We start from the raw sequence: 57,671 nt of genomic DNA, 5'->3' as shown, positions 1-57,671 counted from the left end.
GCTGTGACGCGGGAAGGCGACCCACTGGCCCTTGATCAGTGCGACGCGGACGCCGCCGATCGGGCCGGAGAAGGGGAGACCGGCGAGCTGCGTCGAGGCGGAGGCGGCGTTGATCGCGACCACGTCGTACAGGTCATCGGGGTTGAGCGCCATGATCGTGCAGACGACCTGGATCTCGTTGCGCAGGCCCTTGGCGAAGGACGGGCGCAGCGGGCGGTCGATCAGGCGGCAGGTGAGGATCGCGTCCTCGGAGGGGCGCCCTTCGCGGCGGAAGAACGAACCGGGGATCCGGCCGGCCGCGTACATGCGCTCCTCGACGTCCACCGTGAGGGGGAAGAAGTCGAGGTTCTCCTTGGGGTGCTTCGAAGCACTGGTGGCCGACAGCACCATGGTGTCGTCGTCCAGGTAGGCCACGGCGGAGCCGGCGGCCTGACGGGCCAGACGGCCCGTCTCGAAGCGGATGGTGCGGGTGCCGAAGGAACCGTTGTCGATAACGGCCTCGGCGTAGTGGGTCTCGTTCTCCACTATGGGGATTCTCCTCATTCATGTCCCAGGGCGTATCCCGGGGACCTTCGGTGAGGGGAAGCGTCCCGCCAGGGGCCGGTCTTCGATCGAAGCCTTCGGGGAGTCCTGCTGCCCGGAGGCCACTACCGAGGACCGGCGTTCGTGGCTCATTAGGAGGACGCTCCTCCTCGTGTGTTACAGCGTGCTCACACCAGACTACAAAGAATCGCCGGTCGAGTACGCAAAGGGAGCGGCTCCCGGGTGGGAACCGCTCCCCCGCACAACGTCTTACTTGGCGCCGGCCGCACCGCGGCGGATGCCGAGGCGCTCGACCAGGGCGCGGAAGCGCGTGATGTCCTTCTTGGCCAGGTACTGCAGCAGACGGCGGCGCTGGCCGACGAGCAGCAGCAGACCACGGCGGGAGTGGTGGTCGTGCTTGTGCAGCTTGAGGTGCTCGGTGAGGTCCGAGATACGGCGCGAGAGCATCGCGACCTGCACCTCGGGGGAGCCCGTGTCGCCCTCCTTGGCACCGAACTCGGCGATGATCTGCTTCTTCGTTGCGGCGTCGAGCGGCATACGAACTCCTCAAGTGTTGGTTTGCCTCCGAGTGCCCCTGGACTGGAATCACAGGCGATCTTGGATAACTCTGGAGGCGAGGACGCGGGTTCTTACACACACATCCGTCAGCCAGGATACCAGCCGCACGGGCGACGCTTCGCCGCGCGGCTCCGGGGCGAACGGGAGCGCGGGCGGAGGCCGGCCGGGGGGTGCGCGCCGGGGGGACGGTGAGTGCGGACGGGAGGGGCGGGCCTGCCGTGGAACTGGCGCCGATGATTAGGCTGTCCCTCAGAGCGGCAGGAGCAGATAGCGGGCGGACAGCCCGAGCGGGGCGCGGAAAGGCTGCTGCGGCACGCGGGGGAGGGGATCGACGATGAAACACGCCGGGTTCTCCGGCTCCGTCCGTCGCGGGGATCGTCACACGTTCGACGACCGTTTCCGGGCCGCAGCAGGCCGTCAGCACTCCACCGACCGTCCGTCCCTGTCGTTCGGATGCGTTTCAGAGATATACCAGGAGGCATTGTGAGCAGCGATCGGGACGAGAACCGCGTGGGCGGGGCCGCCCCTGTCGAGGAGCAAGGCGACGCCGACTACACCGGTGAGTTCACCTTCGACTACACGCCGCCCGCCTGGTACATGCAGAACACCGGTGGGGACGACAGCGGTGACAGCGGGGACGACCCGGATACGGATACCGACTCCGGTGCGGCTGCGGCTCAGGACTCCGGTGCCGGCGACGCTCCCGCTCCCGCGGTGCGGGAGGAGTCCCGGCCCGAGCCTGAGCCCGCACCCTGGGTGACACCTCCGGCGGCGACCGTTCCTCCCGCTCCCCTGCCCGTGAACCCGGTTTCGCCGCCTGTCGCACCGCCGGCCGCACCGTTCGCGGCGCCGTCGCCGGCTCCTGATGCCACGAGCGAGCCCTCCTGGTCGGCGACCTCGGTGCCGTTCGTCCCGGCTCCCGCTCCTACTCCGGCTCCGGCAGCCGCTCCGGAACCGGCTGCCGCCGAGGCCGCGGCGCCCGCGCCGCCGCCCGCGCCTTCCGCTGTTCCGGCGTTCCCGACGCTCAAGCCGAGCGGCGGCGAGGACCGTCCCGCGGACGCCCCCGTCGCGGAGCCCGAGCGGGACGACGACGAGCTGCCCGGCGCGGTACGGAGTGAGTCGACGGTGCGGATCGCGCCCGGCTCGCTGCGTACACGGCCCGGAGCGGGTACGTCCGAGACCCCGTCGGCTCCCGTGGAGCCGGAGCAGAAGCCGGCACCGCTGATGGACGCTCCGCCGTCCGAGGGTCCGGTGTGGGTGCCGACGCCGCCGCCGGCCCCGGTCGCGCCGTGGTCCCCGGCCCCTCCGCAGAGCGCGGTCCCGCCGCTGCCGCCGCACTTCCAGGCCGCGGACGCCCCCGCGCCGCCGCCGCTCCCCGACGACCGGGCCACCCCGCCCACGGGTGCACCGTGGCCCGCTCCCGCGCAGTCCGCGCCGACGCCTCCCGGCGCCGACTACACGTTCGCTCCCCCGGCACCCCCGGAGACCGTCGAGCCCGCCGCTCCGCCGGCCGGCTACGGCTTCCCGCCGGCCCAGCAGGGACCGGGCACGCCGAACCTTCCCGCCCCGCGCGCGGCGGAGCCGCTGCCGCAGGGCGGATACGGCTTCCCGCGGCCCGCCGACGCACCCGCGCCGACGCCGACGCCGATGCCCGTCCCGGCGGACCGCCAGGAGGACCGCACTCCCCCGCCGCAGCCGGCGTACGGATTCCCGCAGCCCGGAGCGCAGCAACCGCCGCTCGCGCAGGACGGCTACGGGTTCCCGCGACCCACCGCCGACGCGCCCGCTCCTGTGCCCGCACCGGCCCCAGCACCCGCACCGGCTCCGCAGGACTTCGCTCCGGCCCCCGCGCCGCAGGGCGGATACGGGTTCCCGCAGCCCGCGCAGCCCGCGCAGCCGCCGGTCGCCCCCTCGTCGGAGGACCGTACGCCGCCGCCCGCGCCCTGGCCGAACCCCGCGCCGGCCCCGGCCCCCGCGCCGCAGCCCGAGTACGGGTTCCCGCCGGCCGGAGCGCAGCCGCAGCTCCAGCCGCAGCCGCAGCTCCAGCCCCAGCCCCCGTTGTCGCAGCAGCCGCCGCAGGCTGGGTACGGGTTCCCGCCGGCCGCCGACGCTCCCCCGGCGCCGCAGGTGCCCGAGGACCGTGCTCCCGCGCCGTCGGCCGCCCCGTGGCCGAGCCCCAATCCGCCGGCGCCGCAGCCCGGTTACGGGTTCCCGCAGAGTGGTCAGCCGCAGCCACCGCAGCCGCAGCCGCAGCCGGGCACCTTCGCGCCGCTGCCGCAGCCCGCTCCGGAGGACCGCGCCGCCCCGCCGACCGGCGCGCCCTGGCCCAATCCGGCGCTGCCCCCGGCCGCCCCGGCACCGGCCCCGGCGCCCCAGCAGGGTTACGGATTCCCGCAGGGCGGGGCTCCGCAGCCGCCCGTCGCGCCCGGTCCCGGTCCTGAGGCGTCCGCGCCCATGCCGCCGGCCGGTTACGGATTCCCGCCGCCCGCGGCGCCGCTGCCGCCGGAGGCCAGCCCCGGTGCGGCGTTGCAGCCGCTGCCGCCGCACGGCGGGTACGGATTCCCGCCGCCGGGACAGCAGCCGCAGGCCCAGCCGCCGGCCCCGCAGCAGCCGCAGCCCCAGCAGTACGCGCCGCCGCAGGCCCAACCGCAGGTCCAACCGCAGCACCCGGCTCCGCCGCAGGACCCGTCGGCCGATCCGCGTACCGGCGGCTGGCCGGCGGTGACGCCGGACCAGCGGCAGCGTTCCGTACAGGGCGCGCCGCTCGGCTACACCGCGGCCGTCGAGCTGTCGTCGGACCGGCTGCTGAAGAACCAGCCGAAGCCGAAGCGGCCCGGTGCCAACGCGACGCCGTCGCGGTTCAAGCTCGGTGGCAAGAAGGAGGAGGCGGAGCGGCAGCGGAAGCTGGAGCTGATCCGTACTCCGGTGCTGTCCTGCTACCGGATCGCGGTGATCAGCCTCAAGGGCGGCGTCGGCAAGACCACGACGACCACCGCCCTGGGCTCGACGCTCGCGACCGAGCGCCAGGACAAGATCCTCGCGATCGACGCCAACCCGGACGCCGGCACGCTCGGCCGCCGGGTCCGCCGGGAGACCGGTGCGACCATCCGCGACCTGGTGCAGGCGATCCCGTACCTCAACAGCTACATGGACATCCGCAGGTTCACCTCGCAGGCGTCCTCCGGGCTGGAGATCATCGCCAACGACGTGGACCCGGCCGTGTCGACCGCGTTCAACGACGAGGACTACCGCCGGGTCCTCGACGTGCTGGGCAAGCAGTACCCGATCATCCTCACCGACTCGGGTACCGGTCTGCTCTACAGCGCGATGCGCGGCGTGCTCGACCTGGCCGACCAGCTGATCATCGTGTCCACGCCGTCCGTCGACGGAGCGAGCAGCGCGAGCACCACGCTGGACTGGCTGTCGGCGCACGGCTACGCCGAACTGGTGCAGCGCAGCATCACGGTCATCTCCGGGGTCCGCGAGACCGGCAAGATGATCAAAGTGGACGACATCGTCGCCCACTTCCAGACGCGCTGCCGCGGGGTGATGGTCGTCCCGTTCGACGAGCACCTGGCCGCGGGCGCCGAGGTCGACCTCGACATGATGCGTCCCAAGACCCGGGAGGCGTACTTCAACCTCTCGGCGATGGTCGCCGAGGACTTCATCCGCGCGCAGCAGGCGCAGGGGCTGTGGACCGCCGACGGGAACCCGCCGCCGCACCTGGCACCGCCGGTCCCCGGCCGGCAGCAGGGTCCGCAGCAAGGCCAGCCGCAGTACCAGCAGCAGCCGCCTCCGCCCGGGTTCCACGGGCAGGCGCCCCAGGGTCCGGGTCAGCCGTACCCGCAGGCACCGCAGGCACCGCAACCGCCGCAGCAGTACCAGCCGCAGGCGCCGCAGCCGTACCAGCCGCAGCCCCAGCAGGGCTGGCCGCAGCAGCCGCCGCAGCAGCAGGCACCGCCCGAGCAGCCGCCGGGCTACGGCTACCCGCCGCCTCCGCCCCAGCACTAGCGCGGAGCAGTAGCCACAGCACCACCCCGGAGGGCCCCGCCGCACCAGCGGCGGGGCCCACTTTGCGCGGTGCCGGGCCGCGGCGTACATCACCCGGTGTAGTCCCGTTCCATCCCGGGATGCAGCCGGGCGCCCGGGAGTTCCGCCTGTGGGTCATCGTGCGCGCCCTGGTCGGCGGCCTAGCGTTGGGGCATCCCCCGACCGCTGCCGGCCACGAGGACCTTCCGATGATCGAAGCCCACACACTCACCAAGCGCTACGGCGAGCGCACCGCCGTCGAGGACCTCAGCTTCACCGTGCGGCCCGGAGCCGTCACCGGTTTCCTCGGCCCCAACGGCGCCGGGAAGTCCACCACGATGCGGATGATCCTGGGCCTGGACGCCCCGTCGGCCGGCCGGGTCACGGTGAACGGCCGGCACTACGCCGACCACCGGGCGCCGCTGCACGAGGTCGGCGCGATGCTGGAGGCCCGCGCGATCCACACCGGGCGCTCGGCGTACCACCACCTCCTGGCGCTCGCCGTCACGACCGGCATCCCGCGCGGCCGGGTCGACGAGGTGATCGACATCGTGGGTCTGCGCGAGGTCGCGAGGAAGCGCGCGGGCGGATTCTCGCTCGGCATGGGGCAGCGCCTCGGCATCGCGAGCGCGCTGCTCGGCGACCCCGCGACGCTCGTCCTGGACGAACCGGTGAACGGCCTGGACCCCGAGGGCATTCTGTGGATCCGCAATCTGCTGCGGAGCCTGGCCGCCGAAGGACGTACGGTCCTGGTCTCCTCGCACCTGATGTCCGAGATGGCGCTCACCGCCGAGCACCTGATCGTGATCGGCCGCGGCCGGCTGATCGCCGACACCTCGGTGGAGGAGTTCGTCCGCGGCGCGGCGGGCACCTCGGTGCGGGTGCGGACCGATGACGCGGACCGGCTGCGGAGGCTGCTGGCGGGCCCTGAGGTGACCGTGGTGTCGGAGGCCGCGGGGGTGCTGGAGGTGACCGGTCTGACCAGCGACCGGATCGGCGGGATCGCCGCCGACCACGCCATCGCCCTCGCGGAGCTGACTCCCCAACAGGCCTCCCTGGAGCAGGCGTTCATGGAACTCACCCGGGACGCCGTCGAGTACCAGACTCCTCCCGTCGCCGACCACGAGGGACGTGCGGCATGACCACCCTCCTCGACCGTCCGGCCGCCGCGAGCGGTCCCGCCGTCCGCGGCCACGTCACCCAGCTCCGCGTTCTGCACTCCGAGTGGATCAAGCTGCGCACCCTGCGGTCGACGCTCGTGACGCTGACCGCCGCCGTGGTCGTGATGATCGGCCTCGGACTGCTCTTCTGCGCGGTCAGCGCGAACCGCTGGCCGCACATGGACCCGGGTGAGCGGCTCAGGTTCAGCGCGGCCGGGGTGAGCGTGCGCGGTTTCCTGCTCGCGCAGCTCGCCGTCGCGGTCCTCGGTGTCCTCGTCGTCTCCGGCGAGTACGCGACCGGCATGATCCGCGCGACGCTCGCCGCCGTCCCGCGACGGCTTCCGGTGCTGTGGGCGAAGGCCGCCGTGTACACGGCGGTGACGTTCCTCGCGATGACGACGGCGTCGCTCATCGCGTTCCTGGCCGGCCAGGCGATCCTGTCCTCGCAGCACATCGGTACGTCCCTCGGTGCGCCCGGCGCCGCCCGCATGGTGTTCGGTGCCGGCCTGTACCTCACCGTGGTCGGCCTGCTGAGCGTGGCGCTCGGCACCCTCATCCGCAGTACGGCGGGCGGCATCGCCACCGTCTTCGGGCTGCTCATGGTGCTGCCGCTGCTCACCGAGGCGCTGCCCACGACCTGGTCCATCAGCGAGTACCTGCCGAGCAATGCGGGACAGGCACTGCTGGCGGCCCACCGGGAGCCGCATATCTTGGCCCCATGGACCGGCTTCGCAGTCTTCTGTCTCTACACGGCCGTCGCTCTGGCAGCGGCGGCGGCAGCACTCGAGCGCCGGGACGCGTGAGCCGGTGACGCCCGCCGCGCCCGCGCTCCGGCAAACGGTGCGGTCCTGGCGCGCCCATCTCGGGCGCGCCAGGCAGCTGGTGCGGGCGAAGCTGCCGCCGGTCGCCGCCGACGCCGTGCTCACGGCGGCCATGCTGTTCGCGACGGCGGGCCTGGCCCACCGCGATCTGTCCCGCTCGACGTCCCTCGTGGTCTTCCAGTGGCTGCTGCTGATCCCGCTGGTGTGGCGGCGCCGGGCCCCGCTGGCCGTCTTCGGCGTCATGTCGGCGGTCGCGTTCCTCCAATGGCTGGCGGGCGCCCCGCTGCCCGCCGACGTCGCGCTGCTCATCGCGCTGTACACCGTGGCCGCCCACTCCTCCCGGCTCCGGACGCTGTCGGCCGTCGCCGTGCTCGAACTCGGCTCCCTGCTGGCCGCGTTGACCTGGGCGACGCACGGACGCACCACCCAGTCGTTCATCGCGCTGTCGGCGATGGTGATCGCCGCCGCCGTGATCGGGGTCAACGTGCGCACCCGGCGCGCGTACCTGGCCGCGCTGGAGGACCGGGCCGGACGGCTGGAGCGGGAGCGCGACCAGCAGGCGCAGCTCGCGGTGGCCGGTGAACGGGCCAGGATCGCCCGCGAGATGCACGACATCGTCACGCACAACCTGTCGGTGATGGTCGCGCTCGCCGACGGTGCGGTCTTCGCGCAGGAGCGGCACCCGGAGAAGGCGGCCGCCGCGATGCGGCAGGTCTCCGGGACCGGCCGGCAGGCCATCACCGACATGCGCCGTTTCCTCGGGGTGCTGCGCGCCGACGAACCGGACGCGCTACGCCATCCCATGCCCGGCATCGCCCAGTTGGAGCCGCTCGCCGAGCAGGTGCGCGCCGCCGGGCTGCCGACCCGTCTGAGTGTCAGCGGCAACCCGGACGCGGCCACCGCGGCGGCCCAACTCACCGTCTACCGACTGGTACAGGAAGCCTTGACCAACACTCTCAAGCACGCCCCGGCCGGCACCCGTGCCGAGGTCCGGGTGCGCTGCTCCCCCGATTCCGTCCGCGTGGACGTCACCGACGACGGCCCCGCCGCGACCGCGCCCGCGGATGCGTCCCCTGCCGCGTCCGGACACGGGAAGGGGAACGGGCACGGGATTCCCGGGATGCGCGAACGGGCCGCCGCGTACGGCGGGCGGCTCGACGCGGGTCCGCAGCCGGACGGCGGCTGGCGGGTCTCGGCCGTGCTCACCCTGAATCCGCCCCAGGACGAGGACGCGCTCCAGGACAAGGACGGTGCCCTGTGACGATCCGGGTGCTTCTCGTCGACGACGAACCGCTGCTGCGGATGGCCTTCACGATGGTCCTCGACGCCCAGCCCGACATGGAGCCGGTCGGCGAGGCCGCCGACGGCGCCGAGGCCGTCCGCCTCACCCTCGCGCTGCGGCCCGACGTGGTGCTGATGGACGTCCGGATGCCCGGCACGGACGGGATCGAGGCCACCGGCCGGATCGTCGAGTCCTGCCCGGAGACCCGGGTGCTCATCCTGACCACGTTCGACCTGGACGAGTACGCCTTCGCGGGGCTGCGCGCGGGCGCGTCCGGCTTCCTGCTCAAGAACGCGCTGCCCGAGGAACTGCTCGCCGCGATCCGGTCGGTCGCCGCGGGCGACGCCGTCGTCGCGCCCCGGATCACCCGCCGCCTGCTGGAGAACTTCGCCCATCAGCTCCCGGCCGGCAACAGCGCCGCGGAAGGGGACGAGCGCCTGGGCCGGCTCACCGCCCGGGAGCGCGAGGTCCTCGTCGAGGTCGGCCGCGGGCTGTCCAACACGGAGATCGCCGCGGGCCTGCACCTCGCCGAGGCGACGGTGAAGACCCATCTGAGCCGGATCCTGGTCAAGCTCGGGCTGCGCGACCGCGTACAGGCGGTGGTCTTCGCCTACGAGACCCGGCTGGTCCGACCGGCGTAGGGCCGGGGTCGGAGACCCCGGCCCCGGTCAGGAGCTCGGCGTCGGCGCCGCGTCGATCAGCTCGCGGGACTGCTTCACGTCCTCCACCATCCGCACCAGCAGCGCGTCGATCGAGTCGAACTTCTCCATCCCCCGCAGATACGCGAGGAAGTCGACGGCCACGTGCAGCCCGTACAGGTCCAGTCCGACGCGGTCGATCGCGTAGGCCTCGACCGTGCGTGCCGTGCCGTCGAAGGTCGGGTTGGTGCCGACCGAGATCGCGGCGGGCATCGGCTCGCCGTCGACGTGCAGCCAGCCGGCGTACACGCCGTCCGCGGGGATCGCCGTGTGCGGCAGCGTCTCGACGTTCGCCGTCGGAAAGCCCAGCTCGCGGCCGCGCTGCGCGCCGTGGACGACGACGCCCTCGACGCGGTGCGGACGGCCCAGGATCTCCATCGCGCCCGCCACATCGCCCTCGGCGACCAGCCGGCGCGTCATCGTCGACGAGAACGGCTCACCGCCGCCCGCGGAACCGCGCACGTACAGATCGACGACGTCGACCTCGTAGTCGTACTTCAGGCCCATCGCGGAGAGGAACTCGACGTCACCGGCGGCCTTGTGCCCGAACCGGAAGTTCGGGCCTTCGACGACGAGCTTCGCGTGCAGCGCGTCGACGAGCACCGTCCGCACGAAATCGCCGGGCGACAGCTTCGAGAACTCCGCGGTGAAGGGGAGGATGAGCAGCGCGTCGACGCCCAGTCCCGCCATCAGCTCGGCACGGCGGTGGTGCGCGGACAGCAGCGGCGGGTGGCTGCCCGGCCGCACGACCTCGCTCGGGTGCGGGTCGAACGTGACGACCACCGACCGGACACCCAGCTCACGGGCGCGGTCGACGGCCCGCCCGATGATCAGCTGATGCCCCCTGTGCACGCCGTCGTAGGAGCCGATGGTGACGACGCTGCGTCCCCAGTCCCCGGGAACGTCCTCCAAGCCCCGCCAGCGCTGCACCTTGACGCTCCGCTTCCTCGTCGTACCGAATAGCTGTGTATGCCTGTACGGGTCCAAGCCTGCCATGTCCCCGTGCCGGGCTCAGCCACCGGCCCCGCCGCCGCGCCCGCGGCACGGGCCGCGACCTGCCCCTACGGGGTGGACGGTACGGCGAGTTGCTCGCACAGCCGGCGGGCGCTGGGGCCGATGACCGCGTCCCAGGCGCCGTCGGAGTCCAGCCAGCCGCGGACCAGCCGGGCGAAGCACGGGGAGGCGGCGGCGAGCTGGACGAGGCGCCGGTCGAAGTGCGCGGCGCCTTCGGGGGTGCGCCCGAGCAGCAGGCCGAGACGGTGCACGAGATCGCGGGTGAGCAGCGGCGGACGGCGGGCGCAGCCGTCCGCGGCGGCGCCGAGCAGCGCGTCCAGCACGTCGGCGTCGCGTTCGCGTTCCAGCGCCACGTCGAGCAGTTCCTGGCGCATCGGCCGGGAGATGTGGCTGCCGGGCGCGGCGAGCACCGGGGCGACCGCCCGCCGCACCTCCGGCGGGTGTTCCCGCAGCAACTCCACGACCAGCGGAAACACCACCGCGCGGGCGGAGGCGCCCTGCTCGAGGCGCCGGTCGAGGAACTCCGCCGCATGGACGGCGCCCTCCGGCCGGTGCCGCAGATGGTCCCGTACGAGGCCGGCCGCGCGGCGGGCCAGCGCGGGCGTGGTCACCGCCGCCAGTTCGCGCAGCACCTCGCCGGCGCCGGCGCCCGGCTCCCGCAGCCGTCCCTGGAACGCGGCGAGCACCGGTTCCGGATGCGAGGCGAGCGCGGCGGCGAGGGCGCCGGCCGGCAGCTGCGGATCGCCCGCGGCGAAGTGGGTGAGCGCGGCCGGCAGATGCCGGGAGCGGGTCGCGGGGTCCCGGACGAGGAGGGCCAGCGCCGCTCCGTGCAGCGTGCAGTCCGCGGTGCGGGCGAGCATCGCCAGCGCCGCGTACCGCAGCAGTTCCCGGTCGGCGTCGGATCGTACGTAGGGCGCGGCGCGCAGCCCGTACGCGGCGGCGGCGACGTGCCGGGCGGGCCGTTCCTCGTGCGCCCAGCGGTCGACGGCGCGGCAGACCGCCGACGGTTCGTCCTCCGCGAGGGCGGCCAGCAGTTCATCGGCGCCGGGGTGCGCGGCCTCGACCAGCGCCTCGGTCAGATCGTCCACGGCGCGGTGCCGGTGGGTGTGCAGCAGCGCCTGGACGGCGGCGGCGACGGTCGGGCGCGGGCCTCTGAGCGCCGTGTCGGTCTGCAGCGGCCGGTCGTCGCCGAACCAGCCGCAGATCACGGGGAGCGCGGCGCGCGGCGCGCCACAGAGCAGTTCTCCGATGGTCGGGAGGAACCGCTCGGACGGGCCGGGCGGGCTCTGGACGCCGTGCATGCTCTGGAGGTTCTGTGCGTTGTGCGGGCTCTGCGGGTTCTGCGGGTTCTGCGGGCTCTGCGGTGGTGGGCCGTCGGCGGGCAGGAGCAGGCGCAGCAGGTCGAGCCGCTCCCCCAGCGGCAGCTCCAGCCGCCGCCAGAACCAGGGGCCGAACTCCGCCAGGCCGCCGAGGCCCTGCGGGCCGAACCCGCCGCGCTCGATCGACCGCGCGGTGATCCGTTCCGCCAGCAGCCGCAGCACACCCCGGTACTGATCGGCGTCCGGCACCCGCAGCAGGACCTCGCCCAGCAGATGTGCCGCCCACCACACGGCGTCCGCCCGCCGGGCCGCTTCCGGCGCGGGCACGGGTGGGCGCGGCTCTCCGCTCGCACCGGCTGCGGCGGGCGTCGCCGCGGCCGGACTCCGGGGCGGCGGGACTGCCGCGCGCCCCGCAGCGGGCCGCCGGTTGGGGACGGTGTCCGCGTCGAGATCCGCCTCGTCCGCCGGCGGATCGCCCGCCAGGGACCGGTCCATGAGGCGGTCCATCAGGTCAGGAGCCGGGCCGGCCACGTCCGGCTCGCCGTCCCGCTCCCCTTCCGGCTCACCGTTCGCCGCCGGCCGGGGCGGTGTCCCGGGGTACGGCGGTGTCCGGGGCGGTGGCGGGGCGGCGAGCCGGCTCGGCTCCGCGGCCTGCTGGTCGAGGGCGTGGATCAGCGTTTCGAGGTGCCGTGCGAGGGCGGTGGGGCCGGACTGGCGGGCGGTGAGCAGCAGGGACTGGATGACGGGGCCGATGCGGTGGCGGGGCACCGGAAGCGAGTGCGGAGCGGTGGCGGGGCCGACCGGAGGGGCCGGCGGCACGGTGTGCCCGGGGGCGTGACCGGCGCGGGCCCCGGGGCGCGACGGCAGCCGGACCGGGGCCTCAGCGGCACCCGCCGGGGCGGCGAACCACCGGTGGACGAGGGCGAACAGGGCCTCGTCCAGATCCAGGTGCAGGCCCTGCAGCCAGTCGGCGAACTCCTCGTGCGCGAAGCGGTATCCGGCTCCCGCCGGGACGACGAGGCCCTCGGTGAGGACCGCCGAGGCCCAGCCCGTGCGCCAGGGGAAGAGGTCCTCGAAGGACTCCCGGTCCAGCTCGCCCTGGCCGGGTCCCAGACAGCGCCGCGCCGCCTCGTGCACCTGCCCGGCTACCCGGGCTGCCAGCCGCCGGACGGCGGTCCCCCGGGCGGGGCTGTCGGCGCCCGCGGTCAGCCGGACGGCGATCCGCAGGCACACCAGGTCCAGATAGGCCGAGAAGACATCCGCCCGGCCGGGCACGGCATCCCCGGCGGGTGTTCCCGCCGGGTCGGCCACCGCCGGTTCCGGGAGGGCCGCCCGGATCTCGGCGAACAGCCGCAGAGCCAGCGGATGGGCGGCGTCGGTCGCGGCCAGCGCACCGGGCGGGATCCCGTACCGGGCCCTGGCGCGCACGGCCTGCCGCTCCGGGAGGTCGCCGAGCCGGACGCAGAGCGGCAGCGCGCGGGCCGGGGCGCCGGGCGGCACGGCCGGCGCCTCCGCCGGCACATGGAGCATTCCGGCGGGGAACAGGGCGCCCGCCTGCTCCCAGTACTCGGGCCGGCACGCCACGACCAGCCGGACACCGCCGGCCCGCAGCCAACTCGCCGTACCGGCCGTCCAGTCGGGCAGCGCGTGCGCCAGAACGGGCGGCATCTCCTCCGGGCCGTCGAGCAGGACGAGCAGCGGCCGGCCCGCCGACCGGGCCAGGTCCGCGACCGCGTCCGGGGAGGCGACGGGCGCCTCGCCCCTGCTGTCGCCCGCCGCCGAAACGATCCGGGCCGCGGTGCGCAGCGAGCGTTCCACCGCGTCCTTCAACCCGCCGTCGCCCGGCCGCAGTTCGGCGCCGCGCAGCCACACCGTCGGGGCGGGCTCCGCGCCGCGGGCGCGGCGGGCGGCCAGTGCCGCCAGTTCGGTGGTGCGTCCGCAGCCGGGGTCGCCGACCAGGCCCAGGACGAGCGGTCCGCGGTCCCCTCCCCTGCCGAGGAAGTCGCGCAGCTCGTCCTCCGTCCCCGGCCTGGCGACCGGCTCACGCCATTCGCGCGGTACGGCCGCGGAACCGACCGAGGTGGCCGTCAGCTGCAGCGCCCCGGCGAGGTTGAGGTGCGGCCCGTAGGCGGGCACGGTGGCGGCGTTGCGGGCGAGCAGCTCCGCCAGCGGCCCCGATCCGGCCCGCAGCGGGACGGCGAAGCCGCCGGCCCGGTGTCCGGCGTGCAGTGCGGTGGCGATGACGGCCAGCACCGCGCCGGTCTCCGCGTCGATCACGGGGCTGCCGGACGCCTGCGGGTGGACCCGCAGCACCTCCGGGGTGTCGAGGGCGAGTTCGTAGACCTCGTCCAGGAGGTGGAAGCGGTCGGTCGCGGTGTACGTCACGGATGCGGTGCCGACGACGACGGCGTCCGTCCAGCCACGGGCCCGCAGCCGCACCCGGCGTTCCGGGTGCGCGGGCCCGGAGGCGGCGACCGGCAGCGGCCGGAGACTGATGCCTTCGGTAGCGACGAGCGCGAGCCCGAGTTCCGGCAGCGGCGTGATCGCGTCCGCGCCGACGAGGCAGACCTGGTCGCCGGGGGCGTGCAGCACCAGCCGGGCCAGTCCGTCGACGGCTTCGTGACTCGTCAGGAGAGTGCCGCCGAGATCGGCGAGGAATCCGGTACCGCGCGGCCGCCCGGCCAGATCGCACACCCGCACCAAGGCGTCGTCACCGTCGCAGGGCCGCACCGCCATTCGCGCACCTCCCCGCTGGTCAACCGCCTTCCACGGTATGCCCACGGTGATCGCCCGCTACTGATCGCGCACCCAACGCGCCCCCGTACACCCCGAAGTTCACTCCGAGCGCCCGCCCGTTGGGGTGAATTCCGGGTGTGGGGAGGATAGGTATACGAGCAGGAGGGGGATCGTGGAGCGGGCGTCCGCGCGGGGACACGGACGCCCGCTCCACGGTGGGGTCGCCCTCCGTGCGGACGCCGCCAGGTGTCGGACCCGGCCCGGCCGGGCATGTCGTCCTCGTCGAAGCCCAATTCGCAGCCGTGACGCAAGTGGAACGAGCCTCAGACGAGGACCGCGAGGATCTTCGTCTGGCCGTCGCGGTCCTCGACGAGGGCCAGGAAGCGGTCGTCGGGGTCGAAGGCCGCGTGGGTGCCGGGGCCCATGCCGTCGGTCTTGAGTCGGACGCCGTTGACGAGCAGCCGGGCCTGGTCCGCGTCCACGTCCCAGCGGGGGAAGGCCGCGGCGGCGGCCTCGCCGATCGGCATGACCTGGAAGGCTTCCGCGCCGTCGGCCTGGTACGTCGCTTCGAGCTCGTCCACGGTGCGGGCGCTGCTCAGGTCGTACGGGCCCACCCGGGTGCGCCGCAGCGCGGTCAGATGGCCGCCGGTGCCCAGGTCGGCGCCGAGATCACGGGCCAGCGCCCGGATGTAGGTGCCGGAGGTGCACTCGACGGTGACGTCCAGGTCCAGGACGGCCGTGCCGTCGTCCGCCGTCGCGGTGCGGTTTTCGTGCAGCACGAAGGAGGAGACGGTCACCGGGCGGGAGGCCAGCTCGAACTCCTCGCCCTCCCGGACCCTGGTGTACGAGCGGACGCCGTTGACCTTGATCGCGCTGACCTTGGACGGCATCTGCAGGATGTCGCCGGTCAGCCGGGCGATTCCGGCCTGGACGGCCGTCAGCTCGACCCCGGCCGCGCCGGCGCTCTCCGTGACCTCGCCCTCGGCGTCGTCCGTCACGGTGGTCTGGCCGAGCCGGATCGTCGCGACGTACTCCTTGCGGGTGAGCGCGAGGTGGCCGAGGAGGCGGGTGGCCTTCTCGACGCCGATGACGAGCACTCCGGTCGCCATCGGGTCGAGGGTGCCCGCGTGCCCGACGCGCCGGGTGCCCGCGAAGCGGCGGATGCGGGCGACCACGGCGTGCGAGGTGAGCCCGGCCGGCTTGTCGACGATCACTAGGCCGTCCGGGCCCTGGCCTTTGCGCTTCATGCGGTCGCGGAGCCCTTGTCGTCGTCCTTCGCGGTCTTCGCAGCGTCGGCGTCGGCGTCGGCGTCGGCGTCCGCCGCGTCGTCCTCGCCGTCGAGGTCGAGGTCGTCCTCGTCCTCCACCGGCTTGCGGTACGGGTCCGCGTCGCCCGCGTACGAGGCGTCGGTGGCGGCCTTGCGCACCTGCTCGTCCGAGGCACGTGCCCTGGCCAGCAGATCGTCGATGGTCTTCGCGTTCTCCGGGAGGGCGTCCGCGACGAACGTCAGCGTCGGGGTGAAGCGCACCCCGAGCTGCCGGCCGACCTCGGAGCGCAGGATGCCCTTGGCGCTCTCCAGGGCGGCGGCGGAGGCCGCACGGTCCTCGTCGTCGCCGTAGACCGTGTAGAACACCGTCGCGTCCTGCAGGTCACCCGTGACCCGGGTGTCCGTGATCGTCACGTAGCCGAGCCGCGGGTCCTTGATCCGCCGCTGCAGCGTCTCCGCGACCACGACCCGGATGCGGTCGGCCAGCTTGCGCGCCCGCGAGGTGTCGGTCACTTGTCCGTCTCCTTCTTCGTTACTGCTCTGGTCTTCCAGGCGCCGGCCGACCGCCGATCGGTCAGTCGTCGTCGCCGTGGATCCGCTGCCGTGCCGACAGCAGTTCCACCTCGGGCCGGGCGATCATCCATCGCTCGCACCGGTCGAGTACGTCCTTGATGTGTCCGAGATCCCCGGACACGACCGCGATGCCGATCTCGGCCCTGCGGTGAAGGTCCTGCTCGCCCGTCTCCGCCACGCTGACCGCGAACTTGCGGTGCAGCTCGGCGATGATCGGGCGGACGACGGACCTCTTCTCCTTGAGCGAATGTACGTCGCCGAGGAGGAGGTCGAAGGACAGCGTTCCTGCATACATGGGCGACAGGGCTAGCCGCCCTGGGAGGCCTCGTCGTTACGCCCCTGGTGACAGGCGCGATCCATGATGTGAACGGTACACGCAACGGCCGGGGCCGATCGACGGAATATCTCCGCCGACCGGCCCCGGTGAAATGCACTGCCCGTGCGCAGCACGGCCCACCAGGGGTGGCGGCCGGGCGGCGGGTGGGCGATCAGCCGCGCGGCTTCTCGCGCATCTCGTACGTCGCGATGACGTCGTCGACCTTGATGTCGTTGTAGCTGCCGAGGTTGATACCGCCCTCGTAGCCTTCCCGGATCTCGGTGACGTCGTCCTTGAACCGGCGCAGACCCTCGATGTTGAGGTTCTCCGCGATGACCTTGCCGTCGCGGAGGAGTCGCGCCTTGGTGTTGCGCTTGACCTCGCCCGAGCGGATGAGGACACCGGCGATGTTGCCCAGCTTGGAGGAGCGGAAGACGTCGCGGATCTCGGCGGTGCCGAGTTCGACCTCTTCGTACTCCGGCTTGAGCATGCCCTTCAGGGCCGCCTCGATCTCATCGATGACCTGGTAGATCACCGAGTAGTACCGGACGTCGACACCCTCGCGCTCGGCCAGCTGCGTGGCGCGGCCTTCGGCGCGCACGTTGAAGCCGATGACGATGGCGTCGGAACCCGATGCCAGGTTGATGTCCGACTCGGTGACCGCACCCACACCGCGGTGCAGGATGCGCAGGTCGACCTCGGCACCGACGTCCAGCTGCATGAGCGAGGACTCGAGCGCTTCGACCGAACCGGACGCGTCGCCCTTGATGATGAGGTTGAGCTGCTGCACCAGACCGGCCTGCAGGGCCTCGTCCAGGTTCTCCAGGGAGAACCGGACACCCTTGCGGGCGAACGCCGCGTTCCGCTCACGAGCGGCACGCTTCTCGGCGATCTGACGGGCCGTGCGGTCGTCGTCGACAACGAGGAAGTTGTCGCCGGCGCCGGGCACGTTGGTGAGACCGAGCACCATGACCGGAGTCGAGGGGCCCGCTTCTTCCAGCGTGTTGCCACGGTCGTCGAGCATCGCGCGGACTCGGCCGTACGCGTCGCCGACCACCATGGTGTCGCCGATGCGCAAGGTGCCGCGCTGCACGAGCACGGTCGCCACGGCGCCACGGCCACGGTCGAGGTGAGCCTCGATCGCGATGCCCTGTGCGTCCTGCTCCGGGTTGGCCCGCAGGTCGAGCGAGGCGTCCGCGGTGAGGACCACGGCCTCCAGCAGGCTGTCGATGTGCAGACCCTGCTTGGCGGAGATGTCGACGAACATGGTGTCGCCGCCGTACTCCTCGGCCACGAGGCCGAACTCGGTCAGCTGACCGCGCACCTTGACGGGGTCGGCGCCTTCGACGTCGATCTTGTTGACCGCGACCACGATCGGCACGCCGGCCGCCTTGGCGTGGTTCAACGCTTCGATCGTCTGCGGCATGACACCGTCGTTGGCCGCCACCACGAGGATCGCGATGTCGGTCGACTTGGCACCACGGGCACGCATGGCGGTGAACGCCTCGTGACCGGGGGTGTCGATGAAGGTGATCTTGCGCTCTTCACCGTTCACCTCGGCCGCGACCTGGTAGGCACCGATGTGCTGGGTGATGCCACCGGCCTCGCCCGCGACCACGTTGGTCTTGCGGATCGCGTCAAGGAGGCGGGTCTTACCGTGGTCGACGTGACCCATGACGGTCACGACCGGCGGACGGGAGACGAGCTCTTCCTCGCCACCCTCGTCCTCGCCGAACTCGATGTCGAAGGACTCGAGCAGCTCGCGGTCCTCCTCCTCCGGGCTGACGATCTCCAGGACGTAGTTCATCTCGTCGGCGAGCAGCTGCAGCGTCGCGTCGGGAACCGACTGCGTCGCCGTGACCATTTCGCCGAGGTTCAACATCACCTGGACGAGCGACGCCGGGTTGGCGTTGATCTTCTCGGCGAAGTCGGTGAGAGACGAGCCGCGACGCAGTCGTACGGCAGCACCGTTACCGCGGGGCAGCAGCACGCCGCCCACGGACGGGGCCTGCATGCTCTCGTACTCCTGGCGACGCTGGCGCTTCGACTTGCGACCACGGGCCGGACGGCCGTTCGGGCCGCGGCCGAAGGCACCCTGCGTACCACCACGGGCGTTGGGGCCGCCGGGACGGCCGCCGAAGCCGCCGGGACGGGGACCGAAGCCACCGCCACCGCCGGGAGCACCACCGGGACGCGGGCCGCCGAAGCCGCCGGGACGCGCACCGGGACCGGCCGGACGGCCGGCGAAACCGCCACCGCCGCCGCCACCGGGACGGGCACCGGGACCACCGCTGCCGCCACCGGGACGAGCACCGGGACCGCCACCGGGACGGGCGCCGGGACCGCCGGAGCGGCCGCCGGGACCACCGGACGGGGCGGGACGCTGCGGCATCATGCCCGGGTTCGGGCGCGGGCCGGAGCTCTGCGGGCGGGGCATGCCGCCGGGAGCCGGACGACCGGCACCGCCGGGACCGCCCGAACCACCAGGGCCACCGGCGGAACGAGGCGCGCCACCGGGACGCGGAGCGCCACCGGGACCACCCGTGCCGGCCGGACGAGCGGGACGCTCGCCACCGGGAGCACCCTGGCCGCCACCGCCGGGACGCGGGGCGCCACCGGGGCGCTGCATCCCGGTGGAGCCACCGGAGGTGAAGGGGTTGTTGCCCGGACGGGGACCCGCCGGACGGGCGCCACCGGGACGCGGGGCGCCACCGGGCGCACCCTGGCCGGCCGGACGGGCCGGACGGTCGCCACGCGGCGCGGCGTCACGCTGACCGCCGTCACGGCGCTCTTCGCGCTGTGCCGGGGCCGGACGTGCCGGACGGGGGCCGGGAGTGGCACCCGCGGGACGCGGCGCGGAGGACGGAGCCGCCGGAGCGGAGGCCGCCGGCGCCTGCTGCGTCTGCTGGGCCGGAGCCGGGGCGGAGAACTCCGCGACCGGTACCGGAGCCGCCGGAGCGGGCTTGACCGGGGCCGGCTTCGGACCCGGACGGGGGCCGGCCGGCGTGGAGCCGGTGCCCGTGGCGGCCGGAGCCGCCGGAGTTACGGGGGCGTCCGCGGCCGGCTTGGGAGCCGGCGCAGCGGGACGGGCCGGCGCACCCGGAGTGGGGGCGCCAGGCTTGGCAGGCGTCGCCTTGCGGGGCGCGCCGGGCTTGGCAGCGGGCTTCGCGGCGTTTCCGCCACCCGGCCCCTGCAAAGCGTCAGTCAACTTGCGAACAACCGGCGCCTCGATCGTCGAGGACGCCGAACGTACGAATTCACCAAGTTCTTGGAGCTTGGCCATGACGACCTTGCTCTCAACTCCGAACTCCTTGGCGAGTTCGTATACCCGGACCTTAGCCACTTCGCTCCTTTTAGGTCCGGGGTGATCGTCCGCCGGACCGTCGCTACTTCATGCTCGTACTCATCGCGTACTCATCGAGTGGTGCTCATCGCAATCTCGACCTACTTCCGACTCGCGAGGTACCTGACCGCACGGATACCCGTGCCGTTCACTTACGGTGCCGCCACTTCGACGGGCTTGGTGTTCTGCTCGACGTACCGGCGGAGTTCCGCGGTGTCGAACGTCTCCTTGGACCTGAAGGCCCTGGAGAAGGCCCGGCGGCGAACCGCCAGGTCGAAACAGACCAGGTCAGGGTGCAAGTGAGCGCCCCGACCGGGCAGCGTACCGCGAGGATCGGGGACGCACGCGTCACCGCTCACCGCCACACGCAGCAGATCGTTCTTGGCCACCCGTTCCCGGCAACCCACACAGGTTCGCTCAGGGCACGCAAGGGAACGCGTCCGGCCAGACACTGCTAAGTCTACCTCCCCGCGCCGACCTCACCCCTTCGGGTTATTCGACGCACGGTTGTTCGATCAGTCGTGAGTTGACGTTCAGGCGCGCGAAGTGTCCGATTCGTCGGACTCCTCGGCGCCTTCCGGCTCGATGTCCGGCCGGATGTCGATCCGCCAGCCGGTCAGCCGGGCGGCGAGGCGGGCGTTCTGCCCCTCCTTGCCGATGGCGAGCGACAGCTGGTAGTCCGGCACGGTCACCCGGGCCGAGCGGGCCGACAGGTCGACGACCTCGACGCGGGACACCCGGGCCGGCGACAGCGCGTTCGCCACCATGTCGGCCGGGTCGTCCGACCAGTCCACGATGTCGATCTTCTCGCCCTGCAGCTCCGCCATGACCGCCCGCACGCGGGAGCCCATCGGGCCGATGCAGGCGCCCTTGGCGTTCAGCCCGGAGCGGGTGGAGCGCACCGCCATCTTCGTCCGGTGGCCGGCCTCGCGGGCGATCGCCTCGATGACGACCGAACCGTCCGCGATCTCCGGGACCTCCATCTTGAACAGGGCGCGCACCAGGTTGGGGTGCGAGCGCGACAGCGTCACCGACGGTCCGCGCACGCCCTTGGCGACGCGGACGACGTAGGAGCGCAGCCGCACGCCGTGCTTGTAGTCCTCACCCGGCACCTGCTCCTGCACCGGCAGGATGGCTTCCATCTTGCCGATGTCGACCAGCACGTTCTTGGCGTCCATGCCCTGCTGGACGACACCGGAGACGATGTCGCCCTCACGGCCGGCGTACTCGCCGAACGTGATGTCGTCCTCCGCGTCCCGCAGCCGCTGCAGGATGACCTGCTTCGCCGTGGAGGCGGCGATCCGGCCGAACCCGGAAGGGGTGTCGTCGAACTCGCGGGGCTCGGCGCCCTCGGCGACCTCGGACGCGTCCTCCTTCGCCCACACCGTCACATGTCCCGACGACTTGTCCAGCTCCACCCGGGCCCGGCGGTGGCTGCCCGGCTCCCGGTGGTAGGCGATGAGGAGCGCCGACTCGATCGCCCCGACCAGCAGGTCGAACGAAATCTGCCTCTCCTGCACCAAACCCCGCAGGGCCTTCATGTCGATGTCCACGGCTACGCCTCCTCAATGCTCTCGTCGCTGTCGGTGTCGGCGTCGGCCGTATCCGCTGCGTCGACGTCGTCGTCCTTGTTCTTGCGGTTGAACTCGATCTCCACCCGGGCCTTCGCGATCTCCGCGAACTCCACCCGGCGCGGCTTGGGCTTGCGCCCCTTGATGCCCGGGACCTCCAGATCGAGGCCCGCCTCGTCCAGCGCCATGATCCGCGCGGTCAGCTCTTCGTGGTTGTTGAGCGTCAGCTTGACCAGCCGGCCCTCGTTGCGGCGGAAGTGCCGGGGCGTCGTCAGCGGCCGGTCGGTGCCCGGGGAGCTGACCTCCAGGACGTACTCGCCCTGGCCCATCGCGTCCGTGTCGTCGAGCACCTGGGCGATGTCCCGGCTCAGCTGGGCGACCGCGTCGAGCTGCACGCCGTCATCGGAATCCACCACGACCATCAGCTGCCGCCGGCTGCCCGCCGCGGTCACGGTGATCTCTTCCAGATCCAGACCCGTCTTGGCGACGAGCGGCTCCAGCAATCCGCGCAGCCTCTCGCTCTGGGTGGTGCTCATCCGGGTGACTCCTCGGCCGCGTGTGCTGTTGTATGGAAGGTCGCGTGTCGCCCCAAAGCCTATCGGTTCCGACACCGGATCGACGATTCGGCGTGACTCGCCCCCCAGCGCTGCCCTGCCGCCGGAGCCGGCCGGCCACCGTCGCCCGGGCCGGGCCCGGCCACCGCCCGGTACGCTCTGGTCCGTGATCACGGGAGGGGGCGCGGTGACAGACAGAGCGACGCCGGGCAGACGGACGGTACTGGCCTCGGCCGCCGGTGTGCCGCTGGTCGTCGGCGCGGGCGGGCTGGCGGCGCTGGCCGGGCTCGCCACCGGCTGTTCCGGCGGGACCCCGGCCGCGGCGGACACCCTGAAGGACACTCCCCCGGCCGTGCCGGGCGCCGCGCTCCGGGCGCGGGCCGCGGCGGACAGCACCGCACTCCTCGCGCGTTACGACGGTCTCCTCGCGGCCCGGCCCGACCTCACCGCACGGCTGGCGCCGCTGCGGGCCGAAGTCGCCCGGCACGCCCAGGCGTTCGGCGCGACCGCGCCGAAGCCGGCCCCCGCCGGAACACCGGGTGCCCCCGGCACCAGCGCCGCCACCGCTCCCCCCACGCTCGGCGCGCTCGCCGACGCCGAACGCCGGCTCGCGGACGCCCGCGCCACCGCGCTGCTCGACGCACCGCCCGAGCTCGCCCGGCTGCTCGCCTCGGTGGCCGCCGCCGGGGCCGCGCACGTCGTCCTGCTGACGGGGAAGGGCTGAGCAGATGACACAGCGGACCCTGGACGCGGTCCAGGCGGCGCTCGCCGCGGAACACGCCGCGGTCTACGCCTACGGGGTGATCGGTGCCCGGGTCGCGAAGCCGCGCGCCGCCGACGCCCGCGCGGCCTACTACTCGCACCGCGCCCGCCGCGACGCGCTGAGCCGCACCGTACGGGACCTCGGCGCTGAACCGGTGCCGGCGGACGCCGGGTACGCGCTGCCGTTCCCGGTGACCGACAGCGCCGCGGCCGTACGGCTGGCCGCCGTGATCGAGGACCGGGTCGCCGGTGTGTACGGGGACATGGTGCGCGCGGCCACCGGGGCGCAGCGCCGGGACGCGGCCGGAGCGCTGCGCGAGGCGGCGGTGCGTGCCGTGCGGTGGCGCGGCGGCAGCGTAGCCTTCCCCGGGTTGGCCGAGCGGAGCGCACCGTGAGAGCCGCACCGTAAAGAGCCGTGTCAGGGCTGTACGGCACGGCAGAACGGGAAGGCATCCCCCGCGGGGACGCTCGCCCGCGAAAGATCCACGGAGGGACAGCACGACCATGGCTTCAGCACCGCAGCCCGGCGGCCCCGGCACCATTCCGCTGGACCCGCCCGACCGGCTGGTCCGAACGATCGGGGCCTGGGAGGGCGACTCCGGCCGGGAGTGGCTCGCGGCGCTGCCGGGCCGGGTGGCCGACACGCTGGAGCGGTGGGAACTGCGGCCGGAGCGGGTGTTCACCCCCGGCGGCCAGATCAGCATGATCGTGCTCGTCCGGACGGCGGACGGCACCCCCGGCGTGCTCAAGCTGGGCATGGTCACCCCCGAGACCGAGCACGAGCACGCGGCGCTCGCCCACTGGGACGGCCGCGGCGCGGTCCGGCTGCTGCGCGCGGAGCCCGCCCAGGGCGCGATGCTGCTGGAGCGGCTGCAGGGCGAAGTGTCGCTGCGCTCCCTCCCGGAGCCCAAGGCGATGCTCGAGGCGACGGCCACCCTGCAGCGGCTGTGGGTGGCGCCGGCCGAGGGCCATCCGTTCACCTCGGTCGCCGACTACACCGGCGGTCTCGCCGGACACCTGCGGGAGCGCCGTGAGCAGCCCTGGGCCGCGGAGGTGCGCCCGCTCATCGACGAGGCGCTGGCGCTGCGCGAGCAGCTGCTGGCCGCGCCGGCCGAGGACGTGCTGCTGCACGGCGACTACCACCACGGCAACGTCCTGGCCGCCGAACGCAGCCCGTGGCTGGCCATCGACCCCAAGCCGCTGGTCGGCGAGCGGGCGTACGACCTGGCCTGGCTGGTCCGGGACCGGGTCGAGACGCTGGCCGCCTCCCCCGGCCCGCAGGCGGCGGCCCGCCGCCGGGTCGCCAAGCTCGGCGCGGCGCTCGACGTGGACCCGGAGCGGCTGCGCGGCTGGAGCCACTTCCGGGCCGTCGAGGCGGGTGTCTGGTCGCTGTCGGTCGGCGACAGCCAGGCCGGCGAACTCCTGCTGGAGTTCGCCAGCTGGCTGTAGGTCTCGCCGCGGATCAGCCGGTCAGCCGGGCCAGCGCCTCGTCGACCGTCAGCTCGGCCCGCTCGCCCGACCGGCGGTCCTTCAGTTCCACGACGCCCTCGGCCGCGCGGCGGCCGACGACGAGGATCTGCGGGACGCCGATGAGCTCCGCGTCGGTGAACTTCACGCCCGGCGAGACCCCGGCGCGGTCGTCGAGCAGCACCCGGACGCCCGCGGCGTGCAGCTTCTCCGCGACCTCCAGCGCCAGCTCGGTCTGGAGGGCCTTGCCGGCCGCGACGAGGTGCACGTCGGCGGGGGCGACCTCGCGCGGCCAGCACAGGCCCTGGCCGTCGGCGGTCTGCTCGGCCAGGGCGGCGACCGCGCGGGAGACGCCGATGCCGTAGGAGCCCATGGTCACCCGCACCGGCTTGCCCTGCTGGCCGAGCACGTCGAGCTGGAAGGCGTCGGCGTACTTGCGGCCGAGCTGGAAGATGTGACCGATCTCGATCGCACGGTCCAGCCGCAGTCCGGCGCCGCAGCGCGGGCAGGGGTCGCCGGGCCGCACGGTGACGACGTCGAGGTAGCGGTCGACCTCGAAGTCCCGGCCGCAGACGACGTTGCGGGCGTGCTTGCCGTTCTTGTTGGCGCCGGTGATCCAGGCGGTGCCGGGGGCGATGCGCGGGTCGGCGATGTAGTCGATGGCCAGGCCCTGCGGTCCGACATAGCCGCGGACCAGCTCGGGGCGGCCCTCGAAGTCCTCGGCGGTGACCAGCTCGACGACGGCCGGGGCGAGGTGCTCGCCGAGCTTGCCGAGGTCGACCTCGCGGTCACCGGGCACGCCGATGGCGGTGATCTTGCCGTCGACCTTCACCAGCAGGTTCTTCAGCGTCGCGGACGCCGGGACGTCCAGGTGCGCGGCGAGGGTCTCGATGGTCGGGGTGTCGGGGGTGTCGAGTTCCTCGACGGGGCCGTGCGCCACGCCCTCGACGGGCGGCACGACCGTGGTGACGGCCTCGGTGTTCGCCGCGTACTCGCAGGCCGGGCAGTCCACGAAGGTGTCCTCGCCGGCCGCGGCCGGGGCGAGGAACTCCTCGGACGCCGAGCCGCCCATCGCGCCGGAGACCGCGGAGACGATCCGGTAGTCGAAGCCGAGCCGGGTGAAGATCCGGATGTACGCGTCGCGGTGCGCCCGGTACGCCTCGGCCAGCCCCTCGTCCGTGGTGTCGAAGGAGTACGAGTCCTTCATCTGGAACTCGCGGCCGCGCAGCACGCCGGAGCGCGGGCGGGCCTCGTCCCGGTACTTCGTCTGGATCTGGTAGAGGATCACCGGCAGGTCCTTGTAGGACGTGCACTGGTCCTTCACCACCTGGGTGAAGATCTCCTCGTGGGTCGGGCCGAGGACGTAGTCCGCGCCCTTGCGGTCCTTGAGCTGGAACAGCAGGTCGCCGTACTCGCCGGCGCGGCCGGTCGTCTCGTAGTTCTCCCGCGGCAGCAGCGCGGGCAGCAGCACTTCCTGGCCGCCGATGGCGTCCATCTCCTCGCGGACGACGCGGGAGACGTTCTCCAGGACCCGCTTGCCGAGCGGCAGCCAGATCCAGACGCCCGCCGACGAGCGGCGGACGAAACCGGCGCGGACCAGCAGCTTGTGGCTGGCGGTCTCGGCGTCGGCCGGGTCGTCGCGCAGTGTCTTGAGCATCAGACGGGACATGCGCAGGACCATGGTGGCTCTCCAGGGGCTTGACGGGGATTCCCGCGAGGATATCCAGCCCGTCCGGCGGCACGGAAATGCGTTATGCGGGATCCCGGGGCCGGTCCGGGCGGCGCAGCGGCAGGGGCGCGCCCATCACCGCGTACGGGCTCGTCGCGCTGGGGAAGTGCACGGGCCGGGCCAGGTCCTGGTAGCCGAGCGTCCGGTAGAGCCGGCGGGCGGGGCTCTCGACGTCGATCGCGGAGAGGATGCTGCGCGGCTCGGTGGCCGTGTCGGTGATGGTGGTGATCAGCTGCCGTCCGATGCCCAGTCCCTGGAAGGCGGGCAGTACGTGCAGCTCCGTGATGACGAAGGAGCCGTCGAGCCACTGCTCGGTGCCGCGGTGGCGCAGATACGGCTGGACGACCGTGGACCACCAGTGCGCGCGGTCGTTGGGCATGCCGTAGACGAACCCGACGAGCCGTCCGTCCTCGGTGGTGGCGCCGAGGGCGCGGGCACCGGGACAGGCGAGGTGCCGCACGACGATCTGGCGGCGGATCGCGATCTCGTCGTCGTCGAGGCCGAAGGCGAGGGCCTGTACGGCGAGGGCCTCGTCGACCCGTTCCTCGAGGTCCAGACGGCCGACCACGACATCTTCCATGGGACGGGACATTACGTCAGAACAGCACGCTCATGAAGGCTCCGACCTCGGTGAATCCCACCCGGCGGTAGGCGGCACGGGCGGGTGCGTTGAAGTCGTTGACGTACAGGCTGGCGACCGGGGCCACATCCCGCAGCGCGTAGTGCAGCACGGCGGCCATACCGGCCTCCGACAGGCCCTGCCCCCGGTACTCCGGTGCCACCCAGACGCCCTGGATCTGGCAGGCGTGCCGGGTGACGGCGCCGATCTCGGCCTTGAAGACCACCCGGCCGTTCTCGATGCGGGCGAACGACCGTCCGGCGGTGACGAGTTCCGCGACCCGGGCCTGGTAGAGCAGCCCGCCGTCCCCCGCGAGCGGGGAGATGCCGACCTCCTCGGTGAACATGGCCACGCACGCGGGCATGATCACATCCATCTCGTCGCGCCGGACGCGCCGGACGAGGGGGTCGGGGGTGATGCCGGCGGGCAGCGCCCGGGTGCTCATCAGCGGCTGGCGGCCGCGGATCTCCCGGGCGGGGCCCCAGCTGGGTTCGAGCAGCGACCACAGTTCGGTGGTGGGCTCGGCGGGTCCGACGATCGACGAGCAGCGGCGGCCCGCCCGGCGGGCCCGCTCGGCGAAGGCGCGGACGGCTTCGGGGCCCGCGCAGATCGGCACCAGGTTGGCGCCGGCGTAGCAGAGGGAGGTGAGCCGGCCGCCGGAGTACCAGCCCCACATCTCGCCGCCGAGGCGCCAGGGGTCCAGGCCCGCGACGTTCACGCGGGAGGCGACGAACGCGTTGGACACGGGGTCGCGGTCGAGCACTTCGAGGGCGGCGTCGAGTTCGCCGGCCTCCAGGACCTTCGCGGTCGTCGTCGTCAACACGTGTGCGCCTCACCTACAGGCCGCGGAGGGCGGGGGTACCCCCGGCCGCACGGCCGGGGGTAGATCTTCGCACTTTACCTCGCGGAGGCGGGTTTCGCGGAGGTGGCCTCAGCGGCTTTCCCCGGTCAGCTCACGTTGACCTGGGGCTCGCCGGACGCGATGCCGTCCGCTTCCATCTGCTCGGCGATCTTCATCGCCTCTTCGATCAGGGTCTCCACGATCTTCGACTCCGGCACGGTCTTGATGACCTCGCCCTTGACGAAGATCTGGCCCTTGCCGTTGCCGGACGCGACACCGAGGTCGGCCTCGCGGGCCTCACCGGGGCCGTTCACGACGCAGCCCATGACCGCGACCCTGAGCGGGACCTCCATGCCCTCCAGGCCGGCGGAGACCTGGTCGGCGAGCTTGTAGACGTCGACCTGGGCACGGCCGCAGGACGGGCAGGAGACGATCTCCAGGCGGCGCTGCTTGAGGTTCAGCGACTCCAGGATCTGGATCCCGACCTTGATCTCCTCGACCGGCGGGGCGGAGAGCGAGACGCGGATGGTGTCGCCGATGCCCTCGGACAGCAGCGCGCCGAAGGCGACGGCGGACTTGATGGTGCCCTGGAAGGCGGGACCGGCCTCGGTCACGCCGAGGTGCAGCGGGTAGTCGCACTTGCTGGCGAGCAGCCGGTAGGCGTTGACCATCACGACCGGGTCGTTGTGCTTCACCGAGATCTTGATGTCACGGAAGCCGTGCTCCTCGAAGAGCGAGCACTCCCACAGCGCGGACTCCACCAGCGCCTCGGGGGTGGCCTTGCCGTACTTCTCCATCAGCCGGCGGTCCAGCGAGCCCGCGTTGACGCCGATCCGGATCGGAGTGCCGACCGAGGCCGCCGCCTTCGCGATCTCCTTGACCTTGTCGTCGAACTGCTTGATGTTGCCGGGGTTGACGCGGACGGCCGCGCAGCCGGCGTCGAGCGCCGCGAAGACGTACTTCGGCTGGAAGTGAATGTCCGCGATCACCGGGATCTGCGACTTCTTGGCGATGGTGGCGAGCGCGTCGGCGTCGTCCTGCGTGGGGCAGGCCACCCGCACGATCTGGCAGCCGGAAGCGGTGAGCTCGGCGATCTGCTGGAGCGTCGCCCCGATGTCCGCCGTCACCGTAGTCGTCATGGACTGGACCGAAACCGGCGCGTCCCCGCCCACCGCGACCGACCCGACCTGGATCTTGCGGCTGTGGCGGCGGTCGGCGAGCTTGATCGGAACGTCGGGCATTCCGAGCGAAATCGCGGTCATGTGCTTGGCATCCCCAAGGGTGTGGAACAAGGTCCCGGCGTGGGCGGGCTCCGTTTACCGAGGTTACGGCAACCCGCCCACGTCTCCGGCATCCGTCAGGAAAGCGTCACCGGATTGACTACGTCCGCTACGAGCACCAGTGCGGTGAAGCAGATGAAGATGCCCGCGACGACATAGGCGACCGGCATCAGCTTGGCCACGTCGAAGGGGCCCGGGTCCGGGCGCCGGGTGAGCTTGGCCAGCCTGCGGCGCAGCGACTCCCACAGGGCGCCGGCGATGTGACCGCCGTCGAGCGGGAGCAGCGGCAGCATGTTGAACAGGAACAACGACAGGTTCACGCCGGCGAGCAGGTTCAGCATGATGCCGATCTGCTGGGTCGCGGGGATCTTGAGCGAGAAGACCTCGCCGCCGATCCGGGCGACACCGACCATGCCGACGGGCTGGTCGACGGTGCGCTCCTTGCCCTGGAAGGCGGAGCCCCACAGCGCGGGGATCTTCGAGGGGATGTCGGCGATACCGCGCACCGAGCTCTCGGCGTTCGAGACCATGCGGTCGACGGACTCGCCGAAGGTGAGGGTCCGGTAGCCGCTGGCCGGGGTGAAGCCGAGGAAGCCGGCGTCCACGTACTGGCCCTTGACGGGGTAGCCGTCGCGGTCCTTCTTGTTCACGGTGTTCTTGACCAGGACCGGGTGCAGGGTGAGCGGCTTGCCGTCCCGTACGACCACGACGGTGGCCGGGCCGATGGTGTCGCGGATCTTGTCGGACAGGTCGTTCCAGTCGCCGACAGGCTGGCCGTTGAAGGACTCGATCCGGTCACCCGCCTTGAAGCCGGCGGCCTTGGCGGGCGGGGCCTCGGCGTTCTTCGGGCAGACGTCGGCCTTGGTGGCCTTGTCGGTCGTGGCGGAGGCCTTGACCACGCACTCCGCGACACTGCCGATCGAGGTGGTCGTGACGTTTCCGCCGATCCCCATCAGGGTGATCGCGAAGAGCACGAGCGCCAGGATCAGGTTCATGAACGGCCCGGCGAACATCACGATGACGCGCTTCCACGGCTTACGCGTGTAGAACATCCGCGTCTCGTCGCCGGGCTGCAGCTCCTCGTACGCGGCCGAGCGGGCGTCCTCTATCATGCTGCGCCAGGGCGAGCTGGAACGGGCCAGAACCTTCCCGTCCGGGCCGGGCGGGAACATGCCGATCATGCGGATGTAGCCGCCGAGCGGGATCGCCTTGAAGCCGTACTCGGTCTCGCCCTTGTGCCGCGACCAGATCGTCGGCCCGAAGCCGACCATGTACTGCGGCACGCGGATCTTGAAGAGCTTGGCGGTGGAGAGGTGGCCGAGCTCGTGCCAGGCGATGGAGAACAGCAGACCGATGACGAAGATGGCGATCCCGACGCCCCACATGAGTGCCGTCATACCCGTGCAGCCTCCGTAGCCAGTTCCCGTGCGCGGGCCCGTGCCCACGCTTCCGCTTCAAGGACGTCCTCGACGGTCAGCCGAGTTCCCGGATCCGGATGGCCGTGTTCCTCGACCACCCGGGCCACGGTGTCCACGATCCCCGTGAAGGGCAGCCGGCCGGCGAGGAACGCATCGACGCATTCCTCGTTCGCCGCGTTGAACACCGCGGGTGCGGTGCCACCGAGGCTACCTACATGTCGCGCCAAAGCCACCGCTGGGAACGCGTCGTCGTCCAGCGGGAAGAATTCCCACGTCGACGCCTTCGACCAGTCGAACGCGGGTGCGGCGTCCGGCACCCGCCGGGGCCAGCCGAGGCCGAGCGCGATGGGCATCCGCATGTCGGGCGGGCTCGCCTGGGCCAGCGTCGAGCCGTCGGCGAACTCCACCATCGAGTGGATGTACGACTGCGGGTGGACGACGACCTCGATCCGGTCGAAGGGGATGTCGTAGAGCAGATGCGCCTCGATGACCTCCAGGCCCTTGTTGACCAGGGTCGCGGAGTTGATCGTGATGACCGGGCCCATGTCCCAGGTCGGGTGCGCGAGTGCGTCCTTGGGGGTGACGCCGGCGAGCTCCTCCTTGGTGCGGCCGCGGAACGGGCCGCCGGAGGCGGTGACGATCAGCTTGCGGACCTCTTCGCGGGTGCCGCCCATCAGCGCCTGGAAGAGCGCGGAGTGCTCGGAGTCCACCGGGATGATCTGCCCGGGCTTCGCGAGCGCCTTCACCAGCGGGCCGCCGACGATCAGCGACTCCTTGTTGGCGAGGATCAGCACCCGGTCGGCCTCCAGGGCCGCCAGCGTCGGGCGCAGCCCGATCGAACCGGTGATGCCGTTGAGGACCGAGTGGCACTCGCTCGCGGCCAGCCGGGTGGCGGCGTCCGGCCCGGACAGGATCTCGGGGAGCGTTTCGCCGGCGCCGTAGTGCCGGCCGAGCGCCTGCCGCAGCGGCCCGACGGCGCCCTCGTCCGCCACGGCCACGGTCCGTACCCGCAGCTGGTGGGCCTGCTCGGCGAGCAGCTCGATCCGGCCGCCGGCGGCGGACAGCGCCACCACGCGGAAGCGGTCGGGGTTGCGCAGCACCACGTCGATGGCCTGGGTGCCGATCGAACCGGTGGAGCCGAGGATCACGATGTCCCGGGGCCCGTCGGTGTCGGCGGCGGCCGCGAATTCGCGGTGATGCGGGTCTGCGAGGGAGTCCGTCATCCCCCCATTGTGGCCGCATCCCCTGTCAGCTCGGACAGGGGATGCGGGTCTCGGGTCCCGGCGGGGTCAGCGGATGGGGCGGTGGACGTTCTCGGTCTTGGCGGGGCCGGGGGTGGCGTCGGCGATCCAGGGGCCGTCCCCGCTGAGGTCGACGATGCCGGCCTCCAGCCAGGTGTAGGTGCCGCCGAGCACGCCGTCGACGACCTTCCGGTCCAGGTCGTCGGTGTTGGACCACAGCCGGGTGAAGAGCTCCTCGACCCGGATCCGGGACTGCCGGCAGAAGGCGTCGGCGAGCTGGTACGCGGGCCTGCCCTCCTCGCCCGACGAGCGCAGCATCTCGGCGCGTACGCAGGCCGCGCTCATCGCGAAGAGCTCCGCCCCGATGTCGACGATGCGGCCGAGGAAGCCCTGCTTGGTCTCCATCCGGCCCTGCCAGCGCGCCATGGCCAGGAACGTCGAACGGGCGAGCTTGCGCGCGCTGCGCTCGGTGTACCGCAGGTGGGTGGCCAGGTCCGGGTAGCCGTCCGGGTGGAACTCGGCGTACGACGTGGGCAGTTGGCCGGCGCCGGCGACGAGCTTGGGGAGCCAGCGGGCGTAGAAGCCGCCGGCCCTGGCGCCGGCCTTCGCCTTGTCGCCGAGGCTCTTGTCGGGGTCGATGAGGTCGCCCGCGACGGACAGGTGGGCGTCGACCGCCTCGCGGGCGATCAGCAGGTGCATGATCTCCGTCGAGCCCTCGAAGATGCGGTTGATGCGCAGATCGCGCAGCACCTGTTCGGCGGGGACGGCGCGCTCGCCGCGGGCGGCGAGGGACGCGGCGGTCTCGAAGCCGCGGCCGCCGCGGATCTGCACGAGTTCGTCGGCCATCAGACAGGCCATCTCGCTGCCGTAGAGCTTGGCGAGGGCGGCCTCGATCCGGATGTCGTTGCGGTCCTCGTCGGCCATCTGCGAGGACAGGTCGAGAACCGCTTCGAGGGCGAACGTGGTCGCCGCGATGAAGGCGATCTTCGAGCCGACCGCCTCGTGCTTGGCGATGGACTTGCCCCACTGCTCGCGTTCCATCGACCACTCGCGGGCGATCTTCAGACACCACTTGCCGGCGCCGACGCACATCGCGGGCAGCGAGAGGCGGCCGGTGTTCAGGGTGGTGAGGGCGATCTTGAGGCCGGCGCCCTCGGGGCCGATGCGCTGGTCGGCCGGGACGGTGACCTGGTGGAAGCGGGTGACACCGTTCTCCAGGCCGCGCAGCCCCATGAAGGCGTTGCGGTGCTCGACGGTGACGCCCTCGGAGCCCGCCTCGACGACGAAGGCGGTGATGCCGCCCTTGTGCCCCTCGGACTTCGGCACCCGGGCCATGACGACCAGCAGGTCGGCGACGACGCCGTTGGTCGTCCAGAGCTTGACGCCGTCCAGGACGTACGCGGAGCCGTCCTCGGTGGGCACCGCGCTGGTCGCCAGCCGGGCCGGGTCGGAGCCGACGTCGGGTTCGGTGAGCAGGAAGGCGCTGATGTCGGTGCGCGCGCAGCGCGGGAGGAAGGTCTCCTTCTGCTCCGTGGTGCCGAACATCTTGAGCGGCTGCGGCACGCCGATGGACTGGTGCGCGGAGAGCAGCGCGCCGATCGAGGCGTTGGCGGAGCCCACGAGCGCGAGGGCCTTGTTGTAGTACACCTGGGTGAGGCCCAGGCCGCCGTACTTCGTGTCGATCTTCATTCCGAGGGCGCCGAGCTCCTTGAGCCCGTTGATGACCTCGTCGGGGATCCGCGCCTCGCGTTCGATGCGGGCCCCGTCGATCTTCGTCTCGCAGAAGTCCCTGAGTTTGGCGAGGAATTCCTCGCCGCGCTGGACGTCGTCGGGCGCCGGCAGGGGATGCGGATGGATCAGATCGAGCCTGAAGCGGCCCAGGAACAGCTCCTTGGCGAAGCTGGGCTTCCGCCAGTCCTGTTCGCGGGCGGCCTCGGCCACCTGCCGGGCCTCGCGTTCAGAAACGTTGTGTGCGGATGGTGCGGTCAAGAGGGCTCACCTCGCCGCGGAGTCGGGATGTACGGGCGCGGTCGGCCGCCGGGAGACCCGGGTCAGCGCGCTACCGGGGTCGCCGAGTTACCGATCGGTGCTACTTGCCCGTATCTACCCCAATTCCCGTGCGGCCACCACCCCCCGCGCAGCACCGGCCGGGAGCACGGGCGCGTCGGCTCACCCGATCGGGTGAGTGACCAATCCGGCTCACGACTCGCTCCGAATGCCCTCTGTGAAACGGAACAGGATGCGCGAGCTGCTGCTCGGCGCGGTGAGCGGAGAACTGGCGGCTGCCGTCTCGCTCGCCGCCGCCGAGCTGGTGGCCATCGCCGTCGGACCGCAGGCGTCGCCGGTGACGGCGATCGGCGGAACGGCGATCGACGCGACTCCTGTCGAGGTGAAGAACTGGGCGATCCGGCACTTCGGCACCTCGGACAAGCTGGTGCTGCAACTGGGCATCGTGGCGGCGCTGGCGCTGTTCGCCGCGGTCGTCGGTGTGCTCGCCGTCCACCACCGGCCGGCGGGAGTCGCCGGGGTGGCGGTCTTCGGCGCGGTCGGCGCGGTGGCGGCGGTCCGGCGGCCGGTGGGTGTGTGGACGGACGCGTTTCCCTCGCTCGTCGGCGCACTGGCCGGTGCGGCGGTGCTGTGGCTGCTGGCCGGCCGGATCCGCGGCCAGGGCCCGCCCGCCACGGACGGCACGGAGAACTCCGTGCAGCCGGTCGGCGCCTTCGACCGGCGCGGGTTCCTGATCGCCGCGTCCGCGGCGGCCGCGTTCTCCGCCGTCGGCGGCACCGTCGGACGGCGGCTGAACTCCACCAATGCCGCGGCCGTCGCGTCCCGCGACTCCGTGAAACTGCCCGCCCCGCAGTCGGCGGCGGGGCGGGTACCCGCGGGCGCCGATCTCCGGATCCCCGGGATGCGGCCCTTCACGACACCCAATGCCTCCTTCTACCGGGTGGACACCGCTCTCACCGTTCCCCAGGTGGATGCCACCAGCTGGCGGCTGCGGATCCATGGGAAGGGCGTCACCGAGCCGGTGGAGTTCACCTATCAGGACCTGCTGCGGCGCCCGCTGATCGAGCGGGACATCACGCTGACCTGTGTGTCCAACGAGGTCGGCGGACCGTACATCGGCAACGCCCGGTGGATCGGGGTGCCGCTCGCCGCCCTCCTGAAGGAGGCCGGGGTCCGTCCGCCGTCCGCCGGCGGACCCGCCGATCAGCTGGTGGCGCGCTCGGTGGACGGGATGACGCTCGGCAGCCCGGTCGAGACGGTCCTCGACGGCCGGGACGCGATGCTCGCGGTCGGGATGAACGGCGAGCCGCTGCCCTTCACCCACGGTTTCCCGGTCCGGATGCTCGTCCCCGGGCTCTACGGCTACGTATCGGCCTGCAAATGGCTGACCGACCTGGAACTGACCACGTTCGCCGACTTCGACGCCTACTGGGTCCGGCGCAGCTGGTCCCCGCAGGCGCCCATCAAGACGTCGTCCCGGATCGACACCCCGCGGCCCTTCGCCTCCCTGAAGGCGGGCCCGGTGCCCGTCGCGGGCGTCGCGTGGGCCCAGCACCGGGGCATCGACAAGACCGAGGTGCGGATCGACGGCGGTGCGTGGCAGGCCGCCCGGCCCGCCACGGAGGACACCGCCGACACCTGGCGCCAGTGGTCGTACCTCTGGGACGCCAAGCCCGGTTCGCACCGTATCGAGGTCCGCGCGACGGACCGCACCGGCCGGACCCAGACCGGCGACCGGCAGGGCACCGTGCCCGACGGCTCCACGGGCTGGCACTCGGTGGTGGTCACCGTGGAGTGAGCTCCGCGCACCACACCACCGGCACCCCCCCATCGCCACACCCCACCATCACCACCCGGTCAACCGGGAACCCCCATGAGGAGATCTGTCATGTACACCACCACCCGCTTCCGTCGTGCCGCCCTCGCCTCGGCCGCCGCGGCCGTCCTCGCCGTCACCGCGTCCGCCTGTTCCGACAGCGGCAGCGACAAGAGCAACGCGGCGAACAGCAACGCCACCGCACCGGCCGCCGGCGGCGGCACGACGAACGCGTCCGCGCCCTTCGGCCCGGCCTGCGCCGGGGTGCCGAAGGACGGCTCGGGCAGCTTCGAAGGCATGGCGAAGGACCCGGTGGCCACCGCCGCCTCGCACAACCCCGCGCTGTCCACCCTGGTCACCGCGGTGACGAAGGCCGGTCTCGTCGACACCCTCAACAGCGCGCAGAACATCACGGTCTTCGCGCCGACGAACGACGCCTTCGCCAAGATCCCGCAGGCCGACCTGGACAAGGTGCTGAACGACAAGGACACGCTCACCAAGATCCTGACCTACCACGTGGTCGGGCAGCCGCTGACCCCGAACCAGCTCAACAACGGTATGTTCCCCACACTGGAGAAGCAGTCCCTCATGACCAAGGGATCCGGCGAGTCCTACAAGGTCAACGGCACCAGCAACGTGGTCTGTGGCAACGTCAAGACCGCCAACGCCAACGTCTACATCGTCGACACCGTTCTGATGCCGCCGGTTTCCTGACCGGAACGGCCAATCCGCCGGGGCCCCGGCTACGAATCAATGGTGACAACCATTGCTCGGAGGTGCGCATGCACGCGGTAGCCCGCGACAACGGACCCGTGGCGCCGGGCCCCGGAAGCCTGGAGACCCTGCTCGAACGGGTCTCCAGGGGGGACCAGCAGGCGTTCGACAGCGTCTACACGGCTGTTGCCGGTTCCGTGCTCGGGCTGGCCCACCGCGTGCTGCGCGATCCCGCGCAGTCCGAGGAGGTCGCCCAGGAGGTGCTGATCGAGGTGTGGCGCAGCGCCGCCCGCTTCGACCCCGGCCGGGGCAGCGCCATGGCCTGGATCATGACGCTCGCCCACCGGCGGGCCGTCGACCGGGTGCGCTCGGCTCAGGCCTCCGCCGACCGCGAGCAGCGGGCCGCGGTCCGCGATCACACCCCCGCCTTCGACGAGGTGGCGGAGCAGGTGGAGCGGCGGCTGGAGCGCGAACAGGTGCGCCGCTGTCTGGGACAGCTGACCGAACTCCAGCGCGAGTCGGTGAACCTGGCCTACTACCGGGGATATACCTACCGGGAAACCGCCGATGTGCTGGGAACGGCGCTCGGCACGGTCAAGACCCGTCTCCGGGACGGGCTCATCCGTCTGCGGGACTGCTTGGGGGTGACGTCGTGAACGATTCCGCCGATCTGCACACACTGACCGGCGCCTACGCGTTGGACGCCCTCTCCCCCGCGGAGGCGGCGGAGTTCGCCCGGCATCTCGCCGAGTGCCCCGCCTGCGCCCAGGAAGTGCGCGAGCTGCGGGAGACCGCGACCCGGCTGGCCTTCGCGGTGGCGCAGGTGCCGCCGCCGGGGCTGCGGGACCGCGTCATGTGGTCGCTGCCCGAGGTACGGCAGCTGCCGCCCCTGGTCGTCGAACCCGTCGTGGTGCCGCTGCGCGGCCCGCGGTGGCGGCAGCGGCTGCCGTATCTGGCCGCCGCGGCCTGTCTGGCCATCGCCGCGGGCGCCGGGGTCTGGGCCGTCCAGGCCCAGCGGGACGCCGACCGGGCGCGGGACGGCAACGTCCAGGCGGAACAGCGCGCCTCCGATCTGGAGACGCTGATGGCGGCGCCCGACGCCACGCTGCGCACCGGCTCGATGCGGGGCGGCGGCGGGGCGACCGTGGTCTCCTCGCAGCGGCTCGGACGGACGGCGTTCGTCTACCACGACCTGCCGCCGCTGGGCACTTCGCGGGTCTACCAGCTCTGGTACAGCCAGAACGGCTCGATGATCCCGGCCGGTCTCGTCGCTCCGGGCCGCACCGACGGGGCGCAGCTCCTGGCGGGCGGCCCGAGGGGCGCCGACGCGGTTGGGGTGACGGTGGAACCGTCCGGCGGTTCACCCACCCCGTCGGGACCGCCGGTCATGGTCGTACCGATCCCTTCCTGACCGGATCGGGGCAGGAAAAAACCGGCCGGGGCGCACCGCACATGCGCCCCGGCCGGTGGGGGGTGGTCCGTCGGTCTCAGAGATCCAGGCCGGTCAGGACGAGGACCCGCTCGTAGGTGTAGTCGGCCATGGCGTAGGAGACGCCCTCACGGCCGACACCGGAGTCCTTCACGCCGCCGTACGGCATCTGGTCCGCGCGGTACGAGGGCGCGTCGCCGATGATCACGCCGCCGACCTCCAGCTCGCGGTGGGCCCGGAAGGCGGTCTGCAGGTCGTGCGTGAACACACCGGTCTGCAGGCCGTAGTTCGAGTCGTTGACGGCCGCGAACGCCTCGTCCGCGCCGTCGGCCTTCTGCAGCGACAGGACCGGGCCGAAGACCTCCGCGGTGGCGAGGATCGCGTCGGCGGGGATCTCGGTGAGCACCGTCGGGGCGTACGAGGCGCCCTCGCGGGTGCCGCCGGTGAGCAGCTTGGCGCCCTTGGCGACCGCGTCGTCGACCCAGGACTCGACGCGCTTCGCGGCGTTCTCGTCGACCAGCGGGCCCACGTCGGTGGCGTCGTCGGACGGGTCACCGGTGACCTGGGCCGCGACCTTGGCGACGACCTTCTCGGCGAGCACGTCGAAGACCGACGCGTCGGCGATCACCCGCTGCACCGAGATGCAGGACTGGCCGCCCTGGTAGTTGGCGAAGGTGGCGATGCGGGTGGCCGCCCACTCCAGGTCCTCCTCGGAGGACCAGTCGGCGAGCACCACGGCCGCGGCGTTGCCGCCCAGTTCGAGGGTGGTGTGCTTGCGCGGCACCGAATCCATGATCTGGTAGCCGACCTTGTCGGAACCGGTGAAGGAGATCACCGGCAGGCGCTTGTCCTGCACCAGGGCCGGCATCCGGTCGTTGGGGACCGGAAGGACGCTCCAGGAGCCGGCCGGCAGACCGGTCTCGGCGAGGATCTCGCCCAGCACCAGGGCCGACAGCGGGGTCGCCGGGGCGGGCTTGAGGATGATCGGGGCGCCGACCGCGATCGCCGGGGCGACCTTGTGGGCGACGAGGTTCAGCGGGAAGTTGAAGGGCGCGATGCCGAGCACGGCGCCGCGCGGGAAGCGCCGGGTCAGCGCCAGCCGGCCGACGCCGCCGGCGTCGGTGTCCAGCCGCTGTGCCTCGCCGCTGTTGAAGCGGCGGGCCTCCTCCGAGGCCCAGCGGAACACCGACACGGCCCGGCCCACCTCGCCGCGGGCCCACTTGATCGGCTTGCCGTTCTCGGCGGTGATCAGCCGGGCGATCTCCTCGGTGCGCTCCGCGAGCCGCCTGGCGACGAGGTCGAGCGCGGCGGACCGCACATGGGCCGGGGTCGCGGCGAACTCGGCCTGTACGGCCTCGGCGGCCGCGACGGCCTCTTCGACCTGGGCCTCGGTGGGGACGCTGACCGTGCCGACGACCCGGCCGTCCCACGAGTTGGTGACGTCGAAGCTGTCCTCGCCGGTCGCCTTGCGGCCGGCGAGCCAGAATGCGGTGGGGGTGCTCACAGCGGCCCGGCCCTTCCGATGGGGTGGTGATCCCGATGGGTGGTGATCGATCACGTACATCCACGGTAGGCCGGGCGGGGCGCGGGGGCGTTTGTCCACTGCGGAGTACCGCTCGTGGCGGGTACTCCGTTGTGTCACTCGCCGGGCGGCAGGGTCTTCATCGCCAGCCACAGCTCCATCCGGACGTCCGGATCGTCCAGCGAGCGGCCGAGGATCTCCTCCACCCGGCGCATGCGGTAGCGCAGGGTGTGCCGGTGAACACCCAGGTCGGAGGCGGCGGCGTCCCACTGGCCGTGCCGCGAGAGCCAAGCCTGGAGGGAGGCGACGAGGTCGCCGCGGCTGGTCGCGTCGTGCTCGCGCAGCGGGCGCAGCAATCCCTCGGCGAACGCCCGGACCGCGTCGTCGCCGAGCAGCGGGAGAACCGATCCTGCACCGACCTCGCCGTGCTCGACCAGGTTGCGGCCGCGCCGCAGCGCGACGGCCAGCGCCCGTTCGGCCTGCCGGTTGGCGTCCGGCAGCTCCGCCACCGGGACGGCCGCGGACAGCCCGGCGGCCAGGGTGTCGTCGGCCTCGGCGAAGTCGGTGCAGGCCTTGAGCACGGCCGAACCGTCGGCGGCGAGCACCACCAGCCGGGGGCCCTCCCGTACGGCGATGACCGGCTCGCCCGAGCGGGCGCCGGCGGCCTCGGCCCGCTCGGCGAGCAGCGCCACCGAGTCCAGGGCCACCGCCGGGCGGCCGGTGCGGACGGCGGGCCTGACCGCCTTCGCGGGCTTGGCGGCGAGTTCCGCGGGCTCCACGACGAGCAGCCGCACCGGCTGCGTCAGCAGGTCGCCGTAGAGCCGGCCCGCGACGGTACGGGCGTGCTCGCTCTCCCCGGTGAGCAGCATCCGCAGCAGGGCCGCGGCGAGCCGCTGCTCGGTGTCCTGGAGCGCCCGGGACTGCTCCAGGGAGAGCGTGAGCAGCGCGACGGCGGCGTGCACGACATAGCGGGCGGGGGTGTCGAGGCGCTCCTCGGTGCCGACGGCGAGAAAGCCGCGGGCCCGGCGCGCGGTGCCCAGCGACTGCAGTTCGACGCGGTCCTCGGTGCCCGCGGGGCCCGCCACGGCCGCGCTGGCGGGCGCCGGCTTGTCCCGCAGCCGGTCGATCTCGCCGGTCAGCCGGGCGGCGCGGCGGCCCGCCCACTCGGGAGCCGCGGCGAGCACCGCGCCGGAGGCGTCGTAGAGCGCGGCCCAGCCGTTGAGGTGGTGCGCGAGCCGGCCGAGCAGCGCGGAGGTGCCGTCCGGGGCGAGGGCCGCCCGGGTCAGATCGCGCTGGGCCTCGAACCCGGCGGTGACGGCCTGGTACTGATCGGCCGCGACCGCCGCCGACACGGCCTTGCTGATCGCGATGAACGGCGTGCGGCGCGGCACTTCGAGCAGCGGCAGATCCAGCTCCGCCGCGGCGTCGACCAGCGCGGGCGGCACCGCGTCGTGCCCCACCCCGACGCCGAAGCCGAGCCCGACCACCCCGGCGTCCGCCAGCCGCCGCACATAGCCGCGCAGGCTGTCCGGGTCGTCGACGGCCAGTTTGAGTCCGGTGGTGAGCAGCAGCTCGCCGCCTTCGAGATACGGTCCCGGGTCGTCCAGCTCGCTGGTGTGCACCCAGCGCACGGTGGCGTCCAGCCGGTCGCCGCCGGCGAGGACCACGAGCTTGAGCGCCGAATGGTGGACGAGAGAGGCGAGGGTGAGGGGCATGACGCGCTGTCGCCTCCGGCGGGGGGCTTCCGGCGGCGCCGGCGAGGTCACGGTGACCCGCCGGGCCAGGAGGCCCGAAGGACTCGGTTTTGGCCGACCGGTAGTGGTGACCGGTTCCGATTCTGCCTCACCGTCCAGATCCCGGCATCAGGCGTCCGATATCAGACGTGCGACGTGAAGAATCAGACGTCAGGTGTCAGCCGCGGAGGTCGACCAGTATCGGCGGGGCGTGTTCGCCGTCGGTGGCGGTGAGCGAGACGACGGCGTGCCCGGCCGGCACCGAATGGGCCAGCTCGGAGGCGGACCAGCGCTCGCGCTCGACACTGCGGACGGTCACCGACTCGGTGGTGACCGCCTCCCCGGTGAACAGCCGCCGCACCCCGCGGTTGAGGCGGCGCAGCAGACCGCCGGACTGATCGGGTGTGCGCGTCACGTCCCGGGTCTCCACCCAGGTGGTGCCCCAGGCCTCGGCGAAGCGCTTCCCGTCCCAGGTGGTGATCCCGGACAGCGCCATCCGGCAGCCGACCGCGCCGAGCAGCGCGGTGCGCAGCGCCTCGGGGACGTCGTCGAGCGTCCGCAGCGCCAGCACGGCCCCGGCGTTGGCGGACCGCAGCCGCTGCAGTCCGCGCACCGACTCGCCGGTGATGGTGTGCGCGGCGTCGTCGAGGACCAGGCAGGCGAAGAGCGACCGGTCGCGGCGGCCGGTGACCGCGGCGGTGAACTGGGCCAGCACGAGTCTCGCGAGGATCCGGGACGCCTCGGCGTGACCGCGTTCCGGCAGGTCGATACGGACCCGCAGCGGGTGCTCCAGGGTGTGCATGGAGAACGGCCGGGTCCGGCCGGTGACGTCGAAGAATCCCGCGAAGGCCGGCCGGTCGAGCAGTGCGATCCGGTCGGCGAGCAGGGTGCCGATGTCGTCGGGCCGCCCCGCCTGCCGCTGCCGTGCCTCCAGCTCACGGACCGGCCCCGGCTCCCCGGCCAGGTCCAGCGCCCCGCGCAGCGCGGCGAACGCGTGCGGGATGCCGTCGAGCAGCTCGCGCAGCTCGGTGACGGCGGGGAAGCGCCCGTGGGCGGCGCGGTAGGGGCCGAGCAGCTGCGAGAGCGCGGTGGCGGCCCGCCGGATGTCGGCCTCGTGCGTGGGGCCGTCGTCGATGAGCGCCTCGGCGAGGGTGCTCCCGGCCGCGTCCGGGTCGGGGCTGCCGCCGTACAGGTCCAGGTCGTAGCGCGACGAGGGGTCGCCGAGCGAGATGACGACGTCGAAGGCGTCGGCCGGTCCCAGGTCGGTGCCCGCGGAGCCCACGGCGATCACCGCGGCGGTGCCGGACAGCGCCTGCAGGCACAACGACTCCACGACCGGCCGGACCAGCTGCCGGGTCTTCCCCGAGCCGGGCGGGCCGACCGCGACCAGACCGGTCCCGAGCAGCGACGGGTCGAGCGCCAGCCCCGCGCCCCGGTGCTGGTACGGATTGCGGTCGTCGGCCGGCGCCAGACCGATCCGCACCTGGCCGCCGAGCAGATCGTGCGTCGCGGAGCGGAACGGCAGATCGCGCGCGCCGGAGGGATGCAGACAGGCTGCGGCGCCCTGCCGCAGCACGGTGTCGGCGAACGCGTCGATCCGCCGCGGCTCCGCGAGCACCGACGTCCAGGCGCGCTGGATCCGCGTGTAGTCGACGTCGTTCATCCGCCCGCTGCGGATCTCGCCCGCGAGCCGGTCGGCCACCGCGTGCTGCCCGGCGGCCCGCAGCTCCGGCCACTGGACGGGGTCGTCCTCAACAGGCTGCCCGCCGGGCCGCACCCCCGGCTGCGCCGGCTCGTCCCACAACCGGCCCAGGGCGGGCGCGGCATACCGGCGCCAGACGTCCGGCCAGTGGCCGGCCCGGCCGAACACATAGGCCAGCAGGCCGATCCAGATCAGGTAGTACAGGTTGGAGACGACCGTGTAGGCGACCCGGTCGCCGGTGTACGCCCAGTCGTCCGGGATGAGCCAGAACATCGGCTTGAGCCAGAGGCTGCCGAAGTAGTTCCAGAGCAGCGACCAGACCAGCAGCCCGCACAGCAGGGCCAGCAGCGCGCCGCCGATCAGCCGGCGGCCGGCCAGCCGGCCCGGGTCCTCCGGGGGGCGCGGGACGTGCCCGTAGGCGAAGATCCCCGGGGCGTCGTGGTGGCGCGGGGTGCGCAGCCAGGTTTCCAGCGCCGACACGGGTGGTGCCTGTGGCATCGGCGGCGGCCCCGCCGGCCTCGGTACCGGGGTCGCGGGCGCGGCCTTCCGGAATCCCTGCGTACCCTCGATATCCACTACCGGCCGCCCCTCAGCCTCGTCGCCAGCGACGGAACTCAATGTAGTGGAGCGGACACCGGTCCATAAGGATCATGGCGCTTCGCGAGGCGCGGGTGCCGAAATCGCCTGCCAGGACTACGGTCTGCCGGGAAGCGGACTGTCCGCCGTGTCGAATGGCCACCCGCCACTGCGCCCTATCGGAGTAAGCGGGCCCGCGCGGCCCCCGCTTAGCCTGCGGGAAAAGCCCGTGGACATATAAGAGGAGTACGCCCGCCATGACCGAACTGTCCCAGGAGCGCCGGCTCGTCACCTCGATCCCCGGCCCGAAGTCGCAGGAGCTGATGGCCCGCAAGGTCGCGGCGGTCCCCAGCGGCATCGGCGTCACCCTCCCCGTCTTCGTGACGCGCGCCGGCGGCGGCGTGCTCGAGGACGTGGACGGCAACTCGCTCATCGACTTCGGCTCCGGCATCGCGGTGACCTCGGTCGGCAACAGCGCCGAGGCCGTGGTGCGGCGGGCGACCGCGCAGCTCGCGGACTTCACCCACACCTGTTTCATGGTGACCCCGTACGAGGGTTACGTCGAGGTCGCCGAGCAGCTCAACGAGCTGACCCCGGGCGACCACGAGAAGCGCACCGCGCTGTTCAACTCCGGCGCCGAGGCCGTCGAGAACGCGGTGAAGATCGCCCGCTCGTACACCAAGCGCACCGCGGTCGTCGTCTTCGACCACGGCTACCACGGCCGCACCAACCTGACGATGGCGCTCACCGCCAAGAACATGCCGTACAAGGAGGGCTTCGGGCCGTTCGCGCCCGAGGTCTACCGCGTGCCGCTCGCCTACGGCTACCGCTGGCTGACCGGCGCCGAGAACTGCGCCGAGGAGGCCGCGGCCCAGGCGATCGACATGATCACCAAGCAGGTCGGCGCCGAGAACGTGGCCGCCATCGTGATCGAGCCGATCGCGGGCGAGGGCGGCTTCATCGAGCCGGCCAAGGGCTTCCTGCCGAAGATCGCCGAGTTCGCGAAGGCGAACGGCATCGTGTTCGTCGCGGACGAGATCCAGACCGGCTTCTGCCGCACCGGCCAGTGGTTCGCCTGTGACGACGAGGGCGTCGTCCCGGACCTGATCACCACCGCCAAGGGCATCGCGGGCGGCCTGCCGCTCGCCGCCGTCACGGGCCGCGCCGAGATCATGGACGCCGCGCACGCGGGCGGCCTCGGCGGCACCTACGGCGGCAACCCGGTGGCCTGCGCCGCGGCGCTCGGCGCGATCGAGACCATGAAGGAGCTCGACCTCAACGCCCGGGCGCGGCGCATCGAGGAGGTCATGAAGGGCCGTCTGCACGCGATGCAGGAGAAGTTCGCCGTGATCGGTGAAGTGCGCGGCCGCGGCGGCATGATCGCCGTCGAGCTCGTGGAGCCGGGCACCAAGACCCCGAACGCCGCGGTGACCGCCGCGCTGGCGAAGGCCTGCCACGCCGAGGGACTGGTCGTTCTGACCTGCGGCACCTACGGCAACGTGCTGCGTTTCCTGCCGCCGCTGGTCATCGGCGAAGATCTCCTGAACGAGGGTCTCGACATCATCGAGGAGGCCTTCACCCGGGTGTGACTCCCGGTGTAACTCTGGGTAAGGGGGCGGCATCGGTGAAGAAGGTGTGCGGGCCTGATGGCGGAGGGGTAATCGCTCTCCCGGCAGCCTCGCCGGTGACGTACGGTTTCCGCAGATACACCGCACCATCCCGCTCGTGGGTGACCACGGGCGACACCGCGTCGGCGACCCCCCATTGCCGGCACAGCAGTGCCCTCGCGCACGACAGCGCCGGAACCCAGCGTTTCGGCACTCTTCGCCGATCGATCGACCGCTCGTCCCAAACCCCCCGGGCCGAGCGGCACGGAGATCGCCCTGGCCGCCTCGGAACTCTCCCCCCTGTTCCGGGGCGGCCGACTTTTGCCCTGAACCTGGTCCTGGCCGTCAGCCTGCTGCTCTTCGCGCTGATCACCTGGCAGGTCGTCGTCGGGGGCCCGTTGGTCGACGCCGACTGGTGGCTGCTCCGGCGCTTCCAGCACGCCGCCGCGCGGCACCGGGGCCTGCACGGCGCCGGACAGTTCTTCTGTGACCTCGGCAACGCTCAGATCGCGGTGCCGCTCCTCGCGGCCGCCATCGGCGCGAGCGCGTGGCGGGGCCGCCGGGCCGGACTGTCGCGGTGGTGGGCGCGGCCGCTGGCCGCGGTGGTGGCCATGGCCGCCGTCCCGCTGATCGTCAGCGTCACCAAGACGCTCATCGCCCGCCCCTCCCCGGGCCACCACCGCCTCGGCCCCGGCTCCTACCCCGGCTTCTTCCCGTCGGGGCACACGGCGTCGGCGTCGGTCGCCCTCGGCGCCGCCGCTCTCCTCGTACTCCCGCTCGTCCGGAGCACCGCGCTGCGAAGACTGCTCGCCGCCGCGGTCCTGCTGGTGGTGGCGGCCGTCGGGGTGTCCCTGGTGTGGTGCGGGTACCACTGGCCGCTGGACGTCCTGGGCAGCTGGTGCCTGTGCGCCGCGCTGCTCTCGGGGGTGGCCATGACCCCCGCCGGCTCCGCCGACGACAGCGCCGGACAGGCCCGCGGTACGGACCTGCCCGGCGCCGACGGTGAAGGCGAGGGAGAAGGGGTCAGCTGTTCGTCGGGAAGCCCAGGTTGATGCCGCCGTGGCTCGGGTCCAGCCAGCGCTGCGTCACCGCCTTGCCGCGGGTGAAGAACTTGACGCCGTCCTCGCCGTAGGCGTGCGTGTCGCCGAAGAGCGAGCTCTTCCAGCCGCCGAACGAGTAGTAGGCGACCGGGACCGGGATCGGGACGTTGATGCCGACCATGCCGACCTCGACCTCGTACTGGAAGCGGCGGGCCGCGCCCCCGTCGTTGGTGAAGATCGCGGTGCCGTTGCCGTACGGGCTGCTGTTGATGAGCTCCAGGCCCTCGTCGTACGAGTCGACCCGCACCACGGACAGCACCGGGCCGAAGATCTCGTCGTCGTACACGGACATGCCCGGCTTGACGTTGTCGAAGATCGTCGGGCCGAGCCAGAAGCCGTCGGCGGTGCCCTCGCCCGAGATCGGGTGCTTGCGGCCGTCGACGGTGAGCGTGGCGCCGTCGGCGAGGCCCGCGTCGAGGTAGGAGGTGACCTTGTCGCGGTGCACGCCGGTGACCAGCGGGCCCATCTCGGAGTCGCCGTTGCAGCCGGGGCCGACCTTCAGACCGGCGATGCGCTCCTTGATCTTCTCGACGAGCTCGTCACCGACCGGGTCGACGGCGACGAGGACGGAGATGGCCATGCAGCGCTCGCCGGCCGCGCCGAACCCGGCGTTGACGGCGGCGTCGGCCGCGAGGTCGAGGTCCGCGTCGGGCAGCACCAGCATGTGGTTCTTGGCGCCGCCGAGGGCCTGGACGCGCTTGCCGTAGCTGGTGCCGGTCTCGTACACGTAGCGGGCGATCGGCGTGGAGCCGACGAACGAGACGGCCTTGATGTCCGGGTGCTCCAGCAGGCGGTCGACGGAGACCTTGTCACCGTGCACGACGTTGAAGACGCCGTCCGGCAGACCGGCCTCCTTCCACAGCTCCGCGATGAAGTTGGCGGCCGACGGGTCCTTCTCCGAGGGCTTGAGGACCACCGTGTTGCCCGCGGCGATGGCGATGGGGAAGAACCACATCGGCACCATGGCCGGGAAGTTGAACGGGGAGATGATCGCCACCGGGCCGAGCGGCTGGCGGATCGAGTAGACGTCGACGCCCGTGGAGGCCTGCTCGGTGAAGCCGCCCTTCGACAGCTGCGGGATGCCGCACGCGTACTCGACGACCTCGATGCCGCGGGCGATCTCGCCCAGCGCGTCCGAGTGCACCTTGCCGTGCTCGGAGACGATGATCGAGGCCAGCTCGTCACGGCGGGAGTTGATCAGCTCGCGGAAGGCGAAGAGCACCTGGGTGCGCTTGGCGACCGACGCGCCGCGCCAGCCGGGGAACGCCTCGACGGCGGCGCTGACGGCCTGGTCGACCTCACGGATCGACGCGAAGTCCACCTGTCCGGTGACCGCCCCGGTGGCCGGGTCGTACACATCGCCGCGCCGCTCCGCGGTGCCGGTCCATGCCTGGCCGGCGATCCAGTGGGTGATGTTCTTGGTGGACACGGGGGGACCCTTCTCTCGTAAGCCTGCTGCCAGTCTTGCGAGGGCATGGCGAGGCGTACAAGCAGCAACGTGTCGGCGGCGCGTCGCGGGGCCTTACAGATCGTCGGACAGCCGGTGTCCGCGGAAGGATTCCGGGCCGGTTCCGGGGGGAACCCGAGCGGAGTCCAGGGGGGAACCCAGGGGGAATCCGGGGATCCCGGCGGGTCAGCCGTCACCCGCGAGCTGCGCGACGGCCTCGTGCATCGCCAGTTCCAGAATCACCGGATCGGTGAGGTGCCCGGTCCCGTCGGGCGGGATGAGCCAGCGGACGCCGCCGGTGGCCCGGCCGGGGTAGGGGACCACGATCCAGGTGCCGCGGCCCGCGCTGCGCACGCCGGTGGCGATCCAGCGGGCGGCCGTTCCGGGAGGTACGAAGAACCCCATGCGGGAGTCCCCGAAGTCGGACAGGACCGGCCCCGGCCGGTCGACGAGCCGGGTGAGCACGTCCAGGGTCGGATAGCCCAGCTCCCCGGTCAGGATCAGAACGTCCCAGAGCCTGCCGGCGGGCAGCAACGTCACCCCGAGGGGGTTGCGTTCCCAGTCCCACCGGCAGGCCTCCGGATCGGGTGCCGCGGATACCAGCCATTCGACCGCACTCTTCGCACCGGCGCTGCCCATGCCGGTTCCTCCGTTCCGTGAAGCTGATACTGCTGACACGGAAGAGAGGGCCGGAAGCGCGGATCATTACGCGGGTTCGGCTACTGATTGGTAGTGCGGCGGCTCACGGCCTCCGGGCAGGGGTGCGCCTGGGGGGCGCGAGGCGCACAGGACGAGTACCCCCAGGCGCACTCCCCCAGGTCCCCGGGATCGTGCCGGCCTAGCTGTCGAAGCCCAGTCCCGCCTTGTCCATCGCCTTCAACCACAGGTTGCGCCGGCCCTCGTTGCGGTCGGCGCGGTCCAGTGACCACTTCGTGAGGCCGATCCCGACCGAGGTGAACGGCTCGGGCGGGAACGGCATCGGCTTGCTGCGGACCATCTTCAGTTCGGTGCGTTCGGTGCGTTCGCCGGACAGCAGGTCGAGCATGACGTCCGCGCCGAACCGGGTGGCACCGACGCCCAGGCCGGTGTATCCCGCCGCATAAGACACCTTTCCGCCGTGGGCGGTTCCGAAGAACGCCGAAAAGCGCGAACAGGTGTCGATGGCGCCGCCCCAGGTGTGGGTGAAGCGCACGTCCTCCAGCTGCGGGAAGCAGCGGTAGAAGTGCTGGGCGAGCTTGAGATTGGTCTCCGGGCGCTGGTCGCGCTCGGCGGAGAGCCGGCCGCCGTAGGGGTAGATGGCGTCGTAGCCGCCCCACAGGATCCGGTTGTCGGCCGAGAGCCGGAAGTAGTGGAACTGGTTGGCGCTGTCGCCCAGTCCCTGCCGGTTCTTCCAGCCGATGGAGGCGAGCTGCTCCTCGCTGAGCGGCTCGGTCATCAGCGCGTAGTCGTACACCGGGACGATGTACGGCCGTACCCGCTTGACCAGCGACGGGAACACGTTCGTGCCGAGCGCGACCTGCCGGGCGAAGACCCGGCCGTACGGGGTGCGGACGGCCATGCCGGCGCCGCTCGCGGTGAGCGCGGTGGCGCGGGTGTGCTCGTGGATGCGGACGCCCAGCCCGAGGCAGGCGCGCTTGAGGCCCCAGGCGAGCTTGGCCGGGTGCACCATGGCGACGCCGGTGCGGTCCCACAGCCCGCCGAGGAACGTCGGCGAGTCGACCTCGGCGCGCAGCTGGTCCCGGTCGAGCAGTTCCAGTGCGATGCCGTGCTCCATCGCCTGCTCGGCGGCCTCGTGCAACTCCTCGAGCTGGTGCGGCTCGGTGGCCACGTCGATCTCACCGGTGCGCTCGAACTCGCAGTCCAGGGAGTAGCGGGCGACCGCCGCCTCGATCTCGTCGAGGTTGCGGTTGCCCAGCTCCTCCAGCCGGGCGAACTCGCCGGGCCAGCGGGTGAGTCCGTTGGACAGGCCGTGGGTGAGGCTGGCGGCGCAGAAGCCGCCGTTCCGCCCGGAGGCGGCCCAGCCGATCTCGTTGCCCTCGATCAGGACCACGTCGCGCGACGGGTCGCGCTCCTTGGCGAGCAGGGCGGTCCACAGCCCGGAGTAGCCGCCGCCGACGACCAGCAGGTCGCAGTGCTCGTCACCGGTGAGCGCGCCGAGCGGCTGCGGCTTGCCGGGATCCTCCAGCCAGAAGGGTGTCGGCCGCGCGTCTGCGAGCGAACGGGCTGGGTCCATCTGTTCTCACACCTTTTGGTGATCGGTTCGGTTCTGGTCGATCGGGTACGGACGTGCGGTGTTACGCGCGGGCCTTGCGCCGGCTGCCGAGCAGCTGCCCGGCGACGACGACGAGGACCGCGATCACGAACATCGCGGTGCCGATCACGTTGATCTGCACCGGGGTGCCGCGTTGCGCCGAGCCCCAGACGAACATCGGGAACGTCACCGTCGAGCCGGCGTTGAAGTTCGTGATGATGAAGTCGTCGAAGGACAGGGCGAAGGACAGCAGGGCGCCGGAGGCGATACCGGGTGCCACCAGCGGGAGGGTAACCCGCAGGAAGGTCTGGAGCGGGGAGGCGTACAGGTCCTGCGCGGCCTGCTCCAGGCGCGGGTCCATGCTCATCACGCGGGCCTTCACCGCGGTGACGACGAAGCTCAGGCAGAACATGATGTGCGCGATGAGGATGGTCCAGAAGCCGAACGGGACGCGCATGTTGAGGAAGAGCGTCCCCAGTGAGGCGGCCATCACGACCTCGGGCATCGCCATCGGCAGGAAGATCAGCATGTTGGTCGTGCCGCGCGCCTTGAAGCGGTAGCGGGCGAGCGCGAAGGCGATCATCGTGCCCAGCACCGTCGCGCCGATCGTGGCGTACAGCGCGATCTGCAGGCTGAGGCCGAGCGAGCCGCACATGTCGGCCACGTCGCAGGGGTGCTCCCAGGCGTCGGTGGAGAAGCGCGTCCACTCGTAGTTGAAGCGTCCGTTCGGCTTGTTGAACGAGAACACCATGACGACGAGGTTCGGCAGGATCAGGTACGCGAGGCAGAGCACACCCGCGAAGACCACCAGGTTCTTCCGTATCCAGCGCATCAGACCAGCTCCTCCGTTCCGGCCTTGCGGATGTAGAACATGACCATCGCGAGGATCACCGCCATCAGGATGAAGGACAGGGCGGCGGCCGTCGGGTAGTCGAGCACGCGCAGGAACTGGGACTGGATGACGTTGCCGATCATCTTCTGGTTGGTGGTGCCCAGCAGTTCGGCGTTGATGTAGTCGCCGGTCGCCGGGATGAAGGTGAGCAGGGTGCCCGCGACCACGCCCGGCATGGAGAGCGGGAAGGTCACCTTGCGGAAGACGGTGAAGGGCTTGGCGTACAGGTCGCCGGCCGCCTCGTGCAGCTTGCCGTCGATGCGCTCCAGCGAGGTGTAGAGCGGCAGGATCATGAAGGGCAGGAAGTTGTACGTCAGACCGCAGATCACCGCGAGCGGTGTGGCCAGTACGCGGTGGCCCTGCGTGATGCCGAGCGAGGACGTCAGATCCAGGATGTGCAGCTGGTTGAGGGTCTGCACCACGAATCCGCCGTCGGCCAGGATCGTCTCCCAGGCGAGGGTGCGGATCAGGAAGCTGGTGAAGAACGGCGCGATGACCAGGATGAGGATGACGTTGCGCCAGCGGCCGGCCCGGAACGCGATGGTGTAGGCGAGCGGGTAGCCGATCGCCAGGCACAGCACGGTCGCGATGGCGGAGTACTCGAACGAGCGCAGGAACTGCGGGTAGTACTCGGTCAGCGCGTCCCAGTAGGTCGCGAAGTGCCAGGTGACCTTGAAGCCCGCTTCCAGCGAGCCGGTCTGCACGGACGTGGACGCCTGGTAGATCATCGGCGCCACGAAGAACACCAGCAGCCAGGCGATGCCCGGCAGCAGCAGCCAGTACGGCACCCGGCGCTTGCGGCCGGCGGCCCGGCGCATCGCGGCCGGGACCGGCGCCGGGGTCTCCGGCGCGGCGGGCGGCCGGTCGGTGACGGTGCTCATGCGGCTTCCACCTCCTGCACACCGGCGTCGATGTCCTGGGCCGCGTCGAGGCCGAAGGTGTGCGCGGGGTTCCAGTGCAGGACGACGGGGGCGCCGGGCACCAGCCGCGAGTCACGGTCGACGTTCTGCACGAAGACCTCCAGCTCCGGGCAGACCGGGCTGTCGATCACGAACTGGGTGGAGACGCCGATGAAGCTGGAGTCGACGATGCGGCCGGGTATCCGGTTGCGGCCGTCGGCGATCGAGTCCTCGTCGTCGCGGTGCGCGACGGATATCTTCTCGGGGCGCACGCCGGCCAGCACCCGGCCGCCCACCGCCGTCTTCGCCGAACATCGCGCGGTGGGCAGCGCGAGCTTCTGGCCGCCCGCGACGAGCAGCAGGTCGCCGCCCGAGGTGCCGGTGACCTCGGCCTCGATGAGGTTGGAGGTGCCGAGGAAGTTCGCGACGAACGTCGACCCCGGGTTCTCGTACAGGTCGGCGGGGGCGCCGAGCTGCTCCACGCGTCCGCCGTTCATCACCGCGACGGTGTCGGCCATGGTCATGGCCTCCTCCTGGTCGTGGGTGACGTGGACGAAGGTGATGCCGACCTCGGTCTGGATGCGCTTGAGCTCCAGCTGCATCTGGCGGCGCAGCTTGAGGTCCAGGGCGCCGAGCGGCTCGTCGAGCAGCAGCACCTTGGGGTGGTTGATGAGCGCACGGGCGACCGCGACGCGCTGCTGCTGGCCGCCGGAGAGCTGGTTCGGCTTGCGGCGGGCCATCGAGCCCAGCTCGACGAGCTCCAGCATGTCCTCGACCTGCTTCTTCACCGACTTGATGCCGCGCCGGCGCAGGCCGAAGGCGACGTTCTCGTAGATGTCCAGGTGCGGGAAGAGCGCGTAGTTCTGGAAGACGGTGTTGACCGGGCGCTTGTACGGCGGGAGGGCCGTGACGTCCTCGCCGGCCAGGGACACGGTGCCGGAGGAGGGGTCCTCCAGGCCCGCGATCATGCGCAGGGTGGTGGTCTTTCCGCAGCCGGAGGCACCGAGCAGGGCGAAGAAGGAGCCCTGCGGGATGGTGAGGTCGAGCGGGTGGACGGCGGTGAAGGCGCCGTACCGCTTGCTGATCCCGGAGAGGATGACCTCGCCGCCGGAGGAGTCGTGTGTCATGGGGTCGCTTCCCGTAAGTCGTCAGTCGTCAGGTGCGGTCAGGCGCCGATGAGTTTGGAGAACTTCTGCTCGTACGCGGTCTCCTCGGCGGAGGACAGCAGGCGGAAGGAGTGCGTCTTGGCGGTCATCGCGGCGTCCGGGAGGATCAGCGTGTTCGCGGCCAGCGCCGGGTCGATCTTCGCGAGTTCGTCGCGTACCCCCGCCACCGGGCAGACGTAGTTGATGTAGGCCGCGAGCTGGGCGGCGACCGGCGGCTCGTAGTAGTAGTCGATGAGCCGCTCGGCGTTCTTCTTGTGCCGCGCCTTGTTGGGGATCACGAGGTTGTCGGTCGACGAGAGGTAGCCCGCGTCGGGGAAGACGTACTCGATGTCCGGGTTGTCGATCTTCAGCTGGACGAGGTCGCCGGCCCACGCGAGACACGCGGCCATGTCGCCCTTGGAGAGGTCCGCGGTGTAGTCGTTGCCGGTGAAGCGGCGGATCTGCTTGGAGTCGACGCCCTTCTGCACCCGGGCTATCGCCGCGTCGAAGTCGTCGTCGGTGAAGGAGGCGGGGTTCTTGCCCATGTCCATCAGCGTCATGCCGACGGTGTCCCGCATCTCGGTGAGCATCCCGACCCGGCCCTTGAGCGCGGGGTCGTCCAGCAGCTGCGAGACCGAGGTGACCTTGCGGCCGTTGGTCGCCTTCTTGTTGTAGGCGATGACGGTCGCGATACCGGTCCACGGGTACGAATAGGCGCGGCCCGGGTCCCAGTCGGGGCTGCGGAACCGCTGCTCCAGATTGGCGTACGCGTGCGGCAGGTTGGACGCGTCGAGCTTCTGCACCCAGCCGAGGCGGATCATGCGGCCGGCCAGCCAGTCGGTGAGCACCATCAGGTCGCGGCCGGTGTCCTGGCCGGCGGCGAGCTGCGGCTTGACCTTGCCGAAGAACTCGACGTTGTCGTTGATGTCCTCGGTGTACTTGACGTTGATACCGGTGCGCTTGCCGAAGGCGTCGAGCGTCGGACGGTGCTTGCCGTCGTCGGTGACGTCGATGTACTCCGTCCAGTTGGAGAAGTTGACGGTCTTCTCCGACCCGGAGTGGTCCTCCGTCGTGGCGGCGGCGTCCTTCTGGCCGCCCGCTGCCGGTATGCCGCAGCCGGTGAGGCCGGTCAGCCCGGCCGTCGCCACGGCGCCGAGTCCGGCGGCGCGCAGCAGCGACCGGCGGGCGAGGGCACCACGCCCGTTGGTCATGGTGCGCCGTATCGCCGCGAGCTGGGGCGGCGAGAGTGTCTCGTACTGCTCCATGCGCTGTGCCCTTTCACGGGTGGCCGGCCGGGGACCGCCTGGGGTCCGGCCGGAGTCCGGGGTCCGACCGGGTTATCGGTCTCCGAAGATCGTGCGGTGCCAGTCCTTGCGGACGATCGCGGTGTTGTCGTACATCACGTGCTTGACCTGCGTGTACTCCTCGAAGGAGTACGCGGACATGTCCTTGCCGAAGCCGGACGCCTTGTAGCCGCCGTGCGGCATCTCGCTGAGGATCGGGATGTGGTCGTTGATCCAGACACAGCCCGCCTTCATCTCGCGGGTGGCGCGGCTGGCGCGGAAGACGTCGCGGGTCCAGGCGGACGCGGCCAGGCCGTACGGAGTGTCGTTGGCGAGCGCCAGGCCCTCGTCGTCGCTGTCGAAGGGCAGCACGACGAGCACCGGGCCGAAGATCTCGGACTGGACGATCTCGCTGTCCTGCGCGGCGCCCGTGATGAGGGTGGGGCGGTAGTACGCGCCCGCCGCCAGCTTGTCGCCGGGGGCCTCACCGCCGGTCACGACGGTGGCGTACGCACGGGAGCGGTCGACGATCGCCGCGACGCGGTCCCGCTGGAGGTGCGAGATCAGCGGGCCCAGGTCGGTCGACGGGTCGAACGGGTCGCCGAGCCTGATGCCCGCGAAGAGGTCGGCGACCCCGGCGACGAACGCGTCGTACAGCGGCCGCTGGACGTAGGCGCGGGTCGCGGCGGTGCAGTCCTGGCCGGTGTTGATCAGGGAGCCGGCGACCGCGCCGTGCACGGCCGCTTCCAGGTCCGCGTCGTCGAAGACCACGAAAGGCGCCTTGCCGCCGAGTTCCAGGTGCAGCCGCTTGACGGTGCGGATGGCGATCTCGGCGACGCGCTTGCCGACGCCGGTCGAGCCGGTGAAGGAGGTCATGGCGACGTCGGGGTGGCCGACGAGGTGCTCGCCGGCTTCCTTGCCGGCGCCGCTGACGATGTTGACCACACCGTCCGGGATGCCGGCCTCGGTGGCCGCGCGGGCGAACATCAGCGAGGTCAGCGGGGTCAGCTCGGCGGGCTTGAGCACGATGGTGTTGCCCGCGGCGATGGCCGGCAGAACCTTCCAGGCCGCCATCTGCAGCGGGTAGTTCCAGGGCGCGATCGAGCCGACGACGCCGACCGGCTCACGGCGAACGTAGGAGGTGTGGTCGGCCGAGTACTCCCCGGCGGCCTTGCCCTCCAGATGGCGGGCGGCCCCCGCGAAGAACGCGGTGTTGTCGACGGTGCCCGGTACGTCGAAGCCGGCGCTCAGCCGCAGCGGCTTGCCGCACTGCAGCGACTCCGCGAAGGCCAGGTCGTCGGCCTGCTCGGCCAGCACCTCGGAGAAGCGGTGCATCGCGGTGGAACGCTCACCGGGGGTGGCACCGGACCAGCCGGGGAGGGCGGCCTTCGCGGCGGCGACGGCGGCGTCCACGTCCGCGGCCCCGGCGAGCTCGTAGGTGTACACCGCGTCACCGGTGGCCGGGTCGACCACGGAGTGCTGCTGGCCGGAGGTACCCGGCCGCGAGGCTCCGGCGATGTACTGGGCCCCGTCCGCGAACCGGTTCTTCACGTCGAAACGGTGGTCCATGGTGTCTCCTCGCATCCGCTTGGCGCCGTGGCCGAAGACTGGATTGGTGGCTGATCCTGGCAGAGTAGCCTTGGGCCAACAAGGGATTCCGTTGTTGCCTTTTGGTTACGCGACGAAATCTGTCTTCCGTGATCTGCCACACAGTGGCTTTCCCAGGCGTCCCGAGGCACGATGCCGGAGCGCTGCGCGCGGCGTAACCGTCACACCGCAACCGGTGGCGCGGAGAGCTTTACACTCTGCCCCCGGCAGTGGCGTCAGGCCACGCCGGACGCCGTCCCGACCGGAGGTCACACCGTGTTTCCCACCGTCGCCCAGGTCCTGGAACTCGACGCGCTGCGCCGCGGCGCGCCGCGGGTCGTCGCGGGCGCCGCCGGACTGCACCGGCCGGTGCGCTGGGTGCACATCAGCGAGCTGGCCGACATCGCGGGGATGCTGCAGGGCGGCGAGCTGGTGCTGACGACCGGCGTGATGCTCCCCGAGGACAAGGAGTCGCTGGCCCAGTACATCGACGCCCTCGCGGACGTCGGCGCGGCCGGGCTGGTGGTGGAACTGGGCCGGCGGTACGCCGACGTGCTGCCGCGGCCCCTGGTCAGGGCCGCCGAGCGGCGCGGACTGCCGCTGGTGGCGCTGCGCACCGAGGTGCGGTTCGTGAGCGTCACCCAGGCGGTGCACGCCCATGTGGTGGACGCGCAGCTGACCGAGCTGCGCGCCTCGGAGGCCGTGCACCAGACCTTCAACGAACTGTCCGTCGAGGGCGCGGAGGCCGACGAGGTCGTCCGGGAGGTGGCCCGGATGGCGGGCGCGCCGGTCGTGCTGGAGAACCTCTCGCACCAGGTGCTGGCCTTCGACCCGGCCGGCCACGACCCGGAGGCGCTGCTGGACGGCTGGGAACGGCGCTCGCGCGGTGTGGCCCCGGCCGGCAGGACCGGGTACGACCGGCGGGCCGGCTGGCTCGTCACCTCGGTCGGCGCGCGCGGCCGCGACTGGGGCCGGCTCGTCCTGGTGGGCGAGCCCGGTCCGCCGCCGCGCACCTCGGGCGAGGGCCGCCCGGTCACGACGACCGGCCCGCACCGGCACGCGGTCCTCCTCGAACGCGGCGCCGCCACCCTGGCCCTCAACCGGCTGCTGGAGCGCGACCGCGAATCGCTGGAACGCCAGACCCACCGCACCCTGCTCTCCGGGATCCTCACCCACGCGCTGACCGTCTCCGACGTCGCGCTGCGCGCGCGGGCGCTGGGCGTGCCGCTCGAAGGACGCCGGCTGGTCGGCGTCATGCTGCGGCTGCGCGGCGGGCCCGCGTCGGCGGCGCTGGAGGCGCAGTCCCGGCTGCGGGACTTCACCGAGAACGTGGCGCTCGCGGTGCGCGAGCGCGGGCTGACCGCGCTGACCGGGGCGCTCGACGACGGCGCGGTCGGCGTGCTGGTGTCGCTGGGCCCGCACGACGAGGAGCACCGGTCGCTGGAGGGCTTCGCCGCCGCGCTCGACCGGATCGTCGACCCGGCGTCCGAGGCGCCCGCGTTCGTGATGGCGGCCGGCTCCTCGGTCGGCTCGCTGCGCGACGCGCGGCGCACCCTGCTGGAGGCGGCGCAGGTCGCCGACGCGGCGCTGCACGGTTCACCGGGCGGTGCGGAGCGGCGCCGGGCCGGCACGTACTACCGGCTGCCCGACGTGCGGCTGCGCGGGCTGCTGCACCTGCTGCGCGACGACGCCCGGCTGCAGACCTACGTCGAACGCGAGCTGGGCCCGCTGCTCGCCCATGACGCGGAACACGGCTCCGACCTGGTCCGCATCCTCACCGTCTATCTGGACAACGGCCGCAACAAGTCGGCGGCGGCCGACGCCGCGCACCTGTCCCGGCCCTCGTTCTACGACCGGCTGCACCGGGTGGAACGGATCCTGGGCGTCGACCTCGACCAGGTGGAGTCGTGTCTGTCGCTGCACGTCGCGCTGCTGGCCCTGGAGGCCGTACGCCGCTAGGCCGGCCACAGGACCTACGAGGCGGGAACGGGAACGGGCACGTCCCAGTACGCGTAGTCGTAGGAGTCGCCCGGGGACACGTCGACCTCGACGGAGTCGGTGGACGGGTCGGGGACGACGACGATGAAGTCCAGCGACCGCTCGGCGCCGGGGGCGAGCTGGCCACTGAAGCCGTCCTGGCCCGAGATGTCCTTGAGCGGGTTGTCCCCCGCCTGGTCCGCGTACGCGGAGACGTCCGCGTAGTCCAGGTTCTGTGTGTCGCCGCCGGTGTTCTTCAGCGTGACGGTGAACTTCAGCGCGCTGTCACCGCCCTCGGCGCCCTCCGCACCCTGGGCGCCTTCGGCGCTCCCGGCGGTCTGCGACGGGCCGGGGTCCCGCACATCAGCGACGGTGACCTGCAGCCCGCCGTCGTACTCGGCGGTCTCGCCGACGGACAGCGGTGATCCGTAGCTGCCCTGGTCGGGCTGGCGCATCCCGTCGCCCTCGTCCAGCCAGCCGTTCCCTATCGACACGCCTATGGTGATCAGCATTCCGGCGGACAGCACGGTCGCGACGATGCCGAGGATCAGCCCGGCCAGCGCCTGCCCGGGGTTGGTCGACTCACCGCGCTTGGCGATCCGCCGTCCGACGATCCCGAAGATGATCGCGGCGATGCCCAGCGGGGCGCCGAGGACCGCGAAGAAGCACATGACCGACAGCACCGCGCCGACGATGCCCAGCACGAGCGCGGTGAGGCCGTAGCCGTTGCGCGGCGAGGGGGTCCAGCCGCCGTACGGGCCCATCGGGTATCCCGGGTAACCGGGGTAGCCCGGGTAGCCGCCGCCCGCGCCCGGGTACTGCTCGTACGGCGGGTACTGATCC

45 protein-coding genes (2 of these 45 running past the window's edge) are annotated in these 57,671 nt (G+C 72.2%); 15 read left to right on the top strand and 30 right to left on the bottom strand.

From position 1 onward, the window contains the following. Positions 1–525, bottom strand: the 5' end (the start) of a protein-coding gene (locus LNW72_RS28845; protein WP_250978024.1) for a polyribonucleotide nucleotidyltransferase. Its footprint begins 1,692 nt before the window's first position; the window shows 525 of its 2,217 coding nt (coding positions 1–525); it begins with the start codon at positions 523–525; its stop codon lies off the left edge, out of view. Positions 526–792: 267 nt separating this feature from the next. Next, the gene (gene rpsO, locus LNW72_RS28840) at positions 793–1,080 is read right to left on the bottom strand and encodes a 30S ribosomal protein S15 (protein WP_138357422.1); all 288 of its coding nucleotides are present in this window, start codon (positions 1,078–1,080) and stop codon (positions 793–795) included. A 504-nt stretch (positions 1,081–1,584) separates the two neighbouring features. On the opposite strand from rpsO, the gene LNW72_RS28835 reads away from it, so the two are divergent. The 5 genes from LNW72_RS28835 (at position 1,585) to LNW72_RS28815 (ending at position 9,034) form a co-directional block, all read left to right on the top strand. Beyond that, entirely contained in the window at positions 1,585–5,112 is a 3,528-nt protein-coding gene (locus tag LNW72_RS28835) for an SCO5717 family growth-regulating ATPase (RefSeq protein WP_250978023.1), read from the top strand. Positions 5,113–5,339: 227 nt separating this feature from the next. Beyond that, the gene (locus LNW72_RS28830; RefSeq protein ID WP_250978022.1) at positions 5,340–6,272 is read left to right on the top strand and encodes an ABC transporter ATP-binding protein; all 933 of its coding nucleotides are present in this window, start codon (positions 5,340–5,342) and stop codon (positions 6,270–6,272) included. After that, positions 6,269–7,093 carry an ABC transporter permease gene (locus LNW72_RS28825; protein ID WP_250978021.1) on the top strand — a complete coding sequence of 275 codons (825 nt, stop codon included), beginning with the start codon at positions 6,269–6,271 and terminating at the stop codon, positions 7,091–7,093. The genes LNW72_RS28830 and LNW72_RS28825 overlap by 4 nt, the downstream gene beginning before the upstream one ends. A 4-nt stretch (positions 7,094–7,097) precedes the next feature. Continuing rightward, the gene (locus LNW72_RS28820) at positions 7,098–8,372 is read left to right on the top strand and encodes a histidine kinase (RefSeq protein WP_250978020.1); all 1,275 of its coding nucleotides are present in this window, start codon (positions 7,098–7,100) and stop codon (positions 8,370–8,372) included. After that, positions 8,369–9,034, top strand: coding sequence for a response regulator transcription factor (locus LNW72_RS28815; RefSeq protein WP_250978019.1), 666 nt, complete (start codon positions 8,369–8,371; stop codon positions 9,032–9,034). The genes LNW72_RS28820 and LNW72_RS28815 overlap by 4 nt, the downstream gene beginning before the upstream one ends. 27 nt (positions 9,035–9,061) lie before the next feature. On the opposite strand, the gene LNW72_RS28810 is transcribed toward LNW72_RS28815, so the two are convergent. The 9 genes from LNW72_RS28810 to rimP form a co-directional block, all read right to left on the bottom strand. After that, positions 9,062–10,021: a bifunctional riboflavin kinase/FAD synthetase gene (locus LNW72_RS28810; protein ID WP_250978018.1), complete on the bottom strand. Its 960-nt coding sequence runs from the start codon at positions 10,019–10,021 to the stop codon at positions 9,062–9,064. A gap of 131 nt (positions 10,022–10,152) precedes the next feature. Continuing rightward, positions 10,153–14,160 (bottom strand): serine protease, encoded by a 4,008-nt coding sequence (locus LNW72_RS28805; RefSeq protein WP_250978017.1) that lies wholly within the window; start codon positions 14,158–14,160, stop codon positions 10,153–10,155. A 323-nt stretch (positions 14,161–14,483) separates the two neighbouring features. Continuing rightward, positions 14,484–15,407 (bottom strand): tRNA pseudouridine(55) synthase TruB, encoded by a 924-nt coding sequence (gene truB, locus LNW72_RS28800; protein ID WP_250978016.1) that lies wholly within the window; start codon positions 15,405–15,407, stop codon positions 14,484–14,486. Then, positions 15,404–15,940, bottom strand: a complete 537-nt coding sequence (rbfA, locus tag LNW72_RS28795; RefSeq protein ID WP_250978015.1) for a 30S ribosome-binding factor RbfA — start codon at positions 15,938–15,940, stop codon at positions 15,404–15,406. The genes truB and rbfA overlap by 4 nt, the downstream gene beginning before the upstream one ends. 61 nt (positions 15,941–16,001) lie before the next feature. Continuing rightward, the gene (locus tag LNW72_RS28790) at positions 16,002–16,295 is read right to left on the bottom strand and encodes a DUF503 domain-containing protein (RefSeq protein ID WP_138356689.1); all 294 of its coding nucleotides are present in this window, start codon (positions 16,293–16,295) and stop codon (positions 16,002–16,004) included. A 193-nt stretch (positions 16,296–16,488) separates the two neighbouring features. Beyond that, positions 16,489–19,659 carry a translation initiation factor IF-2 gene (gene infB / locus LNW72_RS28785; RefSeq protein ID WP_250978014.1) on the bottom strand — a complete coding sequence of 1,057 codons (3,171 nt, stop codon included), beginning with the start codon at positions 19,657–19,659 and terminating at the stop codon, positions 16,489–16,491. 152 nt (positions 19,660–19,811) lie between these two features. Continuing rightward, positions 19,812–20,111, bottom strand: coding sequence for a YlxR family protein (locus tag LNW72_RS28780; protein WP_138356691.1), 300 nt, complete (start codon positions 20,109–20,111; stop codon positions 19,812–19,814). Positions 20,112–20,192: 81 nt separating this feature from the next. Next, positions 20,193–21,212, bottom strand: a complete 1,020-nt coding sequence (gene nusA, locus LNW72_RS28775; protein ID WP_250978013.1) for a transcription termination factor NusA — start codon at positions 21,210–21,212, stop codon at positions 20,193–20,195. 2 nt (positions 21,213–21,214) lie between these two features. Further along, positions 21,215–21,766: a ribosome maturation factor RimP gene (gene rimP / locus LNW72_RS28770; protein WP_250978012.1), complete on the bottom strand. Its 552-nt coding sequence runs from the start codon at positions 21,764–21,766 to the stop codon at positions 21,215–21,217. Positions 21,767–21,971: 205 nt separating this feature from the next. On the opposite strand from rimP, the gene LNW72_RS28765 reads away from it, so the two are divergent. From LNW72_RS28765 to LNW72_RS28755, 3 genes are all read left to right on the top strand, one after another. After that, on the top strand, positions 21,972–22,508 hold the full coding sequence (locus LNW72_RS28765) for a hypothetical protein (RefSeq protein WP_250978011.1): 537 nt from the start codon (positions 21,972–21,974) through the stop codon (positions 22,506–22,508). A 4-nt stretch (positions 22,509–22,512) separates the two neighbouring features. Further along, on the top strand, positions 22,513–22,941 hold the full coding sequence (locus LNW72_RS28760; protein ID WP_250978010.1) for a ferritin-like domain-containing protein: 429 nt from the start codon (positions 22,513–22,515) through the stop codon (positions 22,939–22,941). A 109-nt stretch (positions 22,942–23,050) separates the two neighbouring features. Next, positions 23,051–23,995, top strand: a complete 945-nt coding sequence (locus LNW72_RS28755; RefSeq protein ID WP_250978009.1) for an aminoglycoside phosphotransferase family protein — start codon at positions 23,051–23,053, stop codon at positions 23,993–23,995. 13 nt (positions 23,996–24,008) lie between these two features. Here LNW72_RS28755 and LNW72_RS28750 read toward each other — a convergent pair whose 3' ends face one another. The 7 genes from LNW72_RS28750 to LNW72_RS28720 form a co-directional block, all read right to left on the bottom strand. After that, positions 24,009–25,694 (bottom strand): proline--tRNA ligase, encoded by a 1,686-nt coding sequence (locus LNW72_RS28750; protein ID WP_250978008.1) that lies wholly within the window; start codon positions 25,692–25,694, stop codon positions 24,009–24,011. Positions 25,695–25,764: 70 nt separating this feature from the next. Next, positions 25,765–26,322, bottom strand: a complete 558-nt coding sequence (locus LNW72_RS28745) for a GNAT family N-acetyltransferase (RefSeq protein ID WP_250978007.1) — start codon at positions 26,320–26,322, stop codon at positions 25,765–25,767. Between the two features lie 16 nt (positions 26,323–26,338). Continuing rightward, a complete protein-coding gene (locus LNW72_RS28740) occupies positions 26,339–27,184 on the bottom strand; it encodes a GNAT family N-acetyltransferase (RefSeq protein ID WP_250978006.1) in 846 nt (281 codons plus the stop codon). A 125-nt stretch (positions 27,185–27,309) separates the two neighbouring features. After that, positions 27,310–28,464, bottom strand: coding sequence for a flavodoxin-dependent (E)-4-hydroxy-3-methylbut-2-enyl-diphosphate synthase (ispG, locus tag LNW72_RS28735; RefSeq protein WP_250978005.1), 1,155 nt, complete (start codon positions 28,462–28,464; stop codon positions 27,310–27,312). A 95-nt stretch (positions 28,465–28,559) separates the two neighbouring features. Continuing rightward, the gene (locus LNW72_RS28730) at positions 28,560–29,879 is read right to left on the bottom strand and encodes a site-2 protease family protein (protein WP_250978004.1); all 1,320 of its coding nucleotides are present in this window, start codon (positions 29,877–29,879) and stop codon (positions 28,560–28,562) included. Then, positions 29,876–31,123, bottom strand: a complete 1,248-nt coding sequence (dxr, locus tag LNW72_RS28725) for a 1-deoxy-D-xylulose-5-phosphate reductoisomerase (RefSeq protein WP_250978003.1) — start codon at positions 31,121–31,123, stop codon at positions 29,876–29,878. The genes LNW72_RS28730 and dxr overlap by 4 nt, the downstream gene beginning before the upstream one ends. 66 nt (positions 31,124–31,189) lie before the next feature. Further along, on the bottom strand, positions 31,190–33,130 hold the full coding sequence (locus tag LNW72_RS28720; protein ID WP_250978002.1) for an acyl-CoA dehydrogenase family protein: 1,941 nt from the start codon (positions 33,128–33,130) through the stop codon (positions 31,190–31,192). A gap of 226 nt (positions 33,131–33,356) precedes the next feature. Between LNW72_RS28720 and LNW72_RS28715 the strand changes: the two genes are divergently transcribed. The 4 genes from LNW72_RS28715 to LNW72_RS28700 all read left to right on the top strand — a co-directional run bounded on the left by LNW72_RS28715 (position 33,357) and on the right by LNW72_RS28700 (position 37,089). Continuing rightward, complete coding sequence (locus LNW72_RS28715) at positions 33,357–34,946, top strand: molybdopterin-dependent oxidoreductase (RefSeq protein ID WP_250978001.1); 1,590 nt, start codon at positions 33,357–33,359, stop codon at positions 34,944–34,946. A 90-nt stretch (positions 34,947–35,036) separates the two neighbouring features. After that, positions 35,037–35,678 carry a fasciclin domain-containing protein gene (locus LNW72_RS28710; protein WP_250978000.1) on the top strand — a complete coding sequence of 214 codons (642 nt, stop codon included), beginning with the start codon at positions 35,037–35,039 and terminating at the stop codon, positions 35,676–35,678. 68 nt (positions 35,679–35,746) lie between these two features. Further along, the gene (locus LNW72_RS28705; protein ID WP_250977999.1) at positions 35,747–36,334 is read left to right on the top strand and encodes a sigma-70 family RNA polymerase sigma factor; all 588 of its coding nucleotides are present in this window, start codon (positions 35,747–35,749) and stop codon (positions 36,332–36,334) included. Further along, a complete protein-coding gene (locus LNW72_RS28700; protein WP_250977998.1) occupies positions 36,331–37,089 on the top strand; it encodes an anti-sigma factor in 759 nt (252 codons plus the stop codon). Before LNW72_RS28705 ends, LNW72_RS28700 begins: the two co-directional genes overlap by 4 nt. A gap of 76 nt (positions 37,090–37,165) precedes the next feature. On the opposite strand, the gene LNW72_RS28695 is transcribed toward LNW72_RS28700, so the two are convergent. From LNW72_RS28695 to LNW72_RS28685, 3 genes are all read right to left on the bottom strand, one after another. After that, on the bottom strand, positions 37,166–38,611 hold the full coding sequence (locus tag LNW72_RS28695; RefSeq protein ID WP_250977997.1) for an aldehyde dehydrogenase family protein: 1,446 nt from the start codon (positions 38,609–38,611) through the stop codon (positions 37,166–37,168). A gap of 134 nt (positions 38,612–38,745) precedes the next feature. Next, positions 38,746–40,344 (bottom strand): PucR family transcriptional regulator, encoded by a 1,599-nt coding sequence (locus tag LNW72_RS28690; RefSeq protein WP_250977996.1) that lies wholly within the window; start codon positions 40,342–40,344, stop codon positions 38,746–38,748. A 196-nt stretch (positions 40,345–40,540) separates the two neighbouring features. After that, complete coding sequence (locus LNW72_RS28685; RefSeq protein WP_374117345.1) at positions 40,541–42,640, bottom strand: ATP-binding protein; 2,100 nt, start codon at positions 42,638–42,640, stop codon at positions 40,541–40,543. Positions 42,641–42,897: 257 nt separating this feature from the next. Here LNW72_RS28685 and gabT point away from each other — a divergent pair, with 257 nt between their 5' ends. Together gabT and LNW72_RS28675 are read left to right on the top strand one after the other, a co-directional pair. Beyond that, positions 42,898–44,229 carry a 4-aminobutyrate--2-oxoglutarate transaminase gene (gene gabT, locus LNW72_RS28680; RefSeq protein ID WP_250977994.1) on the top strand — a complete coding sequence of 444 codons (1,332 nt, stop codon included), beginning with the start codon at positions 42,898–42,900 and terminating at the stop codon, positions 44,227–44,229. A gap of 140 nt (positions 44,230–44,369) precedes the next feature. Continuing rightward, a complete protein-coding gene (locus LNW72_RS28675) occupies positions 44,370–45,299 on the top strand; it encodes a phosphatase PAP2 family protein (protein WP_250977993.1) in 930 nt (309 codons plus the stop codon). Here LNW72_RS28675 and LNW72_RS28670 read toward each other — a convergent pair. From LNW72_RS28670 to LNW72_RS28635, 8 genes are all read right to left on the bottom strand, one after another. Then, a complete protein-coding gene (locus tag LNW72_RS28670; protein WP_250977992.1) occupies positions 45,271–46,776 on the bottom strand; it encodes a CoA-acylating methylmalonate-semialdehyde dehydrogenase in 1,506 nt (501 codons plus the stop codon). The genes LNW72_RS28675 and LNW72_RS28670 overlap by 29 nt on opposite strands. Before the next feature lie 204 nt (positions 46,777–46,980). Beyond that, entirely contained in the window at positions 46,981–47,433 is a 453-nt protein-coding gene (locus tag LNW72_RS28665; protein WP_250977991.1) for a hypothetical protein, read from the bottom strand. Positions 47,434–47,632: 199 nt separating this feature from the next. After that, positions 47,633–49,027 carry an FAD-dependent oxidoreductase gene (locus tag LNW72_RS28660; RefSeq protein WP_250977990.1) on the bottom strand — a complete coding sequence of 465 codons (1,395 nt, stop codon included), beginning with the start codon at positions 49,025–49,027 and terminating at the stop codon, positions 47,633–47,635. Positions 49,028–49,088: 61 nt separating this feature from the next. After that, complete coding sequence (locus LNW72_RS28655; RefSeq protein ID WP_138356715.1) at positions 49,089–49,877, bottom strand: ABC transporter permease; 789 nt, start codon at positions 49,875–49,877, stop codon at positions 49,089–49,091. Further along, positions 49,877–50,755 carry an ABC transporter permease gene (locus LNW72_RS28650; RefSeq protein ID WP_374117427.1) on the bottom strand — a complete coding sequence of 293 codons (879 nt, stop codon included), beginning with the start codon at positions 50,753–50,755 and terminating at the stop codon, positions 49,877–49,879. The genes LNW72_RS28655 and LNW72_RS28650 overlap by 1 nt, the downstream gene beginning before the upstream one ends. A gap of 59 nt (positions 50,756–50,814) precedes the next feature. After that, the gene (locus LNW72_RS28645) at positions 50,815–51,963 is read right to left on the bottom strand and encodes an ABC transporter ATP-binding protein (RefSeq protein ID WP_250977988.1); all 1,149 of its coding nucleotides are present in this window, start codon (positions 51,961–51,963) and stop codon (positions 50,815–50,817) included. Positions 51,964–52,001: 38 nt separating this feature from the next. After that, a complete protein-coding gene (locus tag LNW72_RS28640; RefSeq protein ID WP_250977987.1) occupies positions 52,002–53,246 on the bottom strand; it encodes a spermidine/putrescine ABC transporter substrate-binding protein in 1,245 nt (414 codons plus the stop codon). 72 nt (positions 53,247–53,318) lie between these two features. Beyond that, positions 53,319–54,833, bottom strand: coding sequence for a gamma-aminobutyraldehyde dehydrogenase (locus LNW72_RS28635; protein ID WP_250977986.1), 1,515 nt, complete (start codon positions 54,831–54,833; stop codon positions 53,319–53,321). A 294-nt stretch (positions 54,834–55,127) separates the two neighbouring features. Between LNW72_RS28635 and LNW72_RS28630 the strand changes: the two genes are divergently transcribed. After that, entirely contained in the window at positions 55,128–56,810 is a 1,683-nt protein-coding gene (locus tag LNW72_RS28630) for a PucR family transcriptional regulator (protein WP_250977985.1), read from the top strand. Between the two features lie 14 nt (positions 56,811–56,824). Here LNW72_RS28630 and LNW72_RS28625 read toward each other — a convergent pair whose 3' ends face one another. Beyond that, a protein-coding gene (locus LNW72_RS28625) for a DUF4190 domain-containing protein (protein ID WP_250977984.1) crosses the window boundary here: on the bottom strand, positions 56,825–57,671 show its 3' portion. The gene runs 179 nt beyond the window's last position; 847 of the gene's 1,026 nt are visible here — the last part of the coding sequence; its start codon lies off the right edge, out of view; it ends in the stop codon at positions 56,825–56,827.

Origin of the sequence: Streptomyces sp. RKAG293 (assembly GCF_023701745.1) — a bacterium.
Classification (GTDB): domain Bacteria; phylum Actinomycetota; class Actinomycetes; order Streptomycetales; family Streptomycetaceae; genus Actinacidiphila.
This window is presented reverse-complemented; position numbering and strand designations above follow the sequence as displayed.

Excerpts from the sequence above, each read along its gene's own strand:
- rpsO (WP_138357422.1), bottom strand. The coding sequence starts at position 1,080 with ATGCCGCTCGACGCCGCAACGAAGAAGCAGATCATCGCCGAGTTCGGT.
- LNW72_RS28830 (WP_250978022.1), top strand. The coding sequence starts at position 5,340 with ATGATCGAAGCCCACACACTCACCAAGCGCTACGGCGAGCGCACCGCC.
- LNW72_RS28825 (WP_250978021.1), top strand. The coding sequence starts at position 6,269 with ATGACCACCCTCCTCGACCGTCCGGCCGCCGCGAGCGGTCCCGCCGTC.
- LNW72_RS28805 (WP_250978017.1), bottom strand. The coding sequence starts at position 14,160 with ATGGCGGTGCGGCCCTGCGACGGTGACGACGCCTTGGTGCGGGTGTGC.
- truB (WP_250978016.1), bottom strand. The coding sequence starts at position 15,407 with ATGAAGCGCAAAGGCCAGGGCCCGGACGGCCTAGTGATCGTCGACAAG.
- LNW72_RS28790 (WP_138356689.1), bottom strand. The coding sequence starts at position 16,295 with ATGTATGCAGGAACGCTGTCCTTCGACCTCCTCCTCGGCGACGTACAT.
- rimP (WP_250978012.1), bottom strand. The coding sequence starts at position 21,766 with ATGAGCACCACCCAGAGCGAGAGGCTGCGCGGATTGCTGGAGCCGCTC.
- LNW72_RS28760 (WP_250978010.1), top strand. The coding sequence starts at position 22,513 with ATGACACAGCGGACCCTGGACGCGGTCCAGGCGGCGCTCGCCGCGGAA.
- LNW72_RS28755 (WP_250978009.1), top strand. The coding sequence starts at position 23,051 with ATGGCTTCAGCACCGCAGCCCGGCGGCCCCGGCACCATTCCGCTGGAC.
- LNW72_RS28750 (WP_250978008.1), bottom strand. The coding sequence starts at position 25,694 with ATGGTCCTGCGCATGTCCCGTCTGATGCTCAAGACACTGCGCGACGAC.
- LNW72_RS28745 (WP_250978007.1), bottom strand. The coding sequence starts at position 26,322 with ATGGAAGATGTCGTGGTCGGCCGTCTGGACCTCGAGGAACGGGTCGAC.
- ispG (WP_250978005.1), bottom strand. The coding sequence starts at position 28,464 with ATGACCGCGATTTCGCTCGGAATGCCCGACGTTCCGATCAAGCTCGCC.
- LNW72_RS28730 (WP_250978004.1), bottom strand. The coding sequence starts at position 29,879 with ATGACGGCACTCATGTGGGGCGTCGGGATCGCCATCTTCGTCATCGGT.
- dxr (WP_250978003.1), bottom strand. The coding sequence starts at position 31,123 with ATGACGGACTCCCTCGCAGACCCGCATCACCGCGAATTCGCGGCCGCC.
- LNW72_RS28715 (WP_250978001.1), top strand. The coding sequence starts at position 33,357 with ATGCCCTCTGTGAAACGGAACAGGATGCGCGAGCTGCTGCTCGGCGCG.
- LNW72_RS28710 (WP_250978000.1), top strand. The coding sequence starts at position 35,037 with ATGTACACCACCACCCGCTTCCGTCGTGCCGCCCTCGCCTCGGCCGCC.
- LNW72_RS28705 (WP_250977999.1), top strand. The coding sequence starts at position 35,747 with ATGCACGCGGTAGCCCGCGACAACGGACCCGTGGCGCCGGGCCCCGGA.
- LNW72_RS28690 (WP_250977996.1), bottom strand. The coding sequence starts at position 40,344 with ATGCCCCTCACCCTCGCCTCTCTCGTCCACCATTCGGCGCTCAAGCTC.
- gabT (WP_250977994.1), top strand. The coding sequence starts at position 42,898 with ATGACCGAACTGTCCCAGGAGCGCCGGCTCGTCACCTCGATCCCCGGC.
- LNW72_RS28665 (WP_250977991.1), bottom strand. The coding sequence starts at position 47,433 with ATGGGCAGCGCCGGTGCGAAGAGTGCGGTCGAATGGCTGGTATCCGCG.
- LNW72_RS28660 (WP_250977990.1), bottom strand. The coding sequence starts at position 49,027 with ATGGACCCAGCCCGTTCGCTCGCAGACGCGCGGCCGACACCCTTCTGG.
- LNW72_RS28655 (WP_138356715.1), bottom strand. The coding sequence starts at position 49,877 with ATGCGCTGGATACGGAAGAACCTGGTGGTCTTCGCGGGTGTGCTCTGC.
- LNW72_RS28650 (WP_374117427.1), bottom strand. The coding sequence starts at position 50,755 with ATGCGCCGGGCCGCCGGCCGCAAGCGCCGGGTGCCGTACTGGCTGCTG.
- LNW72_RS28645 (WP_250977988.1), bottom strand. The coding sequence starts at position 51,963 with ATGACACACGACTCCTCCGGCGGCGAGGTCATCCTCTCCGGGATCAGC.
- LNW72_RS28640 (WP_250977987.1), bottom strand. The coding sequence starts at position 53,246 with ATGGAGCAGTACGAGACACTCTCGCCGCCCCAGCTCGCGGCGATACGG.
- LNW72_RS28635 (WP_250977986.1), bottom strand. The coding sequence starts at position 54,833 with ATGGACCACCGTTTCGACGTGAAGAACCGGTTCGCGGACGGGGCCCAG.